Source organism: Pantoea sp. GM_Pan_3 (assembly GCF_026541045.1).
Taxonomy (GTDB): Bacteria; Pseudomonadota; Gammaproteobacteria; order Enterobacterales; family Enterobacteriaceae; genus Pantoea; species Pantoea anthophila.
The window spans coordinates 341,303-396,647 of the sequence record NZ_JALNVA010000003.1 but is presented as its reverse complement, the minus strand read 5'-3'; the positions used below and the strand labels follow the sequence as shown (position 1 = coordinate 396,647).

The 55,345-nt window shown below is 57.6% G+C and carries 57 protein-coding genes and 1 other RNA gene (1 of these 58 only partly in view); 32 read left to right on the top strand and 26 right to left on the bottom strand.

The features are described from left to right. Positions 1–304 precede the first annotated feature (304 nt). The 4 genes from rpsF to rplI are packed head-to-tail and all read left to right on the top strand — an operon-like array spanning position 305 to position 1,745. Entirely contained in the window at positions 305–700 is a 396-nt protein-coding gene (gene rpsF, locus OXR04_RS12375; RefSeq protein ID WP_009087450.1) for a 30S ribosomal protein S6, read from the top strand. A 6-nt stretch (positions 701–706) separates the two neighbouring features. Next, positions 707–1,024, top strand: a complete 318-nt coding sequence (priB, locus tag OXR04_RS12370) for a primosomal replication protein N (RefSeq protein WP_009087448.1) — start codon at positions 707–709, stop codon at positions 1,022–1,024. Positions 1,025–1,028: 4 nt separating this feature from the next. Continuing rightward, a complete protein-coding gene (gene rpsR / locus OXR04_RS12365) occupies positions 1,029–1,256 on the top strand; it encodes a 30S ribosomal protein S18 (RefSeq protein WP_002210155.1) in 228 nt (75 codons plus the stop codon). 39 nt (positions 1,257–1,295) lie between these two features. After that, positions 1,296–1,745 (top strand): 50S ribosomal protein L9, encoded by a 450-nt coding sequence (rplI, locus tag OXR04_RS12360; RefSeq protein WP_046102603.1) that lies wholly within the window; start codon positions 1,296–1,298, stop codon positions 1,743–1,745. Positions 1,746–1,813: 68 nt separating this feature from the next. Here rplI and OXR04_RS12355 read toward each other — a convergent pair whose 3' ends face one another. Further along, complete coding sequence (locus tag OXR04_RS12355; protein ID WP_150030241.1) at positions 1,814–2,485, bottom strand: LysM-like peptidoglycan-binding domain-containing protein; 672 nt, start codon at positions 2,483–2,485, stop codon at positions 1,814–1,816. Between the two features lie 220 nt (positions 2,486–2,705). Between OXR04_RS12355 and fklB the strand changes: the two genes are divergently transcribed. Beyond that, the gene (fklB, locus tag OXR04_RS12350; protein ID WP_009087442.1) at positions 2,706–3,326 is read left to right on the top strand and encodes an FKBP-type peptidyl-prolyl cis-trans isomerase; all 621 of its coding nucleotides are present in this window, start codon (positions 2,706–2,708) and stop codon (positions 3,324–3,326) included. Between the two features lie 44 nt (positions 3,327–3,370). Here fklB and OXR04_RS12345 read toward each other — a convergent pair whose 3' ends face one another. Continuing rightward, positions 3,371–5,314, bottom strand: coding sequence for a bifunctional 2',3'-cyclic-nucleotide 2'-phosphodiesterase/3'-nucleotidase (locus OXR04_RS12345; protein ID WP_267369891.1), 1,944 nt, complete (start codon positions 5,312–5,314; stop codon positions 3,371–3,373). A gap of 292 nt (positions 5,315–5,606) precedes the next feature. On the opposite strand from OXR04_RS12345, the gene cysQ reads away from it, so the two are divergent. Beyond that, a complete protein-coding gene (gene cysQ, locus OXR04_RS12340) occupies positions 5,607–6,350 on the top strand; it encodes a 3'(2'),5'-bisphosphate nucleotidase CysQ (protein WP_046102601.1) in 744 nt (247 codons plus the stop codon). 60 nt (positions 6,351–6,410) lie between these two features. On the opposite strand, the gene OXR04_RS12335 is transcribed toward cysQ, so the two are convergent. Beyond that, positions 6,411–6,971 carry a YtfJ family protein gene (locus tag OXR04_RS12335; RefSeq protein WP_267369892.1) on the bottom strand — a complete coding sequence of 187 codons (561 nt, stop codon included), beginning with the start codon at positions 6,969–6,971 and terminating at the stop codon, positions 6,411–6,413. 315 nt (positions 6,972–7,286) lie between these two features. On the opposite strand from OXR04_RS12335, the gene OXR04_RS12330 reads away from it, so the two are divergent. Next, the gene (locus OXR04_RS12330; RefSeq protein WP_003855513.1) at positions 7,287–7,493 is read left to right on the top strand and encodes a DUF1107 domain-containing protein; all 207 of its coding nucleotides are present in this window, start codon (positions 7,287–7,289) and stop codon (positions 7,491–7,493) included. Positions 7,494–7,543: 50 nt separating this feature from the next. On the opposite strand, the gene OXR04_RS12325 is transcribed toward OXR04_RS12330, so the two are convergent. Continuing rightward, complete coding sequence (locus OXR04_RS12325; protein WP_009087434.1) at positions 7,544–8,872, bottom strand: hemolysin family protein; 1,329 nt, start codon at positions 8,870–8,872, stop codon at positions 7,544–7,546. A gap of 516 nt (positions 8,873–9,388) precedes the next feature. Here OXR04_RS12325 and OXR04_RS12320 point away from each other — a divergent pair. From OXR04_RS12320 to OXR04_RS12310, 3 genes are read left to right on the top strand one after another with little or no spacing between them, the layout of a single operon-like run. Then, positions 9,389–11,104 carry an autotransporter assembly complex family protein gene (locus OXR04_RS12320; protein WP_181161960.1) on the top strand — a complete coding sequence of 572 codons (1,716 nt, stop codon included), beginning with the start codon at positions 9,389–9,391 and terminating at the stop codon, positions 11,102–11,104. Further along, positions 11,101–14,868 carry a translocation/assembly module TamB domain-containing protein gene (locus OXR04_RS12315; RefSeq protein ID WP_267369893.1) on the top strand — a complete coding sequence of 1,256 codons (3,768 nt, stop codon included), beginning with the start codon at positions 11,101–11,103 and terminating at the stop codon, positions 14,866–14,868. The genes OXR04_RS12320 and OXR04_RS12315 overlap by 4 nt, the downstream gene beginning before the upstream one ends. A 2-nt stretch (positions 14,869–14,870) precedes the next feature. After that, on the top strand, positions 14,871–15,224 hold the full coding sequence (locus OXR04_RS12310; protein ID WP_009087429.1) for a gamma-glutamylcyclotransferase: 354 nt from the start codon (positions 14,871–14,873) through the stop codon (positions 15,222–15,224). 59 nt (positions 15,225–15,283) lie between these two features. On the opposite strand, the gene ppa is transcribed toward OXR04_RS12310, so the two are convergent. The 3 genes from ppa to OXR04_RS12295 all read right to left on the bottom strand — a co-directional run bounded on the left by ppa (position 15,284) and on the right by OXR04_RS12295 (position 16,834). Beyond that, the gene (gene ppa, locus OXR04_RS12305; protein WP_009087427.1) at positions 15,284–15,814 is read right to left on the bottom strand and encodes an inorganic diphosphatase; all 531 of its coding nucleotides are present in this window, start codon (positions 15,812–15,814) and stop codon (positions 15,284–15,286) included. A 100-nt stretch (positions 15,815–15,914) separates the two neighbouring features. After that, entirely contained in the window at positions 15,915–16,364 is a 450-nt protein-coding gene (locus OXR04_RS12300) for a DUF441 domain-containing protein (RefSeq protein ID WP_046102597.1), read from the bottom strand. A gap of 59 nt (positions 16,365–16,423) precedes the next feature. Then, complete coding sequence (locus OXR04_RS12295) at positions 16,424–16,834, bottom strand: lysozyme inhibitor LprI family protein (RefSeq protein WP_150030237.1); 411 nt, start codon at positions 16,832–16,834, stop codon at positions 16,424–16,426. A 171-nt stretch (positions 16,835–17,005) separates the two neighbouring features. On the opposite strand from OXR04_RS12295, the gene OXR04_RS12290 reads away from it, so the two are divergent. Further along, positions 17,006–18,565: a methyl-accepting chemotaxis protein gene (locus tag OXR04_RS12290; protein ID WP_009087420.1), complete on the top strand. Its 1,560-nt coding sequence runs from the start codon at positions 17,006–17,008 to the stop codon at positions 18,563–18,565. Between the two features lie 46 nt (positions 18,566–18,611). Here the strand turns inward: OXR04_RS12290 and fbp are convergent, their stop codons facing one another. Next, positions 18,612–19,619 carry a class 1 fructose-bisphosphatase gene (gene fbp, locus OXR04_RS12285; protein ID WP_009087416.1) on the bottom strand — a complete coding sequence of 336 codons (1,008 nt, stop codon included), beginning with the start codon at positions 19,617–19,619 and terminating at the stop codon, positions 18,612–18,614. Between the two features lie 168 nt (positions 19,620–19,787). On the opposite strand from fbp, the gene mpl reads away from it, so the two are divergent. Further along, positions 19,788–21,140 (top strand): UDP-N-acetylmuramate:L-alanyl-gamma-D-glutamyl-meso-diaminopimelate ligase, encoded by a 1,353-nt coding sequence (gene mpl, locus OXR04_RS12280; protein ID WP_009087414.1) that lies wholly within the window; start codon positions 19,788–19,790, stop codon positions 21,138–21,140. A 91-nt stretch (positions 21,141–21,231) separates the two neighbouring features. Here mpl and yjgA read toward each other — a convergent pair whose 3' ends face one another. Beyond that, positions 21,232–21,774, bottom strand: a complete 543-nt coding sequence (gene yjgA, locus OXR04_RS12275; RefSeq protein WP_009087413.1) for a ribosome biogenesis factor YjgA — start codon at positions 21,772–21,774, stop codon at positions 21,232–21,234. A gap of 115 nt (positions 21,775–21,889) precedes the next feature. Between yjgA and pmbA the strand changes: the two genes are divergently transcribed. From pmbA to OXR04_RS12220, 11 genes are all read left to right on the top strand, one after another. After that, entirely contained in the window at positions 21,890–23,230 is a 1,341-nt protein-coding gene (gene pmbA / locus OXR04_RS12270; protein ID WP_009087411.1) for a metalloprotease PmbA, read from the top strand. A 63-nt stretch (positions 23,231–23,293) separates the two neighbouring features. Then, a complete protein-coding gene (gene cybC / locus OXR04_RS12265) occupies positions 23,294–23,680 on the top strand; it encodes a cytochrome b562 (RefSeq protein WP_009087408.1) in 387 nt (128 codons plus the stop codon). Positions 23,681–23,975: 295 nt separating this feature from the next. Then, positions 23,976–24,311 (top strand): glycine dehydrogenase, encoded by a 336-nt coding sequence (locus OXR04_RS12260; protein ID WP_009087405.1) that lies wholly within the window; start codon positions 23,976–23,978, stop codon positions 24,309–24,311. Positions 24,312–24,324: 13 nt separating this feature from the next. Then, on the top strand, positions 24,325–24,681 hold the full coding sequence (locus OXR04_RS12255) for an SFCGS family glycine-rich protein (RefSeq protein ID WP_009087404.1): 357 nt from the start codon (positions 24,325–24,327) through the stop codon (positions 24,679–24,681). A 2-nt stretch (positions 24,682–24,683) separates the two neighbouring features. After that, entirely contained in the window at positions 24,684–24,983 is a 300-nt protein-coding gene (locus OXR04_RS12250; protein WP_009087401.1) for a DUF4312 family protein, read from the top strand. Between the two features lie 134 nt (positions 24,984–25,117). Continuing rightward, positions 25,118–25,894, top strand: a complete 777-nt coding sequence (locus tag OXR04_RS12245) for a DUF4311 domain-containing protein (RefSeq protein ID WP_009087399.1) — start codon at positions 25,118–25,120, stop codon at positions 25,892–25,894. Positions 25,895–25,905: 11 nt separating this feature from the next. Beyond that, a complete protein-coding gene (locus OXR04_RS12240) occupies positions 25,906–26,547 on the top strand; it encodes a DUF4310 family protein (RefSeq protein WP_009087397.1) in 642 nt (213 codons plus the stop codon). 43 nt (positions 26,548–26,590) lie between these two features. Beyond that, positions 26,591–27,721, top strand: coding sequence for an amidohydrolase/deacetylase family metallohydrolase (locus tag OXR04_RS12235; RefSeq protein ID WP_046102593.1), 1,131 nt, complete (start codon positions 26,591–26,593; stop codon positions 27,719–27,721). Continuing rightward, positions 27,705–28,826 (top strand): DgaE family pyridoxal phosphate-dependent ammonia lyase, encoded by a 1,122-nt coding sequence (locus OXR04_RS12230; protein WP_167432232.1) that lies wholly within the window; start codon positions 27,705–27,707, stop codon positions 28,824–28,826. The genes OXR04_RS12235 and OXR04_RS12230 overlap by 17 nt, the downstream gene beginning before the upstream one ends. Continuing rightward, positions 28,823–29,563 carry a KDGP aldolase family protein gene (locus OXR04_RS12225; RefSeq protein ID WP_009087391.1) on the top strand — a complete coding sequence of 247 codons (741 nt, stop codon included), beginning with the start codon at positions 28,823–28,825 and terminating at the stop codon, positions 29,561–29,563. Before OXR04_RS12230 ends, OXR04_RS12225 begins: the two co-directional genes overlap by 4 nt. 122 nt (positions 29,564–29,685) lie before the next feature. Then, a complete protein-coding gene (locus OXR04_RS12220) occupies positions 29,686–31,596 on the top strand; it encodes a PRD domain-containing protein (RefSeq protein WP_267369894.1) in 1,911 nt (636 codons plus the stop codon). 18 nt (positions 31,597–31,614) lie between these two features. Here the strand turns inward: OXR04_RS12220 and OXR04_RS12215 are convergent, their stop codons facing one another. Beyond that, a complete protein-coding gene (locus tag OXR04_RS12215) occupies positions 31,615–32,514 on the bottom strand; it encodes a LysR family transcriptional regulator (RefSeq protein WP_009087386.1) in 900 nt (299 codons plus the stop codon). A gap of 129 nt (positions 32,515–32,643) precedes the next feature. On the opposite strand from OXR04_RS12215, the gene OXR04_RS12210 reads away from it, so the two are divergent. Further along, positions 32,644–33,348, top strand: coding sequence for a pirin family protein (locus tag OXR04_RS12210; protein ID WP_267369895.1), 705 nt, complete (start codon positions 32,644–32,646; stop codon positions 33,346–33,348). Positions 33,349–33,400: 52 nt separating this feature from the next. On the opposite strand, the gene dolP is transcribed toward OXR04_RS12210, so the two are convergent. From dolP to OXR04_RS12190, 4 genes are read right to left on the bottom strand one after another with little or no spacing between them, the layout of a single operon-like run. Continuing rightward, a complete protein-coding gene (gene dolP, locus OXR04_RS12205; RefSeq protein WP_267369896.1) occupies positions 33,401–33,973 on the bottom strand; it encodes a division/outer membrane stress-associated lipid-binding lipoprotein in 573 nt (190 codons plus the stop codon). Between the two features lie 14 nt (positions 33,974–33,987). After that, entirely contained in the window at positions 33,988–34,575 is a 588-nt protein-coding gene (gene diaA / locus OXR04_RS12200) for a DnaA initiator-associating protein DiaA (RefSeq protein WP_003855538.1), read from the bottom strand. 14 nt (positions 34,576–34,589) lie between these two features. Next, positions 34,590–34,985: a YraN family protein gene (locus tag OXR04_RS12195; RefSeq protein ID WP_009087381.1), complete on the bottom strand. Its 396-nt coding sequence runs from the start codon at positions 34,983–34,985 to the stop codon at positions 34,590–34,592. Next, positions 34,943–36,976, bottom strand: coding sequence for a penicillin-binding protein activator (locus OXR04_RS12190; protein ID WP_267369897.1), 2,034 nt, complete (start codon positions 36,974–36,976; stop codon positions 34,943–34,945). The genes OXR04_RS12195 and OXR04_RS12190 overlap by 43 nt, the downstream gene beginning before the upstream one ends. 62 nt (positions 36,977–37,038) lie before the next feature. Here OXR04_RS12190 and rsmI point away from each other — a divergent pair, with 62 nt between their 5' ends. The 5 genes from rsmI (at position 37,039) to fliR (ending at position 41,390) form a co-directional block, all read left to right on the top strand. Then, positions 37,039–37,905 carry a 16S rRNA (cytidine(1402)-2'-O)-methyltransferase gene (gene rsmI / locus OXR04_RS12185; RefSeq protein WP_009087377.1) on the top strand — a complete coding sequence of 289 codons (867 nt, stop codon included), beginning with the start codon at positions 37,039–37,041 and terminating at the stop codon, positions 37,903–37,905. A 33-nt stretch (positions 37,906–37,938) separates the two neighbouring features. Then, positions 37,939–38,317, top strand: an RNA gene (gene rnpB, locus OXR04_RS12180) — RNase P RNA component class A. A 1,393-nt stretch (positions 38,318–39,710) separates the two neighbouring features. After that, positions 39,711–40,034 carry a YecR family lipoprotein gene (yecR, locus tag OXR04_RS12175; RefSeq protein WP_267369898.1) on the top strand — a complete coding sequence of 108 codons (324 nt, stop codon included), beginning with the start codon at positions 39,711–39,713 and terminating at the stop codon, positions 40,032–40,034. A 324-nt stretch (positions 40,035–40,358) separates the two neighbouring features. Further along, positions 40,359–40,610, top strand: a complete 252-nt coding sequence (gene fliQ / locus OXR04_RS12170; protein WP_267369899.1) for a flagellar biosynthesis protein FliQ — start codon at positions 40,359–40,361, stop codon at positions 40,608–40,610. Between the two features lie 3 nt (positions 40,611–40,613). Then, the gene (fliR, locus tag OXR04_RS12165; protein ID WP_267369900.1) at positions 40,614–41,390 is read left to right on the top strand and encodes a flagellar biosynthetic protein FliR; all 777 of its coding nucleotides are present in this window, start codon (positions 40,614–40,616) and stop codon (positions 41,388–41,390) included. A 61-nt stretch (positions 41,391–41,451) separates the two neighbouring features. Here fliR and OXR04_RS12160 read toward each other — a convergent pair whose 3' ends face one another. From OXR04_RS12160 to OXR04_RS12115, 10 genes are all read right to left on the bottom strand, one after another. Beyond that, positions 41,452–42,426, bottom strand: a complete 975-nt coding sequence (locus OXR04_RS12160) for a glutathione S-transferase family protein (RefSeq protein ID WP_267369901.1) — start codon at positions 42,424–42,426, stop codon at positions 41,452–41,454. A 76-nt stretch (positions 42,427–42,502) separates the two neighbouring features. Then, complete coding sequence (locus OXR04_RS12155) at positions 42,503–42,913, bottom strand: DoxX family protein (RefSeq protein ID WP_009087370.1); 411 nt, start codon at positions 42,911–42,913, stop codon at positions 42,503–42,505. A 202-nt stretch (positions 42,914–43,115) separates the two neighbouring features. Beyond that, on the bottom strand, positions 43,116–43,400 hold the full coding sequence (locus OXR04_RS12150; protein WP_009087368.1) for a YqjK-like family protein: 285 nt from the start codon (positions 43,398–43,400) through the stop codon (positions 43,116–43,118). Beyond that, on the bottom strand, positions 43,400–43,795 hold the full coding sequence (locus tag OXR04_RS12145) for a phage holin family protein (protein WP_009087366.1): 396 nt from the start codon (positions 43,793–43,795) through the stop codon (positions 43,400–43,402). Before OXR04_RS12145 ends, OXR04_RS12150 begins: the two co-directional genes overlap by 1 nt. Positions 43,796–43,797: 2 nt before the next feature. Continuing rightward, on the bottom strand, positions 43,798–44,103 hold the full coding sequence (locus OXR04_RS12140) for a YqjD family protein (protein WP_009087364.1): 306 nt from the start codon (positions 44,101–44,103) through the stop codon (positions 43,798–43,800). 35 nt (positions 44,104–44,138) lie between these two features. Next, positions 44,139–44,513, bottom strand: a complete 375-nt coding sequence (locus OXR04_RS12135) for a DUF1090 domain-containing protein (protein WP_009087362.1) — start codon at positions 44,511–44,513, stop codon at positions 44,139–44,141. A 191-nt stretch (positions 44,514–44,704) separates the two neighbouring features. Then, positions 44,705–45,052 (bottom strand): EnvZ/OmpR regulon moderator MzrA, encoded by a 348-nt coding sequence (mzrA, locus tag OXR04_RS12130; RefSeq protein WP_009087359.1) that lies wholly within the window; start codon positions 45,050–45,052, stop codon positions 44,705–44,707. Next, positions 45,052–45,726: a DedA family protein gene (locus OXR04_RS12125; RefSeq protein ID WP_009087358.1), complete on the bottom strand. Its 675-nt coding sequence runs from the start codon at positions 45,724–45,726 to the stop codon at positions 45,052–45,054. Before OXR04_RS12125 ends, mzrA begins: the two co-directional genes overlap by 1 nt. A gap of 321 nt (positions 45,727–46,047) precedes the next feature. Further along, on the bottom strand, positions 46,048–46,824 hold the full coding sequence (gene exuR / locus OXR04_RS12120; protein WP_009087356.1) for a transcriptional regulator ExuR: 777 nt from the start codon (positions 46,822–46,824) through the stop codon (positions 46,048–46,050). An 87-nt stretch (positions 46,825–46,911) separates the two neighbouring features. Next, the gene (locus OXR04_RS12115) at positions 46,912–48,216 is read right to left on the bottom strand and encodes an MFS transporter (protein WP_111208115.1); all 1,305 of its coding nucleotides are present in this window, start codon (positions 48,214–48,216) and stop codon (positions 46,912–46,914) included. A gap of 399 nt (positions 48,217–48,615) precedes the next feature. On the opposite strand from OXR04_RS12115, the gene uxaC reads away from it, so the two are divergent. Genes uxaC through OXR04_RS12100 form a run of 3 tightly spaced genes read left to right on the top strand, consistent with a single transcriptional unit; the run spans position 48,616 to position 52,977 of the window. Further along, a complete protein-coding gene (gene uxaC, locus OXR04_RS12110) occupies positions 48,616–50,031 on the top strand; it encodes a glucuronate isomerase (RefSeq protein WP_009087351.1) in 1,416 nt (471 codons plus the stop codon). A gap of 2 nt (positions 50,032–50,033) precedes the next feature. Then, positions 50,034–51,503, top strand: a complete 1,470-nt coding sequence (locus OXR04_RS12105; RefSeq protein WP_267370123.1) for a tagaturonate reductase — start codon at positions 50,034–50,036, stop codon at positions 51,501–51,503. Next, the gene (locus OXR04_RS12100; RefSeq protein ID WP_267369902.1) at positions 51,487–52,977 is read left to right on the top strand and encodes an altronate dehydratase family protein; all 1,491 of its coding nucleotides are present in this window, start codon (positions 51,487–51,489) and stop codon (positions 52,975–52,977) included. The genes OXR04_RS12105 and OXR04_RS12100 overlap by 17 nt, the downstream gene beginning before the upstream one ends. Before the next feature lie 194 nt (positions 52,978–53,171). Here the strand turns inward: OXR04_RS12100 and sstT are convergent, their stop codons facing one another. Together sstT and OXR04_RS12090 are read right to left on the bottom strand one after the other, a co-directional pair. Then, positions 53,172–54,404: a serine/threonine transporter SstT gene (sstT, locus tag OXR04_RS12095; RefSeq protein ID WP_111208118.1), complete on the bottom strand. Its 1,233-nt coding sequence runs from the start codon at positions 54,402–54,404 to the stop codon at positions 53,172–53,174. 235 nt (positions 54,405–54,639) lie between these two features. After that, positions 54,640–55,345, bottom strand: partial view of a TerC family protein gene (locus tag OXR04_RS12090; protein WP_046102583.1) — the 3' portion only. 263 nt of this gene lie beyond the right edge of the window; 706 of the gene's 969 nt are visible here — the last part of the coding sequence; its start codon lies beyond the right edge, outside the window — the gene reads right to left on this strand; the stop codon is at positions 54,640–54,642.

Here is a 55,345-nt window from a genome sequence, read left to right as displayed (position 1 = left end):
TCGTCCCGCTGAACCTCTCTGTCAGCGTTTTTGAACGATCCCGCGTTAACCCGCTGTTTTTACACTGTTCCCTTCCTGACCCACCGACTCCGCGTCCCCAGCCGCATTTTATTGAAATGCGCTTGAGTTTAGCCACGGTCGCCAGTATGATTACGCGTCAATTTTTCAGCCGCATTCTCAGGCTGTGTCCCACAAAGGCTCGTTACGGCGAACGGTTGTGGGACACAGCCTATAACGTTCCTTGCTTCCATGGGCCGCGGCTGACCCCGACAGGAGGCTGAATAATCCGTAAGGAGCAATTTCGATGCGTCATTACGAAATCGTATTTATGGTTCATCCTGACCAGAGCGAACAGGTTCCTGGCATGATCGAGCGTTACACTGGTGCTATCACTGGTGCACAGGGCACGATTCACCGTCTGGAAGACTGGGGCCGCCGTCAGCTGGCTTACCCGATCAACAAACTGCACAAAGCTCACTACGTTCTGATGAACGTTGAAGCGCCGCAGGAAGCGATCGATGAGCTGGAAACGAACTTCCGCTTCAACGACGCCGTTATCCGTAGCATGGTTATGCGCGTTAAACACGCGGTAACTGAAGCATCACCGATGGTTAAAGCGAAAGATGAGCGTCGTGATCGTCGCGAAGATTTTGCTAACGAATCCGCTGATGAGTCAGATGCTGGGGATTCTGAAGAGTAATCCATCGTGACGGTTAATCGACTGCGCTTGTCCGGCACTGTGTGCAGGACGCCGGTTCGAAAAATTAGCCCGTCAGGAATTCCTCACTGTCAGTTTGTGCTAGAGCACCGCTCAGTGCAGGAGGAGGCCGGGTTTCACCGGCAAGCCTGGTGTCGTATGCCGGTGATTATCAGCGGCAGCACCCATCAGGTGATTACTCAACATATAACGGTCGGCACGCAACTCACACTGGACGGTTTCATTAGTTGCCATCAGGCACGCAATGGCCAGAGCAAAGTGGTGTTCCATGCCGAGCAGATTGAATTGATAGATTCTGGAGACTAGCCTAATGGCACGTTATTTCCGTCGTCGCAAGTTCTGCCGTTTCACCGCGGAAGGCGTTGTTGAGATTGATTACAAAGACATCGCAACGTTGAAAAACTACATTACCGAAAGCGGTAAAATTGTCCCGAGCCGTATCACCGGTACTCGTGCAAAATACCAGCGTCAGTTGGCTCGCTGCATCAAGCGCGCGCGTTATCTGTCTCTGCTGCCGTACACTGATCGTCATCAGTAATCGGCAACTGTCCATTAACGACTTTAAGAGGATAAGGTAATGCAAGTTATTCTGCTTGATAAAGTAGCAAACCTGGGCAGCCTGGGTGATCAGGTTAACGTTAAAGCGGGCTACGCTCGTAACTTCCTGGTTCCACAGGGCAAAGCTGTTCCTGCTACCAGGAAAAACGTTGAGTATTTCGAAGCACGCCGTGCTGAACTGGAAGCCAAACTGGCTGACGTTCAGTCTGCAGCGACTGCACGCGCTGAGAAAATCAATGCACTGGGCACCGTGACCATCACGTCTAAAGCAGGCGATGAAGGTAAGCTGTTCGGTTCAATCGGTACCCGCGACATCGCTGATGCAGTTACTGCAGCTGGCGTTGACGTAGCGAAGAGCGAAGTTCGTCTGCCGAACGGCGTTCTGCGTACTACCGGTGAGCATGAAGTAGACTTCCAGGTCCACAGCGATGTATTCGCTAAACTGACCGTGAAGGTTGTTGCTGGTTAATTTTATTAACTGAGCACAACAAAATCGCCGGCCCTGTGCCGGCGTTTTTGTTTTTATGCCTTGCTCAGCTACTGCGCGCGGATAAAGCTGCCGTCTGTCTGACGGGTAAACAGCACCGGGCCCTCTGCGCCCTCCACCGTCAGTCCCGTTACCACACCCTGTGCATCCTGTCGGATTTTGACCTGCTGACCACTTTTCAGTGAGCTGAGGGGCTGATCGTTGCCTTCCACCCGCGCCATCGCAAACACATCATTGACCGGCAGGCTGTTGTCACGAAACAGCTGCGCCAGCGTCTGGCCGGACGCGATGGTCAGACTGCGCCACGCGCCCTGAGAATCTGCTTTTGGCGTCTGCTGTGATGAGGAGGCCTGCCCGGAGCGGGTGTTATCGTAGATATCGGCCTGCATCGGCACCTCTTTCTCTGCGGAAGGCGTAACCGGCTGCTCGACCGGATAGCGCGGCGTCGTGGCAGGCCAGAGAAACGCCACCAGCATAACCAGCAGCGCCGCCACAATGCCGCGACGGTGCGGCGCGGGCAGCGGTGCCATCCAGCGGATGTCGTCGGTAAAATGCCAGATTCGCTGAAGCCATGTCGGCAGGCGGGATGACGTCTCAGAAGCCATGCGGGGTTCCTCCTCTCCGGCAGGCTGCGCTGGCCTGCGTGCGGCCAGCCAGGTCTGCAGCCGGGATATCATATGTGTTGCGCGCGTCCGGCGGCGTCGTGGGGCGATCTGGCCCATAGTTGCTCTCTTCTTCGTGTGCCACAGACGGGGGGTATTCCGTCGATAGTTATAGTATGGGCAATACTGGCGCGAAGTGCCTGCCAGCATTGATAAATCTGACGGCTCTATTGTTTCTCTTTCGCCGGGAAAAGTCATCTGCGATGCAGGGCATTTTACGCCAGCGGCCTGCGCTGCTATGCTGCCGGTTCGAATTTATCCGAGAGTGAAAGGAACGAAGATGACTACCCCTTCTTTCGACAGCGTCGAAGCACAAGCAAGTTACGGTATTGGTTTACAGGTTGGCCAGCAGTTGCTGGAATCTGGTCTGCAGGGGCTGCAGCCAGAAGCACTGCTCGCGGGCCTGCGCGACGCGCTGGAAGGGAACTCGCCTGCCGTACCGGTTGATGTCGTTCATCGCGCACTGCGTGAAGTTCATGAACGCGCTGAAGGCGTGCGTCGTGAGCGCACCGAAGCCATGGCAGCAGAAGGTCAGGCGTTCCTGCAGGAACATGCGCAGCGTGAAGGCGTGAACAGCACCGAATCCGGTCTGCAGTTCAGCGTGATTACTCAGGGCGAAGGTCCTATCCCATCGCGTCAGGATCGCGTACGCGTGCACTACACCGGCAAACTGATCGACGGCAGCGTGTTCGACAGCTCGGTGGCGCGTGGCGAACCGGCAGAGTTCCCGGTGAGCGGTGTGATCCCAGGCTGGATCGAAGCCCTGACCCTGATGCCGGTTGGCTCAAAATGGGAACTGGTGATCCCACAGAACCTCGCGTATGGCGAGCGCGGTGCGGGTGCCTCCATCCCACCGTTCAGCACCCTGATTTTCGAAGTGGAACTGCTGGAAATTCTGTAATTGCCGGACGCTGCAACCGCCCGGTTGCAGCGTTTTCTCCTGCCTTACTTCTGCTGTAAATTCACCTGCCACAACGCGAAGCCAGTCGCATCTGTCCCTTTGGGCTGAAGCGGATATTGCGCATGCTGCTTAATAAACCCGGTCGCTTTCTCCCCCGGTGCCGTCTCAAACCGGATGTCCAGCGGCGTGGATGCGTTAATCGGGGCCAGCCGCCAGTTATTGTCCGCTTGTGGCTGGACTTCCCCGTGCGCCTTAGTCTCTGCACTGATATAGGCTGCCACCACCGAACGGTTCTCATCCGGCGAGGCAAAGGCGACATACTTATCGCCGGTGCCGGCAAATTTGCCGCCATAAGCACGATAGTTGTTCGTTGCCACCAGGAAGGTCGCCTGCGGGTCGATCGGCTTACCCTGCCAGCTCAGCTGACGGATACGGGAGGCATCAGGATGGATCAGCTGGCACTCGCTGTCGTAGCGCGCTGGCTGGGTGACATCGATCTGATAGGTGACCCCGTCGATTACATCGAAGTTATAGGTGCGGAAATCCCAGTTAATCAGCGACTGTGTTTTCGTGCTGTGCGGATCGATCTGGTTAAACTGGCCTGCAGAGCACTCCAGCCACTCTTTAACCTGCGCCCCGCTGACCTTCATGACCACCAGCGTGTTGGGGTAGAGATAAAGATCGGCGGCGTTGCGGAAGGTCAGCGGCCCTTTCTCCACTTCGACATAGCTGGCCGGATCGTTTTTACGCCCGCCCGCCTTGAAAGGCGCCGCGGCTGAGAGTACCGGCAGACGGCCCAGATCGGGATCGCCCTGAATGAAGTGCTCGACATAGGCGCGCTGAGCGTTGTTGACGATCTGCACGGTAGGATCGTCCTGCACCAGCGACAGGTAGCTGTACATCACGTCGGCGGACTTGCCGATGGGTTTCGCCACAAAGTCGCGCGTGGCGCGGTGATCCTCAGCCAGGACCTTCACCAGCGCGGGATCTTCTGCGGCGAGAGACTTTTTCGCTGCGATGTCATAGATCGGACGCGCCTCGGCTTTGCCGCTCGTGACCTGCCACCTGCCGTTGTCATTGTTCAGCACCAGGTCGACCACACCCAGGTGATCGCCCCACATGCCGGGCATCACCGCAGGCACACCATTCAGGGTGCCGTTCTTAATGTCTGCGCCTTTAATCGCGGCGAAATCTTTACCAGGGAAGACGGCGTGGGCATGGCCAAACAGGATGGCGTTGATGCCTTCAACCTGGCTGAGATAGTAAACCGAGTTCTCCGCCAGCGTGTGATACGGCTCGCTGCTCAGGCCGGAGTGCGGAATCGCGATGACCAGATCCGCGCCCTGCGCACGCATCTCCGGCACATAACGGCGCGCCGTTTCCGTGATGTCATCGACCCGCACCTTGCCCTGCAGATTGGCTTTATCCCACACCATGATCTGCGGCGGCACAAAGCCGATATAGCCAATCTTCAGGGTCCGGGTTTTGCCTTCACGATCAACCAGCGTGGTGGATTTGATGAGGTAAGGCGTAAACAGCGGCTTGCCACTCTTCACGTCAATGACGTTGGCATTGACGTAGGGAAAGCGGGCACCGGCCAGCGCTTTCTTCAGGTAGGGCAGGCCATAATTAAATTCATGATTGCCGAGGTTGCCGACGCTGTAATCCAGGGTGTTGAGCGCCTTGTAGACCGGGTGGATCTCCCCCTCACGCAATCCCTTTGCCGCCAGGTAGTCGCCCAGCGGACTGCCCTGAATGATATCGCCGTTGTCGACCAGCAGGCTGTTTTTCACCTCCTGGCGCGCGGCGTGAATCAGCGTGGCGGTGCGCACCAGGCCAAACTTTTCGGTTGGGGTGTCTTTGTAGTAGTCGAAATCCATCATGTTGCTATGAAGATCGGTGGTTTCCAGTATGCGTAGATCGACCGTTGCGGCCTGTGCGGCGGCGGAAACGCCAAGTGCCAGTAAGACTATGCCGGGCTTAAACATGCCTGCTCCTGCTGCAAAATAATTGGGGATCTCAAAATAATGTAAAAGCCTGCCGGTGGGTCATTTTAAATCGTGATGGATATAACGTTTTGGCGCATCGGAGGCGGCACCGGATTCCGGCGGGCGCGCAAAGTGGCGCAGGCGTGGCGATAAACGGGTAACTATGATATTGATATATCTATAAATTGGCGCGCTGGTCAGCCTGTAAATGGGCAGGTCAGGCGAAACTGCTAAAATGTCACTGTCTGACGGAAAGCTGATCCTGCAGCAGAAAGACACAACGAGGTGAAAAATGTTAGAGCAAATCTGCCAACTGGCACGCGAAGCAGGCGACGCGATTATGCAGGTCTATAACGGTGCCGCGCCGCTTGACGTTTCTCACAAATCGGATGATTCGCCGGTGACCGCCGCGGATATCGCTGCGCACGAGGTCATCCTCTCTGGCCTGAAGCAGTTAACCCCCGATCTGCCGGTGCTGTCAGAAGAAGATCCGCCCGCCTGGACAGAGCGTCAGCACTGGCAGCGCTACTGGCTGGTCGATCCCCTGGATGGCACCAAAGAGTTCATCAAACGCAACGGCGAATTTACGGTGAACATTGCGCTGATTGAGGCGGGCAAGCCGATCCTGGGCGTGGTTTATGCCCCCGCGCTGGGTGTGATGTACTCTGCGGCGGAAGGAAAGGCGTGGAAAGAGGAGGGCGGTCATCGTGAACAGATTCATGTGCGTGACGCACGACCTCCGCTGGTGGTGGTGAGCCGTTCCCATGGCGACGATGAGGAGATGAAAGAGTATCTGAAGCAGCTGGGCGAGCATCAGACCGTTGCAACCGGATCCTCGCTGAAATTCTGCCTGGTAGCGGAAGGGAAAGCTCAGCTCTATCCCCGTTTCGGACCCACCAATATCTGGGACACCGGTGCAGGACATGCGGTGGCGATGGCCGCAGGCGCGCATGTGCATGACTGGCAGGGTAAAACCCTGGATTACGCGCCGCGCGAATCTTTCCTGAACCCCGGCTTCCGCGTGTCGCTGTTTTAACGCGGGCTGAACGTCTGTCTTCTGACGCCCCGGCGAGCTTCGTGCCCGCCGGGGCGTCTGCTATTTCGCCTTCAGCAGTGAGGTGACCAGAGCAATCACGTTTGTCACTTCATCCTGCGTCAGCGGGCCATCCTTCACAAATTTCACCGCGCCCTGTCTATCCAGCACGACGATGGCGGAGCTGCCCGGCTGCAGCTGCCAGGCGTGCTGCACATTGCCCTTGCTGTCGACGATAAACTGCGACCAGGGATACTGCTGCTTATTGGTCTCAATGCTGCTGCGCACAAACATGCCGGTGCCGGGGATCGCATCATCGGTGTTAACGATGGTGGTGGTCTGATAGCGGTCATGCGGCAGCTTCGCGGCCTTAATCGCCTCTATCAGCGCGGCGTTCATCTCTTTGGCGGAGGAGCGCCCGGCAATGTGCTGAATCACGCGAACTTTTCCACTCAGCTGCGCGCTATTCCAGTTTTTATAGCTAAACTTCTCCTGCTGCAGTATCAGCTCGCCTTTGTCGTTGACGCCCGTGGCGGGCACGCGGGAATCGAGCCTGAGGTCGTGGGCCATGACGCCCGCCGGTATGAGTAATGACAGCGCCACGGCTGCCAGAATATTTCGCATCGCACTTTCCTTAAGTGATCAGACCAGTCAGTCATTTTACTGCAATAGTAAGCAGGGATGATGCGCCTGTCGTGGAAAGGTGTCAGGTTTGTTATGCCCGCCACAATTCCTTAACCAACGAAGGTTTATACTGTGTCATATGAGAGTCATAACAGACTGTTCTGTAATGATGTGTCAACTCAGTAAAAAAATTCATTTTTCGGAACACCAGTAGTGTTCGGTGTTCTATAGTTATCGCGAATTCGCGCTTCATGGGCTGGTACCTACTTTGGAAACGGCGAAGCGTGCTTTAAAAATGTACAGGAGTCAGTCAGTATGAAAATCTTCCAGCGCTATAATCCGCTGCAAATAGCGAAATATGTCAAAACGCTGTTCAAAGGAAGGTTGTATATCAAGGACGTTGGCGCGTTCGAGTTCGATAAAGGGAAAGTGTTAATCCCGCGCGTCAAAGACAAACAGCACCTGAGCGTGATGTCAGAAATTAACCGCCAGGTCGTTCGTCTCAAGCTTGAGTTCAACTAATCAAAAGGGCGCCGATGGCGCCCTGAGTGTTTTATAAGCCAGACCCTTCGCTATCCCTGCTCGTCTTCGCTTTTTGTCATGCTCAGCACCGGCGGTCGTTCATCGATGCGGGTGACCAGCAGCTGGTCGATGCGGTAGCTGTCAATATCCACCACCTCGAACTTGTAGCCGGCAAACTTCACAAAGTCCGTTCGCTTCGGGATCTTACGCAGCATATACATCATAAAGCCGCCGATGGTTTCGTAGTTGCCTGACTGCGGGAAATCGTCGATGTCCAGCACGCGCATCACGTCATCAATCGGCGTGCCGCCTTCAACCAGCCACGAGTTCTCATCACGCGCGACGATCTGCTCTTCCATGCCCTGACCGACCAGATCTCCCATCAGCGTGGTCATCACGTCGTTCAGGGTAATGATGCCCACCACCAGCGCATATTCGTTCATGATTACCGCAAAATCTTCACCGGCGGTTTTGAAACTTTCCAGCGCTTCGGAGAGGGTCAGCGTATCCGGCACAATCAGCGCAGAACGAATCTGCAGGCCGCTGTTCAGCGCCATACTCTGGTTGCCCAGCACGCGCAGCAGCAGCTCTTTGGAGTCGACATAGCCGACGATATGGTCGATATCCCCGCTGCAGACTAAAAACTTAGAGTGCGGATGTTCGGCGATTTTGCTCTTGAGGCTGGCCTCATCTTCATGCAGATCAAACCAGACGATGTTCTCACGCGAGGTCATGGAAGAGGGAACGGTTCGCGACTCCAGCTCAAACACGTTTTCAATCAGCTCATGCTCCTGCTTACGCAGCACGCCCGCCAGCGCACCGGCTTCCACCACCGCGTAGATATCATCGGAGGTGATGTCATCTTTACGCACCATTGGCAGCTTGAAGAGGCGGAAGAAGACGTTAGCCAGACCGTTAAACAGCCAGACCAGCGGACGCATCACCAGCAGGCAGAAACGCATCGGGTTGATGATGCGCAGCGCGATGGTTTCGGGGGCGACCATTCCAACCCGCTTTGGGGTTAAGTCGGCGAACAGGATAAACAGGCTGGTCACGATGGTGAAGGAGCAGATAAAGCTGAGCTGCTCGGCCAGTTCCGGCGGGACGAAGCGGCTGAAGAGGCCGCTGAAGACCGGTGAAAAGGCAGCGTCACCGACGATACCGCCAAGGATGGCGACGGCGTTAAGGCCAATCTGGACGACGGTAAAAAACATACCCGGCGTTTCCTGCATTTTCAGGACGCGCTGCGCGTTAACATTGCCTTCATCGGCGAGCAGTTTCAGTTTGATCTTGCGGGCGGCTGCCAGCGAGATCTCCGACAGAGAGAAAAAAGCACTGACGACAATCAGTAAAAGAATGACAAGTAAGCTATCTAACATAAGTGATCCAAAGGGTTATCCACTTGTCATTTTTGGCCTGGGCAGCGTGAGCAAGCGCGAACGGGGCGGTTACTCGTTAAACAGGGCTATCCGTGCCAAAAATGTCTGCGCCAGTTCGACAGGCTGAACGCTGCCGGGGCAGAAATGAAAACAGGCGGGATGCCTGTGGCTGCAGATTATAGCAGGAGCGCTTATCAGCCCGCCAGAGGGCAAACCGCCGGTTCGGGCGGCATTCACGGTCAGGGCGGTCAGTAGCCCGCTCAGATTTCTCTGAGTGACTCCATCAGGCGGGGTCATTCCCCGTCGCAGGAGTTGTATCGATCTCCTCATTTACCGACAATAGCCCGGATATTTGACTTAGATGTTACTGCTACGCCGCCATTTGGCATAAAGTGCGGCTATGATAGGGGTGTTGCCGTTGCGGTAGTGCGGGCAAAGATGATTAATAAGCGCCCCGCGGAAAAGGGGCCGGCATGATTAACAGGAGTACAGGTGCCACGATTTCATATTTATTGCATGGCTGGCCTGCTGCTTGCTGCGCCTGCCCTTGAGGCGGCGACTGTGCGATTACAGGTAGACGGCTTAACCGGGGATCTGCAGCGAAATGTCAGAGCACGCCTCTCCACCATCGGCAGCGATGAAGTCTCCAATGATGGTCGCTTTCGTGCCCGCGTCTCTGTCGCGATAAAAGAAGGCCTGCGCGCGCTGGGTTATTACGAACCTGAGATCGACTTTGAATCCCGTCCTGCCCCCGCGCAGGGGGGACGGCCGGTGCTGATTGCGCACGTGAAACCGGGTCCGCCGGTTAAAATCGGCGGCAGCACCATCGTGCTGGAAGGGGATGCCCGCAATGATGCCGACTACAAAGAGTGGATAGCCCAGGGGCGTCCCAAAGTCGGCACGCAGCTTAACCACGGGCAGTACGATCGCTTTAAAAGCGGCTTCTCGAATCTCGCGCTGCGCAACGGCTATTTCGATGGCACCTTTAAAAAAAGCCAGCTGGGGGTGTCGGTCGAGCGGCATGAAGCGTTCTGGGATATCGACTACGACAGCGGCGAGCGTTACCGTTTTGGCGACGTGACGTTTCAGGGCTCGCAGATTCGCGAAGCGTACCTGCAGAACCTGGTGCCGTTTGAAAAGGGCGACTACTACAGCTCGCGCGATCTGGCTGAACTGAACCGTCGCCTCTCCGCCACCGGCTGGTTTAACTCCGTGGTCGTTGCACCGGAGTTCAGCAAAGGCCGGAAAACAAAAGTGCTGCCGCTGAATGCCGTGATGTCGCCGCGCACCGAAAACACCATCGAAACCGGGGTCGGCTACTCCACCGACGTCGGCCCGCGCCTGAAAGGCACCTGGAAAAAGCCGTGGGTTAATGACAGAGGTCACAGCCTGGCGGCCAGCGCCTACATTTCCGCGCCGGAACAGCAGGTCGATCTCAGCTACAAAGTGCCCCTGCTGAAAAGCCCGCTGGAGCAGTACTACACCTTCTCCGGCGGCCTGAAGCGCACCGACCTCAATGACACCAAAGCCGACACCACGACGCTGGCGATGTCGCGCAACTGGGACAGCAGCAGCGGCTGGCAGAAAGCGGTCAACCTGCGCTGGAGCCTGGATCACTTTACTCAGGGCAGCGTGACCAATACCACCATGCTGCTCTATCCCGGCGTCAGCGTGAACCGCACCCGCTCGCGGGGTGGCCTGATGCCGACCTGGGGCGACTCTCAGCGCTACTCAGCGGACGTCTCCGATACCACCTGGGGTTCAGACGTTGACTTCCTGATTCTGCAGGCGCAGAACGTCTGGATACGTACCCTCGGCGACAGCCACCGCTTTGTGGCGCGCGGCAATCTTGGCTGGATCGAAACCAACGACTTTGAAAAAGTCCCGCCGGATCTGCGCTTCTTTGCCGGTGGTGACCGCAGTATTCGTGGCTACAAATATAAGAACATCTCACCGCGTGATGAGGATGGCAAACTCACCGGTGCGTCAAAACTCGCCACCGGCTCGCTGGAGTATCAGTACAACGTCAGCGGCAAATGGTGGGGAGCGGTATTTGTCGACTCCGGTGAAGCGGTCAACGACATCAAACAGAGTAACGTGAAAACCGGTGCGGGCGTCGGCGTGCGCTGGTCGTCACCGGTGGGTCCCATCAAATTAGACATCGCCAGACCTATCGGGGATGACGATGCACATGGACTGCAATTTTATATAGGACTGGGGCCAGAACTATGAAGCTGTGGAAAAAGGTCCTCATCGGCATCCTGATCTTTCTGGTGCTGCTGCTGGGTGGGGTGGCATTTTTAATCGGCACCACGCCGGGGCTGCATCTGGTGCTGAATGGCGCGTCGCGCTGGGTACCGGGCCTGTCAATCAAACAGGTCGAGGGCGGCTGGCGTAACCTGACCCTGAGCGGTCTGCGTTACGAAATGCCTGGCGTCAGTGTGGATGCCGGGCAGATCCATCTGGCGGTGAACCTTAACTGCCTGCTGCATTCGTCGGTCTGCGTGAATGATGTCTCCCTGCGTGATATCAGCGTGGTGGTCGACAGTAAAAAGATGACGCCTGCCGCGCCAGCGCCGGAAGAGGAGAGCGGCTCGACCAACCTCAGCACGCCCTATCCGATTACGCTGCGCCATCTTGGCCTGCACAATATTAATGTCAAAGTGGATGACACCGCGATTTCGCTGCTCGACTTTACCACCGGTCTGCAGTGGCAGGATCGTGCGCTGACGCTCAATCCTACCCATATTCAAAGCCTGCTGATTGCGCTGCCGAAAGCAGCCAAAGTCGTGAACGAACAGGTGGTGGAGCCGAAAGTTCAGCAGCCGCATCCGGCTGAGAAACCGCTGGGTGAAACGCTGCAGGCGATGTTTGCACAACCGCTGCTGCCTGCGCTGCCCGATTTCCGTCTGCCGCTGGATATCGACATTCAGCAGATCCTGGGAGAACAGCTGCGCGTCACCGGCGACACCGATATTTCGGTCAGCCGCTTGCTGATGAAAGCGAAAACTGCCGACCGGCAGATGCAGCTGACCACGCTGGAGGTTGACTCTGACCTCGGCAATCTCAGAGGCAGCGGGCAGGCGACGCTGGCCGATAACTGGCCGGTCGATTTTGCCCTGAATGGCACGGTCAACACCGATCCGGTCAAAGGCGAAAAGATTGCGCTGAAACTTAACGGCGCGATGCGCGACGAGCTGAAGCTGGCGCTGAACCTCTCCGGCCCGGTGGATGCACAGCTCAGCGCCGCGACCCAGCTGGCGGTGGCGGGGCTGCCGCTGTCGCTGCAGCTGACCAGCCCGAAACTGCGCTGGCCGCTGACAGGCCCGGTCGCCTATCAGGCCGATAATCTGGACTATCAGTTCAAAGGCAAAGCCACCGACTATGTGATGTCACTGCAGACCGCCGTGAAGGGGGAGTCGGTGCCACCGGCGACCGTCTCGCTGACCGGTAAAGGCAACGTTGAGCAGTTCAGTCTCGATCGCCTGCGCGTGGCTGCGCTGCAGGGCAACATCGACCTTACTGCGCTGGTGGACTGGAGCAAGGCGATCAGCTGGCGCAGCGAACTGACGCTGGCGGGGATCAATACGGCTAAACAGTATCCCGACTGGCCGGCGCGGCTGGATGGCAAAATCACCACCCGCGGCAGTCTCTATGGCGGTAGCTGGCAGCTGAGCGTGCCGCAGCTGCAACTGAAAGGGAATGTGAAACAGAACGCCGTCACCGCAGATGGCTCTCTGACTGGCAACAGCTACAACCAGTGGACAGTGCCGGGCATTAAGCTGGCACTGGGACGCAACCAGCTGGATGTCAAAGGGTCGCTGGGCGACCGTCTGGATCTGGATGCCAGCATCAATGCGCCGCAGCTCGACAATGCGCTTCCCGGTCTGGGCGGCGTCGTCAACGGGGCCATCAAAGCGCGCGGCACCCTGAAGGCACCGCAGCTGCTGGCCGATCTCAATGGCCGGGGCCTGCGCTGGCAGCAGATGCGGATTAATCGCGTTACGCTCAAGGGGGACGTGCGCTCTGACGAACAGGTGGCGGGCAAACTGCAGCTGCGCGTCGAACAGCTGCAGCAGGATGCGCTGAACATCAGCCTGCTGACCCTGAATGCTGACGGCAATGAGCAGCAGCATCAGCTGAAACTCAACGTGCAGGGCAAACCGGTCTCCGGCCAGCTGGCGCTCAACGGCAGCTTTGATCGCCAGACGCAGCGCTGGCGAGGGTCGCTGAACGACACCCACTTTGATACGCCGGTGGGCGAATGGCGACTGACCCGTGCGATGGCCATCGACTATCTCAACAGCCGTCAGACGGCGACCATCGGACCGCACTGCTGGCAGAACCCCAATGCCCGCCTCTGCGTGCCGGAACCGGTTGAAGCGGGCCCGGAGGGGCATGCCCATGTGGTGCTGAACCGCTTTGACCTGGCGATGGTGAAACCCTTTATGCCGGATGCCACCCAGCTCAGCGGCCTGTTCAGCGGCGACGTGCGCGTCAACTGGACGGCTGACGGGGCGCTGCCGACCGGAACGGTCGCGCTGAAAGGTCACGGCGTGAAGGTGGTGCAGGATGTGCAGGGCAATAACCTGCCGATCGCCTTTGATACGCTGAACCTCAATGCCGCACTGCGAAACGGTCGCGCGCAGCTCGACTGGCTGATCCGCATTGCCGGTAACGGGCAGCTGGATGGCAACGTGCAGATCGACGATCCGCAAAGCCGCCGCACGCTGGGCGGTAACGTCAACATCCGCAACGTCTCACTGGCGATGCTCAACCCGGCGCTGATGCAGGGCGAGAAGATCAAAGGCAGCCTCAACAGCAGCCTGCGTCTTGGCGGCAGCGTGCAGCAGCCGCAGGTCTATGGCCAGCTTGGCCTGACCGGGGTGGATGTGGATGGCAACTTTATGCCGGTTGACCTCACGGCCGCCAGCCTCAACCTGGTGTTCAATGGCATGAGCTCCACCCTGAACGGGCTGGTGCAGACCAGCCAGGGCAACATCAACCTCAGCGGTAATGCGGACTGGAGCCAGCTCGACAACTGGCGCGCCCGCGTCGCCGCGCAGGGCAGCCGGGTTCGCGTCACGGTGCCGCCGATGGTGCGCATGGATGTCTCGCCGGATCTGGTCTTTGAAGCGACGCCTGCCGCCTTTAACCTTGATGGACGGGTCGATATTCCATGGGCGCGCATCACGGTGCAGGAAGTGCCGGAGAGCGCCACGGGCGTTTCGTCGGATGAGGTGATGCTGGATAAACAGCTGAAGCCGATTGCGCCACAGACCGCGGCGATTCCGATCAACAGTAATCTGGTGATCCATGTCGGCAACGATGTGCGCCTCTCCGCCTTTGGTCTGAAAGCGCGACTGAATGGCGACCTGAAGCTGGTGCAGGATCGGTCGGGCCTCGGCTTGAACGGTCAGATCAACATCCCGTCCGGCCGCTTCCACGCTTACGGTCAGGATCTGATCGTGCGTAAAGGTGAACTGCAGTTCGCCGGCCCGCCGGATCAGCCCTACATCAACCTGGAGGCGATTCGTAACCCGGATGCCACCGAAGATGGCGTCACCGCGGGTCTGCGCGTCACCGGCCTGGCGGATGAGCCGAAAGCGGAGGTCTTCTCCGACCCGGCGATGTCGCAGCAGGAGGCGCTTTCTTACCTGCTGCGCGGTCAGGGACTCGGCAAAGATGGCGACAGTAATGCCCTCACTTCTGCGCTTGTGGGCTTAGGGGTTGCACAAAGTGGGCAGGTTGTGGGTAAAATCGGGGAGACTTTCGGTGTCAGTAATCTGGCTCTTGATACTGCGGGTGTTGGCGACAGCCAGCAGGTGCAGGTCAGCGGCTATGTACTGCCGGGTCTGCAGGTAAAATACGGTGTTGGCATATTTGATTCACTGGCGACGTTAACCTTGCGTTACCGCCTGATGCCCAAACTCTATCTGGAAGCCGTGTCCGGTGTGGATCAGGCTCTCGATTTGCTCTATCAGTTTGAGTTTTAGCAATGCGAATAATTGTCTACGGCAGTTTACGGCGCAAACAGGGAAACAGTCACTGGATGACGAATGCGCAGTGGCTGGGTGATCACCAGATTGAAGGCTTTGAGCTTTACAGTCTGGGCCATTATCCCGGCGTTATTGAGGGCAACGGCGCGGTACAGTGTGAAGTGTACCGCATTGATGCCTCAACCCTTGCGGAGCTGGATGCGCTTCGCACCAAAGGGGGAGAGTACAAACGTTTTCTGACTCAGACGCCGTTTGGCAGTGCATGGCTTTATGTCTATCAACGCTCAGTGGCAGGACGCCAGCGCATTACGAGCGGCGACTGGCTGAAGCGCGATGCGGAGCCAGAGGCCTGAACAAAAACACCGTCCTGATGGACGGTGTTTTTTTTTCGACTCACAAACGGGCAGCAGGCTTATTTCTTCTGTGCGCGCTCGAAAGAGGAGATGATTTCGGCTTTCGCGGCTTCGGCGTTGTCCCAGCCATCCACTTTCACCCATTTGCCTTTTTCCAGATCTTTGTAGTGCTCAAAGAAGTGGGTGATCTGCGCACGCAGCAGCTCTGGCAGGTCGTTCACATCTTTGATGTGATCGTACTCTTTAGAGAGTTTGGTGTGCGGCACGGCAACCAGTTTGGCATCTTCGCCAGACTCGTCGGTCATTTTCAGTACGCCAACCGGACGGCAGCGGATCACGGAGCCCGGTACCAGTGGGTACGGGGTCGGAACCAGTACGTCAACCGGGTCACCATCCAGAGAGAGGGTGTGGTTGATATAGCCGTAGTTGCACGGATAGAACATCGCGGTAGACATGAAACGGTCTACAAACAGGGCACCAGACTCTTTATCAACTTCATATTTGATCGGATCAGCATTCGCTGGGATCTCAATGACAACGTAGATATCTTCTGGCAGGTCTTTACCTGCTGGCACCTGGTTCAAACTCATCGGGTATTCCTTCAGTAGTCGTATGTTGAGTGTCGGCTATTATAGCCAACTGACTCTGAAAGTATGCCCTCTTTTTGGCGTTTCGGAATGCGCCCTAAGGCTACTTCGCCGACACAAACAGCGAAACGATTCCTGCGGCTATCAGTGGCCCTACCGGCACGCCACGGAAGAACGCCACGCCAATCACCGTACCAATCAGCAGGCCCCCGATAACTGACGGCTGAACGCTCATAAAACTGACGCCACGACCGCCGAGCCAGGCAACAAAAATGCCCACCAGGATAGCCACAATCGACTTCCAGCTGGCAAAGGATTTGATCAGCGCAGCGGCCGGCAGAGAGCCGCTGGCCAGCGGGGCCATCACGGCCACCGTCAGGATAATGATGCCTAAGGTAATGCCCTGTTTTTCCACGTAGGGAAAGAACTGTGCCAGCGGGGTTACTTTGATTGCCAGCAGCACCAGAATCGACAGGGTGACCGCGTTGTTGTGCACGAAATAGCTCAGCACGGCGAGGCCAATCAGAATAAGCGTTGAAGCGTAAGCGGCCATGGTTTCTCCCTGAAGGTCAGTGAACGCGCCAGCCTCAGCCAGCGCAAAATCGGGTCAGATCAGCAGTCGTCGGGGTTAGCGCAACTGCCCCTTGCCATCGCCTGCAGCATCTGCGCCTGATTGCGCACCAGGCTCAGACGCTGGGCGCTCAGCGCCACACTGCCCAGAGAGCCCTGTGAACTGAGCTGGCTGTAGCCCGCCTCAAGCCAGCTGTCCCGATAGCTCAGCCAGGCGCGCTGAGCAGCACGCAGTTTATCCCGGGGTTCGCCGGTGAGGGTTTTCATCAGCCTGCCGTACTCCTTATTCATCGCCTGATCCCAGGCCTGAGTGGCGGCAGCGTAACACTGGTTCATGTCCAGCGTGGTCCGGGCGTTATTCAGGCAGCGGTCGAGCGAGGCATCTGACGGCAGATCCCCCGCTATCGTCACCGTGCTGGTCAGCAGCAGCGTCAGAAACAGGCCTGCTTTCATCGTGTTTCTCCGGGTCGGGGGTAAGCGGCGATTAGCTTGATTGATGTTTCCGTGATGATCAAGCTGTTAACACTCAATCAGGGTTAAAGTTTCGGTCCGTTACTGCCGATATCTGTTCCGTTTTAGGGCCGCTGGACATTTCGCCTATTCTCATAAACGGAAACGATCAAGATGAAACAGTTATCACTTCGCACGGGGTTGCTGGCACTGCTGGCATTTATGACACTGCTGCTGTTGGCGGTGAGTTTTATGGGTATTGTGGCAATTAACAAAGGGAACCGCTCGCTGGATGTTATCAACCGCATTCAGGGGATCGAGCTGAACAGTCTTTATCAGAGCAATGCAGATTTAATGCGGGCCCGCGCTAACGCGGCGCTGGCGGTACGAAAAATTGAAATCGGCATGCTGGAAGAGGGCGCCGCCGTCACCCGACTGTCGCAGGCGGATGTCGACTCCTCCCAGCAACAGCTCAAGCGCTTTATCGATGCCGGAACGGTAACGGCACACGGTAAAATGCTGGCGGATGCGATTTCAGCCAGCTACAAGGCCTATCTCGACCAGGGCATCAAGCCGATGATGAGCGCCCTGGACAAGCAATACACCGACGAGTATTACCAGCTGCTGGAAGGCAACCTGGCGACGCTGGCGGCCAGCTACAACAAGGCGGTCACGGACTTCAGCCAGTTCGCCGATCAGGTCACGGCGGCGCAGCTGGTGCAGGCGGCCCATAACGAAACCAAAATGAAAATCCTGATCGCCGTGGCGGTGGCCTTAACCCTGCTGCTGCTGGTGCTCGCCTGGCAACTGCTGCGCAGGATGCTGCTGCAGCCGCTGGATAGCGCGATTGTGCATCTTGAGCAGATCGCAGCGGGCGATCTCTCTCAGGTGCTGCCACCGTCCAGCAACAACGAGCTGGGACGCCTTAACCATGCACTGACCGGGATGCAGCAGTCGCTGCGTCACTCCGTCAGTCAGGTGCGTGAGGCGAGTATGCAGATTGACCTCGGCAGCCGTGAACTGGCCGCCGGCAACGTCAACCTGTCACAGCGTACGGAAGAGTCTGCCGCTTCGCTTGAGCAGACGGCGGCCAGCATGGAGCAGCTGACGGCAACGGTGCGGCTTAACGCCAGCAATGCTCAGCAGGCCCATCAGCTGGCGAATGCGGTCTCCGATACCGCCGACCGCGGCGCGGAGGTGGTCTGCTATGTGATGGAAAAAATGCATGAGATTACCGACAGCGCCAATCGCATCGGCGATATTCTCAGCGTGATCGACGGCATCGCGTTCCAGACCAACATCCTGGCGCTCAACGCTGCCGTTGAAGCGGCTCGTGCGGGCGAGCAGGGCCGTGGCTTTGCGGTGGTGGCGAATGAAGTGCGTACGCTGGCGCAGCGCAGTGCTAATGCAGCCAAAGAGATCCGCACGCTGATCAGCGATTCACAGTCGCGGGTCAAAGAGGGCAGTGAGATGGCGACGCGCGCCGGGGAAACCATGGATGAGATTTCCGGTGAGGTGATGCGCGTGACCTCACTGATGAAGGAGATCTCCATGGCGTCTGACGAGCAGAGTCGTGGCATTGAGCAGGTGAATCTGGCGGTCACGCAGATGGATGTGGCGGCGCAGCAGAACGCGGCGCTGGTGGAGCAGGCGAAGGCCGCGACCGAGTCGCTGGAAGCGCAGTCCGATCAGCTTCAGGCGACCATGGCGCAGTTCAGATTGCAGCCAGCGTGATAAAAAAAAGGGCGCGATGATCGCGCCCTTTTTTATCTCTGCCGCATTAGCCCTGACGGCAATCCGGGAACTCAGCCAGGAAACGCTCAACGTCGTTGACCATCGCCTCGTTGCCGCAGTAGAACGGGCAGCGCTGATGCAGCGTGACCGGTGGAATGTCCAGAATACGTCTCTGACCGTCGCTGGCTTTACCACCTGCCTGCTCCGCCAGGAACGCCATCGGGTTGCACTCATAGAGCAGACGCAGCTTGCCCTGCGGATGGCTGGCGGTGCTTGGGTAGAGGTAGATGCCACCTTTCAGCAGGTTACGATGGAAATCCGCGACCAGCGATCCGATGTAACGTGAGGTGTAAGGACGGTGCGTTGGCAGATCCTCTTCCTGACAGAACTTCAGATATTTCTTCACGCCCTGCGGGAAACGAATGTAGTTACCTTCGTTAATGGAGTAGGTGTAACCGGTCTCCGGGTAGGTCATACGTTCATGGCTGAGGCAGAACACACCCAGCGACGGATCGTAGGTAAAGGCATGCACGCCTGCACCGGTGGTGTAAACCATCATGGTGGAGGAGCCGTAAACCACGTAACCGGCCGCGACCTGTTTGTTGCCGGGCTGCATGAAATCCGCTTCAACCACCGGGGTGCCCGGTTCGCTGACGCGATGATAGATAGAGAAAATGGTGCCGACAGAGACGTTAACGTCGATGTTAGATGACCCATCCAGCGGGTCCATTAACACCACATACTTGCCGTTCTCCTCACCTTCGAAGATGACGAACTCGTCTTCTTCCTCAGACGCGATACCGGCAACGATGCCACGCGCTTTCAGTGCGGCCTTCAGTTTTTCGTTGGCAAACAGATCGAGCTTCATCTGCTGTTCACCCTGAACATTTTCCACACCACTGGCACCGAGGATATCCACCAGACCGGCTTTATTGATGTCGCGGTGGATAATTTTGGCACCCAGCTTGATAGCTGAGATCAGCGCCGTCAGTTCCCCTGTGGCGTGCGGAAAGTCGTGCTGCTTCTCGACGATAAATTCGCCCAACGTTTTCATAACACATTCCCTGAATCTGCGATGGAGTGGCAGCACGCGTAACAGTCTGCCAACGGATGCGTACGCAGTTTAGCCGATTGAACTTCAAAAACCATAGTCCTAATCCGTTTCTTCCGTCTGCGAGCAGGGTTACACTGTGCGCCGAACTTTAGAGTAATGGATCACGTTATGCGCATTCACATCCTCGGGATTTGTGGCACTTTTATGGGCGGTCTGGCCGTGCTGGCCCGTTCACTTGGTCATCAGGTGACCGGTTCAGACGCCAACGTTTACCCGCCAATGAGCACGTTGCTCGAACAGCAAGGCATTGAATTAACAGAAGGTTACGATGCGAGCCAGCTCGACCCGGCCCCTGACCTGGTGATTATCGGTAATGCGATGACGCGCGGTAATCCCTGTGTGGAAGCGGTGCTGGAACGCAACATTCCTTACCTCTCCGGCCCGCAGTGGCTGCACGATTTCGTGTTACGCGACCGCTGGGTGCTGGCGGTAGCGGGAACCCACGGGAAAACCACCACAGCCGGCATGGCAGCGTGGATTCTCGAGGCCTGCGGCCTGGAACCCGGCTTCATTATTGGTGGGGTGCCAGGAAACTTCGATGTCTCGGCAAAATTAGGAAAAAGTCCATTCTTTGTCATTGAGGCGGATGAGTATGACTGCGCCTTTTTCGACAAGCGTTCCAAGTTTGTCCATTACTGCCCGCGTACCCTGATCCTCAACAACCTTGAGTTCGATCACGCCGATATCTTTGACGACCTGCGGGCGATCCAGAAGCAGTTCCACCATCTGGTCCGGATCGTGCCGGGCCAGGGCAAGATCCTGCTGCCGGAGCATGACGCCAACATCAGGCAGGTGATGGCGATGGGCTGCTGGAGCGAGCAGGAGAGCGTGGGCGACCACGGGCGCTGGCAGGCGAAGAAGCTGACGCCCGATGCCTCGCACTGGGAAATCTGGCTCGACGGCGAGAAGGTCGGCGAGGTGAACTGGGCGCTGGTCGGCGAACACAATATGCATAACGGGTTGATGGCGATCGCCGCCGCGCGTCATGTGGGTGTGAAACCGGAAGATGCAGGCCAGGCGCTGAACAGCTTTATCAATGCGCGTCGCCGGCTGGAGCTGCGTGGCGAAGTGAACAGCATCAAAGTGTATGATGACTTTGCGCACCATCCGACCGCGATTCTGGCAACGCTGGCGGCCCTGCGCAGCAAGGTTGGCGGCAGAGCGCGCATTCTGGCCGTTCTGGAGCCTCGCTCGAATACCATGAAGATGGGCGTCAGCAAAAACGATCTGGCGCCGTCACTGGCCCGGGCAGATGAGGTCTTTCTGTTCCAGCCGCACCACATTCCGTGGCAGGTTTCTGACGTCGCCGAAGCGTGCATTCCGCCTGCGCACTGGAGCGCAGATATCGATACGCTGGTCGAGATGGTGGCGAAAGCCGCACAGCCAGGCGACTCGATTCTGGTGATGAGCAACGGCGGGTTTGGCGGCATTCACCAGAAGCTGCTGGACAGACTGGCCTGAGATGACGGGCGCCCGTAACGGGCGCTCATTTTCCGGTGACGTTCTGACGTGCTTCCTGCTACCGGTCACGACAGACCGGCTGTCCGGGCTATCAGGCTTCGGCCAGTTCGCGCAGGTACTGGAAAATCTGACGGGCTGACTTCGGCGGCTTGTTGCCCGCTTTCTCTTTCTGCGCGTTGCGGATCATACTGCGCAGCTGCTGACGGTCGGCGTCAGGATAGAGTGCAATCACGTCGCTGATCGCCTCATCGCCCTGTTCAATCAGACGATCGCGCAGCATTTCCAGTTTATGGAACAGCGCAACCTGCTGGTTGTGGCGGTTCTTGAGCTTGTCCAGCGCAACGCGGATCGGCTCGACATCAATACTGCGCAGCAGTTTACCGATCAGCTGCAGCTGACGGCGACGGCCCTCTTTCTTAATACGTTGCGCCAGTTCGATCTCGGTGCGCAGGCGCTCATCCAGCGGGATCTTATCCAGCGAGTTTTTACCCAGTTCTACCAGTTCGGCGCCCAGGCGTTTTAACTCTTCGGCATCACGTTTAATTTCACTCTTACTGACCCAGATAATCTCTTCATCTTCCTGTTCGTCATTATCTGGCACATCGTCGAGCCACTCATCGGGCTGTCTGGTCATTTCCGGGCTCCCAAAAAAAAGAGGCTAATCCTACCAGTTTATCGGGTGACTGCGAAATTGTTCTCTGACTCTGATAGACTCAAATCATTCACACATAAGATTAGACGGCAGGTCGATGAACGTATCTACTCAGGTTGCAGAACAGCGAAAAGTACTGGAGCAGGCGATTGCGCAGGCACTTGAACTGGCTAAAGCAAGCACTGACAGCGCGGAAGTAGCGGTCAGTAAAACCACCGGCATCGGGGTCAGCACCCGCTATGGCGAAGTGGAAAACGTCGAATTCAACAGCGACGGTGCGCTGGGCATCACCGTCTATCATCAGAACCGTAAAGGCAGCGCCTCATCGACCGACCTCAGCCCGGACGCGATCAAACGTACCGTGCAGGCGGCGATCGATATCGCGCGCTACACCTCGCCCGATCCCTTTGCCGGCCCGGCGGATGCGGCGCTGCTGGCCTATGATGCGCCAGACCTGGATCTCTACCACCCGTGGGAGATCGATGCCGACCGCGCTATTGAACTGGCCGCGCAGGCTGAAGAGGCTTCACTACGCGCAGACAAGCGTATCACCAACACCGAAGGCGGCAGCTTTAACAGTCATGTCGGCATTAAGGTGTTTGGTAACAGCCACGGCATGCTGCAGAGCTACTGCTCAAGCCGTCACTCGCTCTCCAGCTGCGTGATCGCCGAGCAGGATGGCAACATGGAGCGCGACTACGCCTACACCATCGGCCGCGCGTTTGAGGATCTGAAAAGCCCGGAGTGGGTCGGCGCAGAGTGCGCGCGTCGCACGCTCTCCCGTCTTGCCCCGCGCAAACTTCCGACCATGAAAGCGCCGGTGATTTTCGCCTCTGAAGTGGCGACCGGTCTGTTTGGTCATCTGGTCGGGGCGATCAGCGGCAGCAGCGTTTACCGGAAATCAACCTTCCTGCTGGATGCGATGGGTCAGCAGATCCTGCCGGAGTGGCTCACGATCAGTGAGCAGCCGCACCTGCTGAAAGGGCTCGCCTCGACGCCATTCGACAGCGAAGGGGTGCGCACCCAGGCGCGCGACATTATCCAGGCGGGCGTCCTGCAGACCTGGCTGTTAACCAGCTACTCCGCCCGTAAACTGGGCCTGACCAGCACCGGTCACGCGGGTGGCATTCACAACTGGCGCATTGCCGGTCAGGGCCACAGCTTTGACGATCTGCTGAAGCAGATGGGCACCGGTCTGGTGGTCACCGAACTGATGGGACAGGGTGTCAGCGCCATCACCGGTGACTACTCGCGCGGTGCGGCCGGTTTCTGGGTCGAAAATGGCGTGATTCAGTATCCGGTCAGTGAAATCACCATCGCCGGAAATCTCAAAGAGATGTGGCGCAATATGGTGACCATCGGCGACGATATCGAAACCCGCAGCAATATTCAGTGCGGTTCAGTCTTACTGCCTGAAATGAAGATAGCGGGACAATAACGACGCATTCCTGAAGCAGCCTGTTGGCTGCTTTTTTTTCGTCACAATAATAAGGAAGTAATGATGCGTAAGCAGCTAATTGCAATGTTGTCGGCTTCTCTGATGTTCTCCAGCGTCAGCCTCTGTGCGGCGGATCTGGAGCAGGATATGGACACGCTGAATGCGAACCTGAAAATCGTCAAAAAAACGGACGATGCCCGGGAGATGCAGCAGGCATTAACCCGGATGCGTGCGGCAGCGCAGGATGCGAAGCAGTCCACGCCCGAAAAGCTGGAAGGTCAGCCTGCTGACAGCACGCAGATCAAAGATTATCACGCCGGTCTCGACTCGCTGATTGCGCAGATCGACGTGGTCAGCACGCTGGCGAAAGCGAACAACGTGGAGGGCGCAAAGCGCGAAGCCGCGAAGTTTGATGAGATCCGCAATACCAACCATAAGAAATTCCGCTAATCAGACCGCCGGTCAGCCCGACCGGCGGTTTTTTTCCATCACTTCTGCTTATCACCGCGCCTTAAAACGTATCGGACCTGCCGTGATGTTGCACAACATCAAGATCCGGCACGGTTAAATTCATTATTTTGCGCACAAAGAGTCATTTTTCGCACGAAGTGTGCACTCTGCGATCTGACGCACAGCCTTCACCTTAATTTCCGCTTGCTGCTGGAAATGTTGCCTCTCCACAGCGGGAGCCGGGACGGTTAATTTATTTTCAACGCGAATTATCCGGTTCAACAGGAGTAACAAGGTGAGCAATAACGGCATCCCGGTGTATGAAGCGCCACCGGAGAAAGTGCAGCAACTGGCAGAACGTGTCATGACGCAAATTGCGGCGATCTATCAGCAGCATGGTATCCAGCCCAACGCGGTTCAGCAGCAGATGCTGGAATCCCACGTCCGGGCCATGGCATCACGCTCTCTGAGTGGCGAGCCGCTGCCGGAAGTGGAAGCGGAGCTGTTTGAGGATATTCCGCCGGAAACCGTCGCGCTGGCGCAGCAGGTGGTGGATCTGTTTGGCAATCTGCCGCGTGAAGAGGCCTGGCTGCTGTCGGTTCACATTGAAGTCGCACGATCCAACAACTGAAGAGGAAAAGAACATGGTGACAGTCGTGATTGGCGATCGTTTAGGGAAAGGGCAGAAAGTGGCCGCAGGTATCGAAAAAGCGGGTGGCCGTGCGGTGGTGGTGCCGGGTGTGGCGGCGGACATGAAACTGGGTGACGTCATGAAGGCAGAAAACGCCGATTTCGGCATCTCGTTCTGCGGCAGCGGCGGTGCAGGTGCCATCACCGCGCAGAACAAATATGGCTACAAAGCGAAGCATGGCATGCGCTCTATCGATGAAGGGGTGACCGCCATCAACGAAGGGGCCACCGTACTGGGCTTCGGCTTTATGGACAAAGAAGAGCTGGGTGAGCGGCTGGTGCAGGCCTGGAACAAGAAGCACGGCAGCTGATTATGAAAGAACACTACGTTACCCAGGTGACGGTCGAGGGCAAAGGCGACACCAAAGCGAAAGCCTTCGCCGATGCCCTGAGTCGTGTGCAGAACCAGGTTCTGCGCGCGACACAAAAAATTCTGCTGCGCATTGAACCTCAGGATGTCCGGGTGCTGCGCGCGCAGGAGAGCGTCAGGACCGAGAAGTTTCTCTTCTTCTTTCTGGCGCGCCAGCGGCGGAACTACAGCGTCACGCTGGAGATCACCGTCAGCGTCACCGTTTTCGACACCGAACAGGTGACGTTTACGGCGGCATCATAAAACAGCGCCTGTTAACGTCAGCCTGTCTGTAGCCCGCTCCTCTGCTGTCGCGCACGCGCGGCGTGCAGGCCGGAGTGAGGCGGCGGCGGCTGAAGTCTGACGGGATTAAAAAAACGACAACAAGGTACAACAACATGTTTTTAATCATTTTGTTTAAGTCGTTGATCATTGGCGGGCTGGTGGGCGTCGGCGTCGGCGCGGGTGCCGCACGCATGTTTCATGCGCCAACCACCCAGGGGATGGGCGCCTTTCGTACGCTGGGCGAGCTGAACTCATGCGAAGGCGATCCCGCTTCCCACTTCTCCTTTGGTCTCGGCTTCTTTTTCAACGCCTGGGCATCCTCTGTTGCAGCCGGTTCATTCACCCAGGATGTGGATCACCGCATCATTCCAAACTGGGGTGCGGCGGCACTGATGGTCAAAAACCGCAACGTGGCGGAAACGCTGCACAATCCGAAAAAAATGGCCATCGCCTGCGGCATTATCGGCATGGTCGTGGTCGCCTTCCTCAACTCCACCGCCTCGGCCGTTCCGGCGGCGCTTCAGGTCACGGCCGTTAAAGTGCTGGTGCCGGCGGCTAACCTGCTGGTTAACACCGTCATGCCGGTCATCTTCTGGCTGGCGGCCATCGACGCGGGCAAAAAGTCAGGCTTCTGGGCCACCATTTTTGGCGGTCTGGCACAGCTGATCATGGGCAACGCCGTGCCGGGCCTGGTGCTGGGTATTCTGATCGGCAAAGGGGTCGAAGAGAGCGGCTGGAACCGGGTCACCAAAGTGATGATGACCGCCATCGTCCTGCTGTTTGTGCTGAGCGGCTTCTTCCGCGGTTTCGATATGAAACTGCTGCAGTCCTTCCAGCTTGGCATTCCCGGCTGGCTCGACATGATCCATAACTCCGTCAGCGGCAAATAGGAGGCGATGCAATGAACGAAAATAAAGGCTTCTGGTACGCCGACTGGTCTTTCCCGATCTTTGTTGGCCTGCTCTCCGCCGGCGTGTTTGCCGGAACCCACATGTACTACCTCTATGGCATCGGCGCGTTCAACGAAGTGGCGTTTGTGTCGATGCTGCGCTCTGGCATGGAGACCGGCGTCTACGGCGCGGTCGCCGCCTTTGGTGCCAGCTTCCTGTTCGCCCGCATTATTGAAGGGTCGCTGGTGGGGATTCTGGATATCGGCGGCGCGATTCAGACCGGTGTCGGCCTGGGCGTTCCGGCCCTGCTGTTGGGCGCAGGTATCGTCTTCCCGGTGGCGAACTTTGCCGCCTCGCTGGCGACGGGTCTGGTGATTGGGGTGGCGATTGGCTACGTCATTATCCTGGCGCGTAAATTCACCATCAATCAGAGCGACTCCACCTACGGCGCAGACGTCATGATGGGCGCGGGTAATGCCTCCGGACGCTTCCTTGGCCCGCTGATTATCCTGTCAGCCATGACGGCGTCGATTCCGATTGGTCTGGGTTCACTGCTGGGGGCGCTGCTGTTCTATCTCTGGAACAAGCCGATCACCGGTGGCGCCATCCTCGGCGCCATGATCCTCGGTGCGATTTTCCCGATCGCGCTCTGATCTCACCGGCAGCCCGGTAGCGGGCTGCCGTTAAGGAGAAACCATGTACGACTTGATTATCCGCGCTGCACGACTCAGCGATGAGCAGGTGGTCGACATCGCGGTGCAGGATGGCCGCATCGCCGCCGTTGGCCGGGTGCAGGGCAGCGCACACCAGGAACGCGATCTGGCGGGTCGCTACTACCTCAGCGCAGGCTGGATCGACTCCCACGTTCACTGCTATCCCAAATCCCCCATCTACCATGATGAAGCCGATGCGATAGGCGTGGCCCACGGCGTGACGACGGTAGTCGATGCGGGCAGCACCGGTGCCGATCATATTGATGACTTTTACCAGCTGACCCGCGCGGCGCAGACCCAGGTGTATGCCCTGATCAACATCGCCCGCACCGGTATCGTCACTCAGAACGAACTGGCCGACATGAGGCAGATCGATGGCGAGGCGGTGCAGCAGGCGGTGGCCCGGCTGCCCGATTTTATCGTGGGCCTGAAGGCGCGCATCAGCAGCAGCGTGGTGGGTGAAAACGGTATCCAGCCGCTGATCCGCGCGAAGGCGATTCAGCAGCAGAGCGGCGGGCTGCCGCTGATGGTCCACATTGGCAACAATCCGCCCAATCTTGACCAGATTGCGGATCTGCTCACCACGGGCGACATCATCACCCACTGCTTTAACGGCAAACCCAACCGCATTCTGACGCCGCAGGGCGAACTCAAGGCCGCCGTTAAACAGGCTATCGCGCGCGGCGTGAAGCTCGATGTCGGCCACGGCGGTGCCAGTTTCAGTTTTGAGGTCGCCCGGGTGGCGATAGCGCAGGGCATTCTGCCCGATACCATCAGCTCTGACATTTACTGCCGCAACCGTCTGGCTGGCCCGGTTCACAGCCTGGCCCATGTCATGTCGAAATTCTTCAGCGTCGGCATGACGCTGCCGCAGGTGATTGACTGCGTGACGGTCAACGCGGCGGCAGGGCTGCGGCTGCCGCGCAAGGGGCAGCTGAAAGTCGGCTATGACGCCGACCTGACCATTTTTAGCGTCAAAGAGGAAAACCGGCCCTTCATCGATTCAGAAGGTGAAACGGTGACCGGTGAGAAGCATCTGGTCCCGCTGGCGGCAGTCGTCGCGGGTCAGTGGATCGCGACAGAAGAAGGAGCAGCACATGACCTCGGTTTATGAAAAGTATGGCCTGAAGCCGGTGATTAACGCCTCTGGCCGTATGACGATTCTCGGCGTCTCCACGCCGTCGAGCGACGTGATCGACACGGTGAAATATGGCCTCGATCACTACTTCGAAATGAAAGACCTGGTCGATAAAACCGGGGCTTACATCGCCGGTCTGCTGAAAGTGGAGAACGCGGTAGTGGTCTCCTGTGCCTCGGCAGGCATCGCCCAGAGCGTGGCGGCGGTCATCGTAAAAGATAACGAATGGCTGCTGGATAACCTGCATGCTGCGCCGCTCAGCGTCCCGCATCAGATTGTGGTGCCGAAAGGGCATAACGTGAACTACGGCGCACCGGTCGGCAGCATGGTGGCGCTGGGAGGCGGCCAGCTGGTGGAGGCGGGTTACAGCAATGAGTGTTCGCCCGCGCAGCTGGCGGCGGCGATCACCCCACAGACCGCGGCGATCCTCTATGTGAAATCGCATCACTGCGTGCAGAAGAGTCACCTTGATGTGGCGCAGGCTGCCGCCGTTGCGCGCCAGCACGGCGTTCCGCTGATTGTCGATGCGGCCGCAGAAGAGGATCTGCAGTGCTACTACGAAGCGGGCGCTGACCTGGTGATCTACAGCGGTGCAAAAGCGCTGGAAGGCCCGACCAGCGGCCTGGTGATTGGCCGCCACCACTACGTTGAGTGGGTCAAACGCCAGACCAACGGGATTGGCCGTGCGATGAAAGTCGGCAAAGAGGGCATTCTCGGCCTGACCCACGCGATTGAAAACTATCTGACTCAGCCCAAAATCAGCGGCGCGCAGATGGTGGAAAAAATGACACCGTTCATCGAACAGCTGAACCATCTGAATGGCGTCACGGCCCGCGTGGTGTGGGATGCCGCCGGACGTGACATCGCCCGTGCAGAGATCAAATTTGACGAAGCGGCGATCGGGCAGCGCACCGGCGATCTGGTGCAGGCGCTGAAAAAGGGCGACGTCGCGATCTATTTCCGTGGCTACAAAGCCAATGAAGGGATCATTGAGGCGGACGTACGCAGCGTCAGCGCCGATCAACTGCACACCATTTTCACCCGTATTCAGACGCTGTTAACCGGAGAGAAAACCGCATGACGCTGACCCCCAACTTCTATCAGGATCGTCTCTGCCTTAACGTACTGGCGGGATCAAAAGAGAATGCGCGCGCCATCTGGCAGGCGGCCGAAGGGCATGTGCTGGTCGGCGTGCTGTCAAAAAACTATGCCAGCAATGACGCTGCTATCGCCGACATGAGCGAGTACGCGGCGCTGATCGACAACGCACTCTCAATTGGTCTGGGCGCGGGCGATCCCCGGCAGTCACAGATGGTGAGTGAGCTGGCGGAGGTGCTGCAACCCCAGCATGTCAATCAGGTCTTCACCGGCGTGGCCACCAGCCGGGCGCTGCTGGGCCAGTCGCAGACCGTCGTCAACGGTCTGATCTCACCCACCGGCACGCCGGGTAAGGTAAAAATCTCGACCGGCCCGCGCAGCGCAACACAGCCTGACGGGATCGTTCCGATCGAAACCGCGATTGCCATGCTGCAGGATATGGGCGGCAGCTCGGTGAAATATTTTCCGATGGGCGGTTTACAGGCGGTGGATGAGTATCGCGCCGTGGCAGACGCCTGCGCAAAAATGGATTTCTGGCTGGAGCCCACCGGCGGCATCGATCTGGAGAACGTCGGCGAGATTGTGCGCATTGCGCTGGAAGCGGGCGTCAGCAAAGTGATCCCGCATGTCTACAGTTCGATCATCGACAAAGCGAGTGGTGAAACCCGGATCGAGGATGTGCAGCGGTTGCTGGCGATCTGTAAAACGCTGCTGCCCTGAGGATCACGCCGCGCGGCAGGCCGATCGGGTGGCAGGCCGCGCACGCAACATGGACGTTGCGTCACGATCCCCGTAGGCTGAGTTTCCGTTTCCCTGATTTTCTCTGTAAACAGGTAACTGTCGTGAGATTTCCCAATCAGCGCCTTGCGCAACTGTTTGATGCCCTGCAAAACGAAACGCTGCCTCAGGATGAACTGGCGCGGCGTTTTGCCGTCTCGACCCGCACCGTACGCACCGACATCACGGCGCTGAATGCGCTGCTGGCTGAACATGGTGCGCAGTTCGTCCTGAGCCGCGGTGCGGGCTATCAGCTGAAGATTGAGGATGCTCAGCGCTTTCAGCATCTGCAGCAACACAGCGCCTCACCGCTGCGCATCCCGCGCACGTCGCCCGACCGCATCCGTTATCTGCTGACCCGGTTTCTCACCGCGGCCTATTCGCTGAAACTTGAGGAGCTGGCCGAGGAGTGGTTTGTCAGCCGCGCCACCCTGCAGAACGATATGGCGGAAGTGCGCGAGTGGCTGGGACGTTATCACCTGACGATTGAAAGCAAGCCTCACTACGGCATGAAGCTGTTCGGCAGCGAAGTGGCGATCCGAACCTGCCTGACCGATCTGCTGTGGCAAATCGATCAGTCACAGCCGGAAAGTCCGCTGCTGACCATTGAAGCGCTCAACAGCGGTATGCTGGAAACCCTCCAGCCGCTGCTGCAACGCTGCTTTGCTGAACACAATATCCGCCTCAGCGATGAGGGAGAACGCTATCTGCGGATCTACTGTGCGGTGGCGGTGCGCCGTATCAGCGAAGGCTATCCGCTTAACGATCCCGGCGCTGAGGAGATTGGGGATGATGTGCGCGAAGCGGCGCACCAGCTGATTACGCTGATGCGCCCGCTGGTCAGTAAACCGATCTCACCGGCTGAAGAGAACTGGCTGCGGGTCAACATTGCGGCACGGCGCATTCAGGCTATCGCCCCCAGCGCCATCAATGCGGATGACGCCGATGCGCTGGTGGATTACCTGCTCAGCTTCATCAACACCTACTACAACTTTAATCTGCAGAACGATCAGCAACTGCGTGCCGATCTGCTTACCCATATCAAGACCATGATCACCCGGGTGCGCTACCAGATCCATATTCCTAACCCGCTGCTCAGCAACATCAAGCAGCACTACCCCATGGCCTATGATGTCACCTTAGCGGCGGTGACCAGCTGGGGGAAATATACCCCTTACGTCATCAGCGAGAATGAGATTGGCTTTCTGGTGCTGCATATCGGTGTCGGGCTGGAGCGCCACTATGACGTGGGCTATCAGCGTCATCCCCAGGTGCTGCTGGTCTGCGACAGCGGTAACTCGACGCTGCGGATGATTGAGGCGATGCTGCTGCGCAAATACCCGCAGCTGAAGGTGACGGCACGCCTCTCTCAGCGTGAATATGAGGCGCGCAGCCGCATCGATGAGGACTTTGTGATCTCGACCATCCGGCTCAGCGAAAAAGAGAAACCGGTGGTGGTGATGTCACCGTTTCCCACCGGGTTTCAGCTGGAGCAGATCGGCAAGCTGGTGCTGGTGGATCGTACCCGTCCCTATATGCTGACGAAATATTTTGATGCTCAGCACTTTTATATCGTCGACAGGCCAATGACCCAGTCTGAACTGTTCCGGCAGTTGTGCGATCAGCTGGAGGCGGAGGGGTTCGTGGACGCTGCTTTCTATCCATCGGTGGAGGAGCGCGAAGCGATTGTCAGCACCATGCTCGGCGAAGGCATTGCGCTGCCGCACTCGCTGGGGCTGCTGGCGAAGAAAACCGTGGTCTACACCGTGCTGGCCCCGCAGGGCATCGCCTGGGGCGACGACACCGCCTATGTGATTTTCCTGCTGGCGATCAGCAAAAGCGAATATGAAGAGGCGATGGCGATCTACGATCTGTTTGTCACGTTTCTGAGGGAAAGGGCGATGATCCGCCTGCGGGAGAGCACTGACTTCAGCAGTTTCAGAGCGGTGGCGATGGATTGCCTGAGCCGCTCTTAACGCGAGGCTCTGCCGCCGTCAGTTTTTCTTCGCCAGCAGGCGCGGGATCTCACGCAGGCACCAGGCTTTGGCCTCGCCCATGCTGTCCCGCCGCCACGCCATAATAATGTCGACCTCGCGGGTATATTCCGGACTCACGACCCGCAGGCGGCCTTCCGCAATATCCTGCTCCACCAGCGGATAGGGCATGGTTCCCACGCCCAGACCCGCCAGCAGCGCACGGCGCTTGTCGTCCATGCTGCTGACGGTCAGGCGCTGCTGCTTATCCAGCAGCTGCACGGTCAGCACCGGGCGCTCACGCGCGGTATCCGCCACCGCAATGCCGCGGTATTTCACCCGCGTCACTTCAGACTGCGGTTCCGGCTCGTTATGGATCGGATGGTCGGCACTGGCGACATAGACGCTCATCATGGTGTAGAGCTTGCGGGTGTTGATCTCGGTTGAGGCGCGGAAGTGCATATCGGGGGCGATGACGATATCGGCCCGTCCCTGTTCCAGCCGCTCCCATGCCCCCGCCAGCACTTCGGTGACCAGCGAAAACTGGGTATTGGCTTTGTCGGCCAGGCGCGTCACCAGCGGAAAGAGGGCGTCGATGGGCACCAGCGCTTCGGTCACGATGGTCAGATGGGTTTCCCAGCCACGCGCCAGCGCTTCGGCATCGGTGGTGAGTTTGTCGGCCGCTTCCAGCAGCACCCGGCCACGCTCCAGCAGCATGCGTCCCACGTTGGTAAATTTGGTGCGGTGGCCGGAGCGGTCAAACAGCACCACATCCAGCTCCTCTTCCAGCTTCTGCATGGTATAGCTGAGTGCAGAGGGCACGCGGCCCAGCTCATCGGCCGCCGCCGCAAAACTACCACGTCGATCAATCGCATCCATTACGCGTAACGATTCAAGGGTTAACGCACGCTCTTTAGCCATCCCGTTTCTCTGTCAGGAAATTTGAACATGCCCGGCAGATTAACTGGCTAACAATCCGGCGTCCAGACTTTTACCATGTGTGCATAGAGTCCGTGACCGATCCTCGTCACCGGATGCCGGAGGTAAATAATGATAACGACACGCAGTGCGTCCGCATGTGGTCAGGCCGACTTTGGCTGGTTGCAGGCCCGCTACAGTTTCTCTTTTGGCCACTATTTTGATCCAAAACTGATGGGCTACGCGTCGTTGCGCGTACTGAATCAGGAAGTGCTGGCACCAGGGGCCGCCTTTCAGCCGCGCACCTATCCGCAGGTCGACGTGCTTAACATCGTGCTGCAGGGCGAAGCGGAATATCGCGACAGCGAAGGCAACACGATCAGCGTGCAGGAAGGGGAGGCGCTGCTGCTCTCAGCCCAGCCGGGGGTCAGTTACACCGAAATCAACCTGAGCAAAGAGCGCCCGCTGACCCGTATGCAGCTGTGGCTGGCCGCCTGCCCGGAGCGTGAGAATCCGCGGATGCAGAAACTGGCCCTGACGGCGGGTCGCACCTCTCAGATGATCGCCTCGCCGGATGGCGTGGATGAGAGCCTGCAACTGCGTCAGCAGGTGTGGATCCATCAGGTCGAACTGGCGCCGGGCGAGCAGCATGCGCTGCATCTGCAGGGGCCGCGCGCCTATCTGCAGTCGATTCACGGTTCGCTGGAAGCCCGATCGGGTGCGGCGCATCGGGAAGCGCTCGGGTGCGGCGACGGTGCCTTTCTGCAGGAAGAGTCGCTGCTGACGCTGACGGCGAAAACGGCGACCCGGGCACTGGTTATCGACATCCCGGTCTGATCCTCAGGCAATAAAAAAGGCGGCCATGGCCGCCTTTTTTGCGTCTTACGCGTTACTTCAGCAGGGTAAAGGCAGTGGTGACGTGCTTCACGCCACTGACGCGGCTGGCGATATCGGCCGCCGCCTGCGCTTCCTGTTGCGTCACCAGACCCAGCAGGAACACTTCGCCATTCTCGGTGGTCACCTTCACGTTGGAGGATTTCACCTGATCGCTGCCCAGCAGCTGCGAGCGGATCTTGGTGGTGATCCAGGTGTCTGACGAGGTAGTGCCAAGCGTCACTTTCTGACCAATGCGGATCTCGTTATAGACTTCGGTGGCGCCATCCACGCCCATGGTGATCTGTTTCGCACGATTGGCGATCTCCTGCGACGGTGCCTGACCGGTCAGCAGCACTTTGCCCTGATAGGCGGTGGCGATGACGCGGGCATCGGTTTTAATCTGCTGATCTTTCGCCAGCGCATTGGTGACGCGCAGCTCCAGCGTGCCGTCGTCCACCTGCGTGCCGACCGTACGGGGGTCGGTGGCGGTTTTGGTGGCAACCGCTGCGCCACCGGCAACCACGGCGACACAGCCCTGCAGCAGCAGGGCGGTTAACAGAATAGCGATAGCGTTCAATGCTTTCATTCGTGCTCCTTCGGTCATTCCTGATGGGGAAAGAGGGTGTTATCGATCAGATCGCATAAGCAGTTAACGGTGAGCATATGCATCTCCTGAATCCGGGCACTGCGGTGTGAGGGAATACGGATTTCCACATCCTGCGGGCCCAGCAGTCCGGCAAGCTCACCGCCATCATACCCGGTAAGCGCAACGATCGTCATATCGCGTGTTACCGCGGCTTCAACGGCCTTCACAATGTCGCGGGTGTTGCCACGGGTTGAGATGGCCAGCAGCACATCACCTGCGTGGCCCAGCGCGCGCACCTGCTTGGCATAAATTTCATCGTGCAGGCGATCGTTACCAATCGCGGTCAGCATCACGTTGTCTGCACTTAACGCCAGCGCCGGCAGGCTGGGGCGCTCGGTTTCGAAACGGTTGATCATGCTGGCGGCGAAGTGCTGAGCATTGGCGGATGAGGCGCCGTTGCCGCAGCTCAGGATCTTATTGCCGTTCAGCAGAGATTGCACCAGCGTCATGGCCGCACGGGAGATGGCATCGGGCAGCGCCTCAGCGGCAGCAATCTGGGTCTGAATACTTTCAGTAAAACACGCTTTAATTCTTTCCTGCACACAACCACCTGGTTCTAAACGTCTGCATTAAAGGCATCCGGCAGCCACTCGAGCGCCGTGCCGGTAATGGCGATGATGTCGAAACGGCAATTCACCGTTGCAAAACTGCCGCCGCGTTGCGCCAGCCAGAGAGCGGCAGCGCGCAGCAGCTTCTGCTGTTTGCTGCGGGTGATGCTGGCGAGTGCGCCACCGTAGCGCGCATCGCGGCGGTAGCGAACTTCGACAAACACCCAACAGTGCCCGTCACGCATTATCAGGTCAAGTTCACCCCCGCGAAAGTGAACATTGCTGGCGACCCATTTCAGGCCCGCCTGCTCCAGATAGCGCCGGGCATCTTCTTCATACCGGGCGCCAGTCTGACGGCGGGTCAGTTGGCCGGTGCGATTTCGCCCCGACGATACTGGTTCCATGTCAACTTCCTGTTGATCACACAATCCGTGTTGGCGCTGAGCTTACCGGTGTTGCCATCCAGCGTATAACCCGGTGACTGACGCATCTGGTTAAAGTGATTGGCCAGCGTCCAGGCATCCATCCCCATGGCATAGAGGCGCACCAGCGAGTAGTCATTGTTGAATGACTTCGAGGTCTGCTGCATCAGGCCCGGATTGCTGCCGGAGAGCAGAGGAATATCGCTGAACTGCAGGCCATCCATCTCCAGACGGAAATCGGGACCGGCACCCGCCTGCGCGCTGCGCGAGCTGGCATAGAGCGAAATGTTGCTGCGGCTGCCGGTGCGCATGGCGATCATCGGCTTAATCAGCTGCAGCTCATCCTGGGTGGAAACGATATAGACCGCATCGACGCCTCCGCCGCTGCTGGTGCTGACGGCCTCTGGCGTGCTCTGCTGCGGCGCCGGAATGGTCAGACCGGCAATGGACACACCCTGCTGCTGCTGGGCAGGGGCCGCATTCACCGGCGTGCCTGACAGGCTGATGCCCGCGCCACTGTTGATGCCCTGCTTCAGCTCAGCGGTCGAGCCAAAGCGCTGCTGCATCACGGTACCGCCACCCAGCGTCTGCCACTCCTGCGCGAAAGCATTGGTGACGCGATCGCCCAGACCGCTGCGCGGGACCAGCAACAGCGGCTCGCGTTTGCCCTGATCCCAGATATGGTGCGCGGCATCGCGCGCTTCGTCTTCAGGAGAAAGCGCAAAGTAGCAAATATTCGGATGGTTCTGGATCGTTTCCGGCTCGTTAAGCGCCAGAACATTGAGTGGCGTCTGACTGTTAGCCACTTTCTCCACGTTGCTCTTCAGCAGTGGCCCCACCACGAGGGTGGCGCCATCCTGCTGGGCCTGCTGCATCACCTGCTCAATCGGCTGGCTGCTGGTGTCATAGACCTTAATCTGAGCGTTGCTGGCCGGTTCGGCGGTGGCGGCAGGCTGAGACTGAGGCTGCGCCTGCGGGGTCGCCTCAGCCGCCTGCTGTTGCGGCGCGCTGATCGGGTCGGAAGCCGAGCCGGCGACAGCTGCCGGTTGCGTGCTGGCCGCGCCATCCGTCGCGGCGGGCTGTGCGGCCGCCGGTTGGGCGGCAGGGGCGGAGACGCCATTCTTCGCGTCAGTAAAGCCTTTCTGGATCGCATTCGCGAAGACCTGCGCCTGACCATTCATGGGCAGCAGCAGCGCGATAATGCTGGTTGAGGCTTTGGTGTAGTTCTGCATCTGGCTCAGCTGCGTCGGCAGCGTTTTGGCCGCCGGATTCTGCGGATAGCGGGTCTGCCAGTCTTTGATGCCCGACTTAAGCATCCCGGCATCCTGGATGTTAGCCCGCCAGACGGCAAGCAGGTCGAGCCAGCCCTGCAGCACGTTTTCATCGGCGTTAATGACCAGGTTGCTGGCCTCCTGCGGCGACATCTGCGTCAGCGCCTGCCAGGTAGCATCGATGTTGGCCTGATGGTCGCTGCCGGTCAGCAGCGGCTCCTGCGCAATATAGGTGCGCAGCAGGGAGAGAGAAGGGCGACCCTGTGCACTGGCGATCTGCAGGCTGTAAAAACGCGCCAGCTGATCCTTCGATAATGCACCGGTTTTCACGTCAGCCAGCAGTGGCTCAGCCTCTTTGATCTTCTGCTGGGCAATCAGCAGCTGCGCTTTCAGCAGCAGCGATTCCTGCTGCTGCGTCTCAGAGAGCTGCTGCGGCAGCTGACTCAGTTGCTGGGTCGCTTCAGGATACTTTCCTTCCTTCAACAGGGCGCGGATTGCGAGTAATTGCCAGTCGGTCTTGCTATCATCGCTGCTTTGCTGCGCCTGCTGCAGATAGTAAGCGGAGCTGGCTGTGGCAGGCCCCTGAATATTGACGGTTGAGGTTTGCGGCCCCTGACCGCTACACGCGGCTAAAATCAGCCCAGCAAGAATGACAGGCAGAAAGCGTCCTGCTTTATGACGAACGACTTTTGAAGGAAGCATACTGTATCCAGTGATGTTTTTTTCAAGATGCTCAATATTAAATCGGCAATTCGGATGAAACAATGAAACAACTCGATCGGGCAGAGATTTCTGCCAGCACGCTCTACATCGTTCCAACCCCGATTGGTAATTTGGGTGATATCACCCAGCGGGCGCTGACGGTGCTTTCGAGCGTCGATCTGGTCGCTGCGGAAGATACACGTCATACCGGGCTGTTGCTACAACATTTCGCCATCAATGCGCGACTCTTCGCACTTCACGATCACAACGAACAGCACAAGGCTGAACTGCTGATTGCGAAGCTGGAGGAGGGTCAAAGCATAGCCTTAGTTTCGGATGCTGGCACGCCGCTGATCAACGATCCGGGCTACCATCTGGTGCGCCGCTGCCGCGAAGCGGGCATCCGGGTGGTGCCGCTGCCAGGCGCCTGTGCCGCCATTGCGGCGTTGAGTGCCGCCGGGCTGCCGTCCGATCGTTTCTGTTACGAAGGGTTTCTGCCGGCCAAAACCAAGGGGCGTTGTGACGCTCTGCGCGCGCTGGTGCAGGAGCCGCGCACGCTGATTTTCTATGAGTCCACCCACCGCCTGATCGACAGCCTGCAGGATATGGTGAGTGAGCTGGGCGGGGATCGCTATGTGGTGCTGGCGCGTGAGCTGACCAAAACCTGGGAGTCGATCCACGGCGCGCCGGTGGCCGACCTGCTGGCGTGGGTAAAAGAAGATGAGAATCGCCGCAAAGGCGAGATGGTGTTGATCGTTGAAGGCCATAAGGCCGATGACGAAGACGCGCTTCCGGCGGATGCGCTGCGAACGCTGGCGCTGCTGCAGAAAGAGCTGCCGTTAAAGCGGGCGGCTGCGCTGGCGGCTGAGATCCACGGCGTAAAGAAAAATGCGCTTTATAAGTATGCGCTGGAGCAGCAAGAGGCGTGACAAATGCGGGCGAATGCCCTATTATCCCGCGCCGAAGCTGACCAGACAGTCGCCGCTTTGTCGTCGTCCTCACTTGTGGGGAGACGGGCAGAGGGGAGGAAAGTCCGGGCTCCATAGGGCAGGGTGCCAGGTAACGCCTGGGAGGCGCAAGCCTACGACCAGTGCAACAGAGAGCAAACCGCCGATGGCCCAGAAATGGGATCAGGTAAGGGTGAAAGGGTGCGGTAAGAGCGCACCGCGCGACTGGCAACAGTTCGTGGCACGGTAAACTCCACCCGGAGCAAGGCCAAATAGGGGTTCACAAGGTACGGCCCGTACTGAACCCGGGTAGGCTGCTTGAGCCAGTGAGCGATTGCTGGCCTAGATGAATGACTGTCCACGACAGAACCCGGCTTAACGGTCAGCTTCGACTTCTTACTAAAAAAACCCCGCTCCGGCGGGGTTTTTGCTTTCTGGTGATGAATGACTGTCCACGACGCTTTTCATGAAAGGAACGCGGCTTAACGGTCAGCTTCGACTTCTTCAAAAACAATAATTTATTGTATGTAGATTGGTTATCGCAGATTTTGGGATACAAATTGGGACACAGCAACCTAATTGTTAATATTCCTCATATGTTGCGTCGCAACGGCATCTACTACCTTTATTATCGTTTCAATAATCGCTTCTTCCGATGTTCACTTGGTACAGATAGTCCTCGCCGTTGTAAAAGCCTTCTAGCTCGAATAGCTCATAACTGGAGCAGTTAAAGGATGGCAACATTACTGAGCATTCTCTTAAGAGATTGATAATGGCAATGAAAAAAACTTACCCAGCAAGATCTCGACAGTTTTATGATTGAACAGGCCGCTGATATATGTGCCTAGGTAGAAAATCTTCCCTTAACCAGAACAAAATCAATACGAAATGGCTCAGCCTTATCTTTGCCTGATCCTGAGGTGATGCAACTTCTGACCCATCAATTCTTAAATCACTGACAAGAGCATATCTTCAATGGTGAACCATTAGCTACTGAAGCTTGTTTTATCGAAAATCTGTCCCATAAGTACGATATCCGAGGTATGGAAGATGCGATTATGTCTGCTGCATAAAAACATAATGTTTTACTGAATCAGTCCCAAACTGCGCATAAATCACTTATGCCGCGTGATATTCCTACTCAATGATAAGTTTAGTTTTAGTCAATGCTACTCAGATATTTGAGACGCTTGGATTTTTAAAACAGGGGAGGGATGAAAAATTGGGCTCAGCCCTTTTTCTAATAGTTCGATACTCATACGTCCAATCAAGAAAATGTAAAAAGCATAGTTGGTGCCTAAACGAACCACATCAGGAGGCAATAGATGAAATTTGGGGAGAATGGTAGTCAAAGTAGCTTGTGGCAGTGCGAGCTGTAAAGGCTGGAGAGGGGGCGGGAAAAGCTTAATCCCGCCAATTTGAATTCATTCCAATCGAGACTTATTACGGCTTACATACGGATGAAATTCACTGTGTGTAACCCTAGATTTGCCTAGTTGCGCTTTGAGTTCCGTCCCCATAGTTCTTAAGGTGCTTCTATTTTTTTCAGTTTCACGCTTACTGACTTTACGAGCGTGATAATTCATTTCATGATCTTCTGAAAAATTCACGTAATCGTGATCGCTAATCGACATAATGAATCATCCTATGCTGTTGTTATACAAAATAAAATTAAATTACATATATAAATGAGAAAATTCTTATACATTTTGTAATCTTCGTTTAAGATAAGCAATCCTTTAGAGTGTAAATGTGTCCTGGTAATTCATTTTGTTTCAAGGAATGTGATGATGAGCAAAAAATACGCAATTATAGCTTTGTCTTTAATCGTGTTATCTGGATGTGCCGCAAAAAAACAAATGGTCCCTACTGGGGGCAGTAAATCAGATGGAACAGTCCGTATGAGCTATAGCTACGGTATGTTTGAGAAGCCTGTTATCGATCCACAGCAGGGTATGGCAGCTGCAAAAGCTCGTTGCTCTGCTTGGGGATACAATGGAGCAGAAGCATTTGGCGGGTTTACCTCCCAGTGTTCACAGCCTTCTTCTTCCGGTTGTATGGAAACTACCGTTACCGTTGAATATCAATGCACTGGTGATCTCAAAAAGTAGCGATGGGGGCTATGGCCCCTATTACTTTTAAGCCTCGATATGTAGTGTTAGAAAGTAAAAACCGCTTAATAATTGACAGGTCAAAATCACCTCAGAATCTTCTCTTTTTATCTCAAATAAAGCCCAATCAACTTCCTCGCCTTAACTCATAGTTTTTGCTGATAAATAAGGGTTCTTTGAACTCATTATGTGTTGTGGTAGCTCACTCACTTTGAGATACACGAGGAGTACATTTTGAGTTATATTTCAACAATCATTTGATTAAAAACGACATTTTTTAGAGGTTGAACCTGACTTAACGGCCAGCGTCGACGTCTTACTAAAATGACGCTGGGATATCAGTCAATCAGGGTCGCCCTGCTGATCGCCGCGCCGCTGCTGCTGGGCGCGATGTTTACCGGGCTGATTATAAGTATCCTGCAGGCGTCGACGCAGATTAACGAATCCACCCTCTCTTTTATTCCCAAGGTGCTGACCGTGGTTGTAGTGAGTATCGTCGCTGGCCCCTGGATGCTGGAGACGCTGATGAATTATATGCAGTCGGTCTTCACCCATGTCGCTTTCGTCATCCGTTAGACGATGCAGAATCTGCTGCCAGACCTGAACATGCTGATCAGCCATGCCTTCTGGCCGCTGATCCGTACCCTGGCCCTGTTCAGCACGGCACCGGTTTTCAGCGAAAAAGCGGCGCCGAAAAAAGTCAGGGTGGGGCTGGCGGTGCTGATCGCCTTTCTGCTGGCACCGACTCTGCCCGAAAACCGCGTGGTGCTGATGTCCGTGACCGGATTGTGGGTAACGATCAGAGAGCTGCTGATTGGTTCGGCAATCGGCCTGACGGTACAGTTTATTTTTGCTGCGCTGCGGTTTGCCGGTGAGGTGGTGGGTATGCAGATGGGGCTGTCGTTTGCGGCCTTTTTTGATCCCTCCGGCAATCAGAGTATGCCGGTGCTGGCACGCATTCTGAACGTTCTGGCGGTGCTGCTGTTCCTCGCCGGTAACGGTCACCTCTATCTGATTAAGATGCTGGCCGACAGCTATACGCTGCTGCCGATCAGCGGGGCGACGCTGACCCGCAGCAGTTTTTATCGGTTACCCGAGGCTGCGGGCCTGATCTTCAGCAGTGGATTGCAGATTGGGATGCCGGTGGTGACGTTGCTGCTGGCGCTGAACCTGACGCTGGGCTTACTTGACCGCCTGACACCGCAACTCTCTATCTTTGTTATTGGCTTCCCCATCTCCATCACCCTGGGATTGGGGGCGCTGCTGCTGATGATGTATAACCTTCCGACCCTGTTTCAGGATCAGATGAATGAGATCTTCAGCGCGGTGAACAACATTCTGGTGGGGTTTCGCTGAGGGCGCGGGACGCCGCCGGGGTGAGACTCAGCCCCGCGCCACGGCGTGGGGCTGATGCCGCTTAATCGCGACCGTGCGGCTCATCCCAGTCAAACGCCGGGCCGAGAGAGATAACGCCGTGCGGGTTGATGGTTTTATGGCTGCAGTAGTAGTGATGACGAATATGCGGCAGACTGACCGTCTCCGCGATGCCCGGCATCTGATAGATGTCGCGCAGGAAACCGCTGAGATTCCGGAAGTCACCAATCCGGTGACGATCGCATTTGAAATGCGTGACATAAACCGGATCAAAACGCACCAGCGTGGTCCACAACCGCAGATCCGCTTCGGTCAGCTGATCGCCGGTCAGATAGCGATGCTGGCCCAGAATCTGCTCCAGGCGCGACAGCGAGTGGAACAGGGCGGTGACGGCCTCGTCATAGGCGCTCTGTGAGGTCGCAAACCCCGCTTTGTAGACGCCGTTGTTCACCGTGTCGTAGATCCAGCCGTTCAGCTCATCAATCTTCTCACGCAGGGCAATCGGGTAGTAATCCCCGGCGCGCGCACCCACCGCATCAAACGCACTGTTGAACATGCGAATGATATCGGCAGACTCGTTGCTGACGATGGTGTTCTGCTGCTTGTCCCACAGCACCGGCACCGTGACGCGACCGCTGTAGTGCGGATCGGCGTGCAGATAGAGCTGATAGAGGAAGTCATTCTGATAGAGTTTGTCGCCGGTTGCCTCCGGGAACGTATCGTCAAACGTCCAGCCATTCTCCAGCATCAGTGGATGCACCACCGAGACGTCGATCAGGTTATCCAGCCCCTTCAGCTGACGCATCAGCAGCGTGCGGTGCGCCCAGGGGCAGGCCAGCGAGACATAGAGATGATAGCGGTCGCGTTCGGCGGTAAACCCCGCTTTGCCTGTCGGGCCTGCGCTGCCATCGGCGGTCACCCAGTTGCGGAAGGCGGACTCTGAGCGCTTAAAGCGTCCGCCGGTCGATTTGGTGTCGTACCAGGTGTCATGCCAGACACCGTCAATTAACTGTCCCATAATGGCTCCAAAGCAAACAGGGCGGGGAAATGTCCCCGCCCTGCTAAGTATATGTGGCATTACACGTTATGTGAGATTAGTGCGCAATCGCCTGCGGTTTTCTTTTGCTGATCAGGCGATCAATGCTGTATGCGCCCGGACCCACCAGACCCAGCACCAGGAAACCCCCGGCGATAGAGAGATTCTTCATGAACATCAGCTGGTTCACGCCTTCGGCAAAGTTACTGTGAAACAGGAACGCGGTCAGGATGGTGAAGCCGGCAGTGAACAGCGCGGTAAAACGGGTCAGGAAACCAAACAGGATAGCCAGACCGCCGCCAAACTCCAGCAGGATAACCAGCGGCAGCATAAAGCCGGGCACGCCCATCGCTTCCATATATTGCTGGGTGCCTGCATAACCGGTGATTTTGCCCCAGCCCGCGGTAATGAACAGGATTGGCATCAGGATGCGAGCCAGCAACAGACCAGTATCTTCGAATTTTTTCATCATTTACTCCAGCGTTATCAGTAGTGCAGGGCAGGCTGCCCGCAGGGTTTGTGCCCGCTGAAAGCAGTGATGCTTTTCATTGGGTTGATAGCTGGAGATGATAATCGCGGCGTGAAAAGGTTGTAAGCAGGAAAAACTGTCAGTGTTTTTCAGAAAAACTGATGAAGAAAGCCGGTCTTTTCAGGACCGGCTTTTCAGAGAGTTAACGCGGGGGCAGGGCGGACTTAATCATGCGCCAGGTACTCCAGGCACCAAATCCTCGCTTGGCCCAGCGCAGCAGCCGGTTGGGACTGCGAATCGAGTAGACGGCCAGCGCACTGCTGCCAATCGCCAGATAGCGACGTAAGCTCAGGAACGTGAACCAGCCACGATCGTACTGGGCGGTACTTTCCAGCCAGTCGCGCCGCGCCGCGCTTAAATCCAGCCGCTGCTGCTGCACGTGCTTAAGCAGTTCATGGATGCGTTCTTCACGCTCGCGGCGGCTCATCAGCGCTGCTCCTCAAGCAAATTACGGTCAGTCTCCAGCTCTTTACGCGTGTGGCGTAACAGCGTGGACTGACGGGATTTGTGAAGGGTCCAGAGTCCGAAGATAACCGCCAGCAGGAACAGAGTGCCGGTGGTGATCCCGATGGCCATCAGGCGATACTGCGCATCCACTGCCCAGATAATCAGCACCATCAGGCTCATCAGACCAAAGGCCGTGAACAGCATCGTCAGGCCCACCATCAACAGCAGCTGTATCAGGTTGGCTTTCTCATGCTCCAGTTCCACCACTGCCAGACGAACGCGCGTCTCGACCATGCCAACCAGCGTGGTGACAATACGCTGGCCGATGTTAATGACCCCTTTAGCCGGGCCGTGGTTCTGCTGTGAATCAGCCATAATCAGCGACGCGAAATGAGCATGCCCAGTGCGACGCCAATCGCTGCACCGATACCCACACCATGCCAGGGATTTTCACGCACGTAGCCTTCCGCCTTCTGCGCCGCTTCACGGGTTGTCGCCGCAAGGCGTTCGCCTGATTCACCCAGGCGCTCACGTGAGCTGTCCAGCGCCACACGCGCTTTATTACGAAGCTTATCCAGCTCCCCTTTCGATTTTTCAGTGCTGCTGCTCAGCACCTCTTCCAGGGTATCAGCCAGATTTTTCAGTTCAGCACGCAGATGTTCCGATGATGTGTCTTTAGACATAAAATACTCCTTTAACATCAGTAGATTAATTCCGATTAATAGGGCTCCGCCTGTAACTTTTTCAGCTCCCGGCGCGCTTCATCCAGTTTTTGTTGTCGCTTCGCAATCTTCTCCCTGTCGTGGCCCTCATCACGCTCTTCCCTGAGTTCGTGCTCGCGCTCAGCCACTTTCTGCTTCTGCGCATTAATTCTTTCCAGATGGGCGGCTTCCAGCTTTTTGTCGCTGCAGTCCGCCTGGACTTCGGTCAGCGCCCGCTCAAGGCCGTTGACCCGGCGCAGATTGTTATGCTTCTGCGCCATCTCAATTTCGTGCTTAATGTCCTGCTCTTTCTGCTCGCACAGCGATTCGGCGGCCAGCAGTGAGCCAGACAGCGAAAAGAGGGCGACGCCCAGTAATAGGTGATATTTCATCCGTTTGGGTACCTTCCTTTGCGACCTGATTGTTCAGCAGCGGGATCAGATGTGGATCGCGGATGCTGAGAATCGTCTCTCCGTTAAGCATAGACACGCAACGTAAAAAGTTCAAAGAAGACCGGGAGATAGAGAGGCTGTCAGGCCGCCACGCGATGCCGCGACGGCCTGAAAAGCAGGGACGGGGCGTATCAGGCCAGGGAAAGATGCTGAGCGTGATCGTGCTGCGCCACGATAAAGCCCTGTGGCAGCAGGCGGCGTAACACCTTTTGTGCCGCCAGACTCTGTTCTTCGCTGTCAAAGTGAATAATCAGTGCATCGCCCGCCGGGGTAATGCTTTTAATACGGATACCCTGCGCGCTGAGCTGCTGATAGAGATAAAAGCCATCGGGCAGAGTCGCGCCCGCATGGGAAACCCGGATCTGCACCACCGTCTCGTGCTGCATCAGGGCGGGAACCACGCAAAGCGCGATCAGCGCCAGCGCGCCCGCCATCAACCACGGCATCCACCGTTTTGGAATCGCCTGCAACGCTTTCATCACTCGGCTTTCCCGTTCTGATTCGCCTGACGTTTACGCCATAAAACGACCAGTGAACCTACCAGCCCGAAGACCAGCAGCGCCAGCGGCAGCATCATCAGGAAGAACATCATCTCATCTTCATAGCGCCGGAAAATCGGTGTTTTACCCAGAGCAAAGCCGATAACGGTCAGAATCACCACCCAGAGCAGCGCGCTGACCCAGTTGAAAAACTGAAAGCGGGCGTTGCTCAGACCGGACAGGCCGGCGATGGTAGGCAGCAGGGTGCGCACAAAGGCGATAAAGCGGCCAATCAGCAGGGCAGAGAGGCCGTGGCGGTGAAACAGGCTGTGCGCGCGCAGGTGGTACTGGGCGGGCAGATGGGAGAGCCATTTCTGTACCGTGGGGGTATTGCCGAGCCAGCGACCCTGGATATAGCTCACCCAGCAGCCCAGACTGGCCCCGGTGGTTAAAACCAGAATCGTTAAGGGGAAACTCATGGTGCCTTTGGCAATCAGCACGCCGACCAGAATCAGCAGACTGTCACCCGGCAGAAACGCGGCAGGAAGCAGGCCATTTTCCAGAAACAGAATCATGAACAGCACGCCGTAAATGGCCCATACCAGCGTGGGGTCGGAAAGGGTCTCGTAATCCTGTTGCCACAGGGCATGCAGCAACGCTTGCAGAATATCCATCAATCATTCCTGAACATCATTGTTAAACATGTCCCACAGGGACTTAAACGCAGACCGGCATGTCGTTATAAATTTTAGGAGCGCAGCCTGGGCGGGATTTTCCGGATCCTTCCAGAATTGATTGTTAAATCAGCGATTTTATAACCCCCTGTCTCAAAGGGTAATAAAAGGGCGATAACTGTAACAAAAATCACCTGTCTGAGACAGGAAAACTCGCTGACGAACAGGAGTTTTACCTTGTGAAACGGCGTGTAAAAAGGAGCTTTACATGACCTGACACTATTGCAGATTAACTGACCCTCACCGGCGCGTTCAGGCTGTTTAGCGGGCGTGGCTGGAGCCGTCAGGAAGGATGACCGGATTCTCACCGAACATGTATCGGTCGACATTAAATTCAAAATCATCCGCCGTCGCGTTAAACAGCATCTGTTTAGTATTTTCCAGATGTTGCCACATCGCCAGTTTGCTGGCGGCGGGATCTTTACGCATCAGGGCTTTGAGGATCTGATCGTGGTCGTCGCACCAGCTGAGAATGCTGCGCTGGTCGATGTGTTCGTGAAGTTTCAGCCAGTAGGGATTGTGCTGACGATGCAGCCACATTTTTTCAACGATGGCGGCTAACGCGCTGTTCTGCGTGGACTGGGCGATGCGGACATGAAACTGCATATCCCACTCTGAATCGCGGAAGTGATCTTCCTTACGGGCATTCTCCTGAATCGCCATCAGGTCGATGATGTCCTGTCGCGTCACCTGCGTGGCGGCAAACTCCGCCACGTTACTCTCAATCAGCTGACGTGCCTGCAGCAGTTCAAACGGACCGAACGTCGCGAACTCCAGCTGGCTGCTGGTCGGCGCGATGCGATTCTGCTGCTGGCTGGCAATGACGTGGATGCCCGACCCTTTACGGACCTCCACATAGCCTTCCACTTCCAGCATGATGATCGCTTCGCGCACCACGGTGCGGCTCACTTCCATCTCTTCGGCAATCAGACGTTCAGCGGGCAGCTTGTCACCGACCGGGTAGATCCCGGTTTCAATACGGCTTTTCAGCTCGCTGGCCAGCTTCTGGTAGAGTCGACGGGATTCGGTGAGGTCCATGGCACAGTCCTGATAGCAAAACAGATAAGTTGTTATACCACTTCAGGCGGCGGGAGGAAATGGGCTGGCGTATGCCAGCCCGGTGGGTTAGCTGCGAACGGCATTCGCAGGCGGCAGGGCGGCCTCAGCGCTCAGTTCGGCAACCGGTTTGTTTTTCAGTACGGTCCAGATCACCACCGCACCCAGCAGGTCGAACACCGCCAGCGCGGCAAACAGCGGGCTGAAGCCCAGCGTATCAGCCAGTGCGCCGACCACCAGCGCAAACATCGTACTGGCGGTCCAGGCTGCCATGCCGGTCAGGCCATTGGCCGTGGCAACCTCATTGCGGCCAAAAACGTCAGAGGAGAGGGTGATCAGCGCACCGGAAAGCGCCTGATGAGCAAACCCGCCCACACAGAGCAGCGCGATGGCGACATAGGGGCTGGTGAACAGGCCGATGGTGCCAGGCGCAATCATCAGGACCGCGCCCATCGTCACCACCAGCTTGCGGGAGACGATCAGGTTGACGCCAAACCAGCGCTGGAACAGCGGCGGCAGGTAGCCACCCAGAATGCAGCCGAAGTCCGCAAACAGCATCGGCATCCAGGCGAACATCGCAATCTCTTTGAGGTTAAAACCGTAAACCTTGAACATAAACAGCGGGATCCAGGCGTTAAAGGTGCCCCACGCCGGTTCGGCCAGAAAACGTGGCAGGGCAATCCCCCAGAACTGGCGGTTGCGGATAATCTCCAGCGCCGACATTTTGCGGGTGTTGCCGGTCTGATGCTGCGCCTCCTGACCGGAGATAATGTAATGGCGCTCCTCCTCACTCAGTTTCTTCTGCTGTTTCGGGTGTTTATAAAACAGCAGCCAGCACAGCGCCCAGACCATGCTCAGCACGCCGGTGATGATAAAGGCCATCTGCCAGCTGTGCGCCATGATGGCCCAGACCACCAGCGGCGGAGCCAGCATCGCGCCGATGGAGGAGCCGACGTTGAAGTAGCCGACCGCCACCGAACGCTCTTTGGCCGGAAACCATTCGCTGCTCGCCTTCAGGCCCGCCGGGATCATCGCGGCCTCAGCCGCCCCGACGGCGCCGCGCGCCAGAGCAAAGCCGCCCCAGCTGCCCGCCATCGCCGTGGCCGCGCAGAAGATCGCCCACAGCACGGCAAACACCGCATAGCCAATTTTGGTGCCGAGCAGATCGAGCACATAGCCTGCCACCGGCTGCATCAGTGTGTAGCAGGCCGAGTAGGCCGCCACGATATAGGAGTACTGTTGCGTGGTGATATGCAGCTCGGTCTGTAGTGTCGGTGCCGCCACCGCAATCGTGTTGCGGGTCAGATAGCCCAGTACCGTGCCGAGCGTCACCAGCCCAATCATGTACCAGCGTAACCCTTTGATCTTACGCATCCTCTACCTCTTCCAGTTCTGTATGCGGTCATGCCGCTGTTGTTATCTGGAGCGGGACAGCACGTGATACTGCTCGGCTCACGCCCGCAGGTTCTGTGTCAGCAACCCCGTTTTTACCCTGCCATGTGTGGGTCGCCTGCGACCTCACGATGGGGCCAGAGCCTAACTTGTTATACAACTTTAAAAGTTGAGAGCCATCACAAAAACCCTTTCTGCGCTGTGGGATACTGGAAACCTGACAGATGACAGTCATTTAGCGCGCTGTGGGCGACAGAAATGTCCATGAAGGTGGTGAGTGGCCGCGGTTTATGTGAGCAGGATCGCAAATAATTCCGTCACGGACCAGAATTGGTATGATAACTTTGAGCCATACGTGGTTCAGCTGATGAGGATGTCTCTATGTCGCGTTTTATGACCGAGGATTTTTTACTGGATAGTGAATTCGCCCGTCGTCTCTACCACGACTATGCGAAGGATCAGCCGATTTTCGACTATCACTGCCACTTACCGCCGCAGCAGATTGCCGAAAATTATCGCTTTGCCAACCTTTATGACATCTGGCTGAAGGGCGATCACTACAAGTGGCGGGCGATGCGCGCCAACGGTGTGGCTGAGGCGTTCTGTACCGGGAACGCCAGCGATCGCGAGAAGTTTGATGCGTGGGCACGGACCGTACCGCACACCATCGGCAATCCGCTCTATCACTGGACGCACCTGGAGCTACGTCGTCCTTTCGGCATCACCGATACCCTGCTGTCTGAAAAAACCGCCGACAGCATCTGGCATCGCTGCAACGAGCTGCTGGCGCAGGACGCCTTTACCGCGCGTGGCATCATGCAGCAGATGAAGGTGAAAATGGTCGGCACCACGGACGATCCGCTGGATGACCTGCGCCATCATCGCGCCCTGGCAGAAGATGCCAGCTTCAGCGTGAAGGTACTGCCGAGCTGGCGGCCGGACAAAGCCTTTAACATTGAAGCCGAAACCTTCCTGCCGTGGATCGGTGCGCTGGAGCAGCTGACCGACATCAGCGTGCAGCGTTTTGATGACCTGCGCCGGGCGCTGCATCAGCGGCTGGATCACTTTGCGGCGCACGGCTGTAAGGTGTCCGATCACGCACTGGATGTGGTCTGTTATGCCGACGCCGATGACGTCACGCTGGATAACATTCTGGCGCGCCGCCGCAGCGGCACCACGCCCACGCCACACGAGACGGCCCAGTTCAAAACCGCAGTGCTGGTCTGGCTGGGCAGCGAATATGCCCGTCGCGGCTGGGTGCAGCAGTATCACATTGGCGCGCTGCGCAACACGAACCCGCGTCAGTATCAGCTGCTGGGGCCGGACGTCGGCTTTGACTCGATCAACGATCAGCCGCTGGCCGAACCGCTGGCACGCCTGCTGGGCGCACAGAACCTCAATAACGCGCTGCCGAAAACCATTCTTTACTGCCTGAACCCGCGCGACAACGAAGTGCTGGCTACGATGGCGGGCAACTTCCAGGGCGAAGGAGAGGCGGGCAAAATGCAGTTCGGCTCCGCCTGGTGGTTCAACGACCAGCTGGATGGCATGCAGCGCCAGCTGACCCAGCTGTCGCAGATCGGACTGCTGAGTCGCTTTGTCGGGATGCTGACCGACAGCCGCAGCTTCCTCTCCTACACCCGCCACGAATATTTCCGCCGCCTGCTGTGTCAGATGATCGGTCGCTGGGTAGAGCAGGGTGAGGCGCCGGGCGATGAAGCCCTGTTAGGGCAGATGGTGCAGAACATCTGCTTTAACAACGCCCGCGACTACTTCGGCATTGAGCTGGGAGCCTGATGATGCAGAGGCTGAACCGCCGCGACTTTCCGGGTGCGCGCTATCGCGACCGGGTGATCCAGTTTGGCGAAGGCAATTTCCTGCGCGCCTTTATCGACTGGCAGATCGACTGGCTGAACGAGCATCAGGGCACCGATGCCGGGATCGTGGTGGTGCGGCCTCGCAACCGGGACGTCAGCGATACGCTGAATCAGCAGGAGGGACTCTACACCACGCTGATTCGCGGGCTGAACGCGCAGGGCGAGCCGGTCAGTGAAACCCGTCTCATCCGCAGTCTGAACCGTGAGATCCACCCTTATCAGCAGTTCGGCGACTTTATGGCGCTGGCGCAAAATCCTGACCTGCGCATGGTTTTCTCGAACACCACCGAGGCGGGTATCGCCTTTGCGGAGGCGGATCAACTCGCCGACCAGCCCGCCAGCAGCTTCCCGGGTAAACTGACGCAGTTGCTGTGGGCGCGCTACTCCCACTTCAGTGGGGCCAGCGACCGCGGCTGGCTGGTGGTGCCGTGCGAGCTGATTGACCACAACGGCGACACCCTGCGTGAGCAGGTGCTGCGCTACGCCGATCACTGGCATCTGCCGACCGAATTTAAAAGCTGGGTGCATCAGCACTGCGCTTTCTATAACACCCTCGTCGACCGCATCGTCACCGGGTTCCCGGCGGAGAGTGAGCAGCTGCAAAGCGAGCTGGGCTATGAAGATCGCTATCTGGTGGCGGGCGAAGTCTACTACCAGTTTGTGATTCAGGGGCCGTCGGCGCTGTTCAGTGAGCTGAAGCTGGAGGCGCTGTCGCCGCAGGTGCGGCATGTGGACAACATCGCGCCCTATAAAGCGCAGAAGGTGGCGATCCTGAATGGTGCCCATACCGCGATGGTGCCGGTGGCGTTTCTGGCCGGTCTGGAGAGCGTGGGCGAGGCGATGGCCGATCCGGCTATTGCCGGGTTTGTGGCGTCGTTACTGCGCGAGGATGTCATCCCAACGCTGGATCTGCCTGCTGCGGAGCTCCATGCCTTTGCCGATGCGGTCCTGCGCCGTTTCCGTAATCCCTTTATTCGCCATGCGCTGCTGTCGATTGCCCTGAACGGCATGACCAAATTCCGCACCCGCCTGCTGACGCCACTGCTTACCGCACATCAGCAAACCGGGCAGTGGCCGGTGCACATTACCTTTGCGCTGGCGGCGCTGATCGCCTTTTATCGCGGCGAGCTGGCCGGAAAAGCGTGGCCGCTGCAGGATGATCCTCACTGGTTACAGCGCTATGCCGATGCCTGGCAGGGGCAGGAGAGCGGGGCGATGTCGCTGCAGCAGCTGGTGGAGAACGTGCTCAGCGATGCGCAGCACTGGGGCGAAGATTTAACCCGTCAGCCCGGGCTGGCTGAGACGATTACCCGGCACCTGCAAAACATTACCGTCCACGGCGTTCGTGAGGCGCTGAGTCAACTGAGGTCACGCGATGCAAGACGCAATTAAAATCGATCCCCGCGACAATGTCGCCGTGGCGTTACGGGACTTGGCCGCGGGCGCGACGGTTGAGCTGCCACCACAGCGTGTGGTGCTGCAACAGGCCGTCGGGCGCGGGCATAAATTTGCCCTGCAGCCTGTCGGGCAGAATGAGCCAGTGATCAAATATGGCCTGCCGATTGGCCATGCCACGCAGGCGGTGGCGGCCGGAGAGCTGATCCATTCTCAGAATGCCCGCACCAATCTCAGCGATCTGGACCACTATGCTTATCAGCCCGACGTCGTGACGCTGCCGCCGCAGCGTGGCGATCGCGAGGTGCAGATCTACCGGCGCGCCAGTGGCGAGGTCGGCATCCGCAACGAGCTGTGGATCCTGCCCACCGTCGGCTGCGTCAACGGCATTGCGCGTCAGATCCTGCAGCGTTTCCTGCAGGAGACGCAGCAGGCGGAAGATATTGATGGCGCGTTCCTGTTCAGCCACACCTTTGGCTGCTCGCAGCTGGGGCAGGATCACGACAACACCCGCACCATGCTGCAAAACATGGTGCGGCATCCCAACGCGGGCGCGGTGCTGGTGATTGGTCTGGGGTGTGAGAACAATCAGGTCGATGTCTTCCGTGACACCCTCGGTGCTTTTGAAAGTGACCGGGTGGAATTTATGGTGTGTCAGCAGCATGACGATGAGGTGGAAGCCGGACTGGAACGTCTGCATGCACTCTATCAGAAGATGCGTCATGACCGGCGTGAACCGGGCAGGCTCAGCGAGCTGAAGTTCGGGCTGGAGTGTGGCGGCTCGGACGGCTTCTCCGGCATCACGGCCAACCCGCTGCTGGGACGTTTCTCCGACCAGATGATCGCCAACGGCGGCACCACCGTGCTGACCGAGGTGCCGGAGATGTTTGGCGCGGAGCGGATTCTGATGAGCCGCTGTCGCGACGAGGAGACCTTCCATAAAACGGTCGCGATGATCAACGACTTCAAGCAGTACTTTATCGATCACCAGCAGCCGATCTATGAGAATCCCTCGCCGGGCAACAAGGCGGGTGGCATTACTACGCTGGAGGAGAAGTCGCTGGGGTGCACCCAGAAAGCGGGGCAGAGCCAGGTGGTCGATGTCCTGAAATATGGCGAGCGGTTAACCACACCGGGGCTGAATCTGCTGAGTGCACCGGGCAACGATGCGGTCGCCACCAGCGCCCTGGCGGGTGCCGGATGCCACATGGTGCTGTTCAGTACCGGACGCGGCACGCCCTATGGGGGGTTTGTACCTACGGTGAAGCTGGCGACGAATACGCCGCTGGCGGAGAAAAAACCGCACTGGATCGACTTTAATGCCGGACGGCTGATTGAGGGAATGAGCATGGAGGCGATGCTGGAAGATTTTGTCGATACCATCGTGGCGATTGCCAGCGGTCAGCCCACCAACAACGAAAAGAACGACTTCCGCGAGCTGGCGATTTTCAAAAGCGGGGTGACGTTATAATTTGCCGTCAAAAATGACGACCCTGAGGTCGTCATTACCGTCTGTTGATTCGGTGCCCTTCGCGGGTGGCAGAGTCCGATCGCAAAGTCGCTTAAAGCATCCCTGCTCGCTCGGCCCGCGCCTTCCCTGGCGCGGGACGCTTTGCTCTTCGGACTCTGCCACCCACTCTTTGAACTGCTGAGCTATCTGAAAGATTAAGCCCGGCTGGTTTCGCGCTCCGCTTCTGCCTGACAGACAGCGGCGGTAAACAGAATATCCGTTGACGAGTTCAGCGCGGTTTCTGCCGAATCCTGCAGGACGCCGATAATAAAGCCGACCGCCACCACCTGCATTGCCAGGTCATTCGGAATACCAAACATGTTGCAGGCCACCGGGATGAGCAGCAGCGAACCGCCCGCCACACCCGATGCGCCACAGGCACAGAGGGAGGCCACCAGACTCAGCAGAATGGCAGTCGGCACATCAATGCTGATCCCCAGCGTATGGACCGCCGCCAGCGTCAGCACGGTAATGGTGATTGACGCGCCCGCCATACTGATGGTCGCGCCCAGCGGAATCGACACCGAATAGGTATCCTCATCCAGCTTCAGACGTTTCGCCAGCGCCATATTCACCGGAATGTTGGCGGCAGAACTGCGGGTAAAGAAGGCGGTGACGCCACTTTCGCGCAGGCAGGTGAAGACCAGCGGATAAGGGTTACGGCGGATCTTCCAGAACACCAGCAGCGGGTTAACCACCAGTGCCATCAGCACCATACAGCCCAGCAGCAGCGCCAGCAGATGCGCATACTGCCACAGCGCACCAAAGCCGGTGGAGGCCAGAATTGACGCCACCAGACCGAAAATACCGACAGGCGCACAGCGGATGACGCAGCGCACCAGCCAGGTCACGGCTTCGGACGCGTCATTAAGAAAGGCGCGGGTGGTGTCACTGCTGTGACGGAACGCCAGACCCAGACCAATCGCCCACACCAGAATACCGATATAGTTCGCCTGCATCAGCGCGGTGATCGGATTCGACACCATGCTCATCAGCAGCCCGTGCAGGACTTCCGTGATGCCGGAAGGGGGAACAATTTCGGTACTCCCGACCGCCAGCGTCAGCGTCTGCGGGATCAGATGGCTGAACAGCACCGCGACCACTGCCGCGAAAAAGGTGCTCAGCAGGTAGAGCATGATAATCGGCCGGATGTTGGTTTTCTGGCCCTGCTGGTGGTTCGCAATCGAGGCGATGACCAGCACCAGAACCAGTAAGGGGGCCACCGCTTTCAGCGCACTGACAAACAGTTCGCCCAGCAGGCCGACCGCTAACGCGGCATCGTGTGAGATCCAGGCGAGCGCGACACCGGCGACCAGCCCAATCATGATTTGCTTCACCAGGCTACCGGCGAGCAGCGTACCCAGACGTGCGGAGAGAGTTTTCTGCATAATAGTTTCTATATTTTGTCGCGAATGTAGTTTCAGGCGCGATGTTTTGCATCGGCTAAAACGGTTTGCCCGGCGGAGTATAAGGAAAAGATCGGACGAGAAAAGAGAAAGTTCTGCCGCTGTGGAGCGCGTCAGATTTTTATTATGCTGAATAGTGGAAGTGTGACAGAGGGATGAAATGGCGCGGCAGGCTGCCACAAAATAAAACAGGGGCATCCGCTGCCCCCGCAGGTAATTATGGTGCGAGCTTTTTCTGGTCTCTTTTGCGGTTAACCCAGGCATTAATCAGCAGGGTTGATGCCAGAATGACACCGACCACACTCAGCGAGATGCCGACCGGGATGTGGTAGAGGTCGACAATCAGCATCTTAAAGCCGATGAACACCAGCACAATCGCCAGGCCATACTTCAGCATCGAGAAGCGCTCTGCCACGTTCGCCAGCAGGAAGTACATGGCACGCAGACCCAGAATGGCAAACAGGTTGGAGGTCAGGACGATGAACGGGTCGGTGGTGACGGCGAAGATCGCCGGAATACTGTCGACCGCAAAGATCACGTCGCTCAGCTCCACCATGATCAGCACCAGCAGCAGCGGTGTCGCAAACAGCACGCCGTTTTTGCGGGTAAAGAACTTCTCACCGTCGAGATCGTCCGTCATGCGCAGATGCTTACGCAGCCAGCGCACCACCGGCTTGTCGCCTACTGCGCCATCATCCTCTTTCGCCAGCGCCATTTTCACCCCGGTAAACAGCAGGAAGGCACCGAACACATAGAGGATCCAGCTGAACTGGGTCACCAGCCAGCTACCGGCGAAAATCATGATGGTACGCAGCACGATAGCGCCTAATACCCCGTAGATCAGCACGCGACGCTGCAGGTTGGCCGGAATAGAGAAGTAGCTGAAGAGCATCAGCCAGACAAAGACGTTATCCACCGCCAGT

What these genes read in the sequence shown, in the direction of transcription:
- OXR04_RS12330 (WP_003855513.1), top strand. Translation starts at nt 7,287, where the DNA reads ATGAAAATCTTCCAGCGCTATAATCCGCTGCAAATAGCGAAATATGTC.
- rpsR (WP_002210155.1), top strand. Translation starts at nt 1,029, where the DNA reads ATGGCACGTTATTTCCGTCGTCGCAAGTTCTGCCGTTTCACCGCGGAA.
- OXR04_RS12245 (WP_009087399.1), top strand. Translation starts at nt 25,118, where the DNA reads ATGTTTTTAATCATTTTGTTTAAGTCGTTGATCATTGGCGGGCTGGTG.
- OXR04_RS12195 (WP_009087381.1), bottom strand. Translation starts at nt 34,985, where the DNA reads ATGGAACCAGTATCGTCGGGGCGAAATCGCACCGGCCAACTGACCCGC.
- exuR (WP_009087356.1), bottom strand. Translation starts at nt 46,824, where the DNA reads ATGGACCTCACCGAATCCCGTCGACTCTACCAGAAGCTGGCCAGCGAG.
- OXR04_RS12210 (WP_267369895.1), top strand. Translation starts at nt 32,644, where the DNA reads ATGATAACGACACGCAGTGCGTCCGCATGTGGTCAGGCCGACTTTGGC.
- rpsF (WP_009087450.1), top strand. Translation starts at nt 305, where the DNA reads ATGCGTCATTACGAAATCGTATTTATGGTTCATCCTGACCAGAGCGAA.
- OXR04_RS12145 (WP_009087366.1), bottom strand. Translation starts at nt 43,795, where the DNA reads ATGGCTGATTCACAGCAGAACCACGGCCCGGCTAAAGGGGTCATTAAC.
- OXR04_RS12160 (WP_267369901.1), bottom strand. Translation starts at nt 42,426, where the DNA reads ATGGGACAGTTAATTGACGGTGTCTGGCATGACACCTGGTACGACACC.
- OXR04_RS12290 (WP_009087420.1), top strand. Translation starts at nt 17,006, where the DNA reads ATGAAACAGTTATCACTTCGCACGGGGTTGCTGGCACTGCTGGCATTT.
- OXR04_RS12315 (WP_267369893.1), top strand. Translation starts at nt 11,101, where the DNA reads ATGAAGCTGTGGAAAAAGGTCCTCATCGGCATCCTGATCTTTCTGGTG.
- mpl (WP_009087414.1), top strand. Translation starts at nt 19,788, where the DNA reads ATGCGCATTCACATCCTCGGGATTTGTGGCACTTTTATGGGCGGTCTG.
- OXR04_RS12135 (WP_009087362.1), bottom strand. Translation starts at nt 44,513, where the DNA reads ATGAAATATCACCTATTACTGGGCGTCGCCCTCTTTTCGCTGTCTGGC.
- OXR04_RS12190 (WP_267369897.1), bottom strand. Translation starts at nt 36,976, where the DNA reads ATGCTTCCTTCAAAAGTCGTTCGTCATAAAGCAGGACGCTTTCTGCCT.
- OXR04_RS12240 (WP_009087397.1), top strand. Translation starts at nt 25,906, where the DNA reads ATGAACGAAAATAAAGGCTTCTGGTACGCCGACTGGTCTTTCCCGATC.
- dolP (WP_267369896.1), bottom strand. Translation starts at nt 33,973, where the DNA reads ATGAAAGCATTGAACGCTATCGCTATTCTGTTAACCGCCCTGCTGCTG.
- mzrA (WP_009087359.1), bottom strand. Translation starts at nt 45,052, where the DNA reads ATGAAAGCGTTGCAGGCGATTCCAAAACGGTGGATGCCGTGGTTGATG.
- OXR04_RS12230 (WP_167432232.1), top strand. Translation starts at nt 27,705, where the DNA reads ATGACCTCGGTTTATGAAAAGTATGGCCTGAAGCCGGTGATTAACGCC.
- OXR04_RS12155 (WP_009087370.1), bottom strand. Translation starts at nt 42,913, where the DNA reads ATGAAAAAATTCGAAGATACTGGTCTGTTGCTGGCTCGCATCCTGATG.
- OXR04_RS12125 (WP_009087358.1), bottom strand. Translation starts at nt 45,726, where the DNA reads ATGGATATTCTGCAAGCGTTGCTGCATGCCCTGTGGCAACAGGATTAC.
- OXR04_RS12310 (WP_009087429.1), top strand. Translation starts at nt 14,871, where the DNA reads ATGCGAATAATTGTCTACGGCAGTTTACGGCGCAAACAGGGAAACAGT.
- pmbA (WP_009087411.1), top strand. Translation starts at nt 21,890, where the DNA reads ATGAACGTATCTACTCAGGTTGCAGAACAGCGAAAAGTACTGGAGCAG.
- OXR04_RS12320 (WP_181161960.1), top strand. Translation starts at nt 9,389, where the DNA reads ATGGCTGGCCTGCTGCTTGCTGCGCCTGCCCTTGAGGCGGCGACTGTG.
- cysQ (WP_046102601.1), top strand. Translation starts at nt 5,607, where the DNA reads ATGTTAGAGCAAATCTGCCAACTGGCACGCGAAGCAGGCGACGCGATT.
- ppa (WP_009087427.1), bottom strand. Translation starts at nt 15,814, where the DNA reads ATGAGTTTGAACCAGGTGCCAGCAGGTAAAGACCTGCCAGAAGATATC.
- OXR04_RS12250 (WP_009087401.1), top strand. Translation starts at nt 24,684, where the DNA reads ATGAAAGAACACTACGTTACCCAGGTGACGGTCGAGGGCAAAGGCGAC.
- fliQ (WP_267369899.1), top strand. Translation starts at nt 40,359, where the DNA reads ATGACGCTGGGATATCAGTCAATCAGGGTCGCCCTGCTGATCGCCGCG.
- OXR04_RS12345 (WP_267369891.1), bottom strand. Translation starts at nt 5,314, where the DNA reads ATGTTTAAGCCCGGCATAGTCTTACTGGCACTTGGCGTTTCCGCCGCC.
- fliR (WP_267369900.1), top strand. Translation starts at nt 40,614, where the DNA reads ATGCAGAATCTGCTGCCAGACCTGAACATGCTGATCAGCCATGCCTTC.
- OXR04_RS12150 (WP_009087368.1), bottom strand. Translation starts at nt 43,400, where the DNA reads ATGAGCCGCCGCGAGCGTGAAGAACGCATCCATGAACTGCTTAAGCAC.
- OXR04_RS12335 (WP_267369892.1), bottom strand. Translation starts at nt 6,971, where the DNA reads ATGCGAAATATTCTGGCAGCCGTGGCGCTGTCATTACTCATACCGGCG.
- fbp (WP_009087416.1), bottom strand. Translation starts at nt 19,619, where the DNA reads ATGAAAACGTTGGGCGAATTTATCGTCGAGAAGCAGCACGACTTTCCG.
- fklB (WP_009087442.1), top strand. Translation starts at nt 2,706, where the DNA reads ATGACTACCCCTTCTTTCGACAGCGTCGAAGCACAAGCAAGTTACGGT.
- cybC (WP_009087408.1), top strand. Translation starts at nt 23,294, where the DNA reads ATGCGTAAGCAGCTAATTGCAATGTTGTCGGCTTCTCTGATGTTCTCC.
- OXR04_RS12105 (WP_267370123.1), top strand. Translation starts at nt 50,034, where the DNA reads ATGCAGAGGCTGAACCGCCGCGACTTTCCGGGTGCGCGCTATCGCGAC.
- yecR (WP_267369898.1), top strand. Translation starts at nt 39,711, where the DNA reads ATGATGAGCAAAAAATACGCAATTATAGCTTTGTCTTTAATCGTGTTA.
- OXR04_RS12255 (WP_009087404.1), top strand. Translation starts at nt 24,325, where the DNA reads ATGGTGACAGTCGTGATTGGCGATCGTTTAGGGAAAGGGCAGAAAGTG.
- OXR04_RS12300 (WP_046102597.1), bottom strand. Translation starts at nt 16,364, where the DNA reads ATGGCCGCTTACGCTTCAACGCTTATTCTGATTGGCCTCGCCGTGCTG.
- OXR04_RS12225 (WP_009087391.1), top strand. Translation starts at nt 28,823, where the DNA reads ATGACGCTGACCCCCAACTTCTATCAGGATCGTCTCTGCCTTAACGTA.
- OXR04_RS12100 (WP_267369902.1), top strand. Translation starts at nt 51,487, where the DNA reads ATGCAAGACGCAATTAAAATCGATCCCCGCGACAATGTCGCCGTGGCG.
- uxaC (WP_009087351.1), top strand. Translation starts at nt 48,616, where the DNA reads ATGTCGCGTTTTATGACCGAGGATTTTTTACTGGATAGTGAATTCGCC.
- OXR04_RS12235 (WP_046102593.1), top strand. Translation starts at nt 26,591, where the DNA reads ATGTACGACTTGATTATCCGCGCTGCACGACTCAGCGATGAGCAGGTG.
- OXR04_RS12215 (WP_009087386.1), bottom strand. Translation starts at nt 32,514, where the DNA reads ATGGCTAAAGAGCGTGCGTTAACCCTTGAATCGTTACGCGTAATGGAT.
- yjgA (WP_009087413.1), bottom strand. Translation starts at nt 21,774, where the DNA reads ATGACCAGACAGCCCGATGAGTGGCTCGACGATGTGCCAGATAATGAC.
- OXR04_RS12355 (WP_150030241.1), bottom strand. Translation starts at nt 2,485, where the DNA reads ATGGGCCAGATCGCCCCACGACGCCGCCGGACGCGCGCAACACATATG.
- OXR04_RS12325 (WP_009087434.1), bottom strand. Translation starts at nt 8,872, where the DNA reads ATGTTAGATAGCTTACTTGTCATTCTTTTACTGATTGTCGTCAGTGCT.
- OXR04_RS12140 (WP_009087364.1), bottom strand. Translation starts at nt 44,103, where the DNA reads ATGTCTAAAGACACATCATCGGAACATCTGCGTGCTGAACTGAAAAAT.
- OXR04_RS12295 (WP_150030237.1), bottom strand. Translation starts at nt 16,834, where the DNA reads ATGAAAGCAGGCCTGTTTCTGACGCTGCTGCTGACCAGCACGGTGACG.
- rplI (WP_046102603.1), top strand. Translation starts at nt 1,296, where the DNA reads ATGCAAGTTATTCTGCTTGATAAAGTAGCAAACCTGGGCAGCCTGGGT.
- rsmI (WP_009087377.1), top strand. Translation starts at nt 37,039, where the DNA reads ATGAAACAACTCGATCGGGCAGAGATTTCTGCCAGCACGCTCTACATC.
- sstT (WP_111208118.1), bottom strand. Translation starts at nt 54,404, where the DNA reads ATGCAGAAAACTCTCTCCGCACGTCTGGGTACGCTGCTCGCCGGTAGC.
- OXR04_RS12115 (WP_111208115.1), bottom strand. Translation starts at nt 48,216, where the DNA reads ATGCGTAAGATCAAAGGGTTACGCTGGTACATGATTGGGCTGGTGACG.